General features: G+C 69.4%; 59 protein-coding genes and 1 tRNA gene (2 of these 60 cut by a window edge). 26 read left to right on the top strand and 34 right to left on the bottom strand.

Annotated elements, in window-relative coordinates:
- The 9 genes in view from J7500_RS04230 to J7500_RS04190 are tightly spaced (at most 51 nt apart) and all read right to left on the bottom strand, a layout consistent with a single transcriptional unit that may run on beyond the window.
- Positions 1-304: the 5' portion of a DUF1491 family protein gene (locus J7500_RS04230; protein WP_294060212.1), read on the bottom strand. It extends 35 nt beyond the left edge of the window; only the first 304 of its 339 coding nucleotides appear in the window; its start codon is at positions 302-304; its stop codon lies beyond the left edge, outside the window.
- Positions 304-774: a PaaI family thioesterase gene (locus tag J7500_RS04225; protein ID WP_294060211.1), complete on the bottom strand. Its 471-nt coding sequence runs from the start codon at positions 772-774 to the stop codon at positions 304-306. Before J7500_RS04225 ends, J7500_RS04230 begins: the two co-directional genes overlap by 1 nt.
- On the bottom strand, positions 761-1228 hold the full coding sequence (locus J7500_RS04220) for a PTS sugar transporter subunit IIA (protein WP_294060209.1): 468 nt from the start codon (positions 1226-1228) through the stop codon (positions 761-763). The genes J7500_RS04225 and J7500_RS04220 overlap by 14 nt, the downstream gene beginning before the upstream one ends.
- 40 nt (positions 1229-1268) lie before the next feature.
- Positions 1269-1868 carry a ribosome-associated translation inhibitor RaiA gene (raiA, locus tag J7500_RS04215; protein WP_294060208.1) on the bottom strand — a complete coding sequence of 200 codons (600 nt, stop codon included), beginning with the start codon at positions 1866-1868 and terminating at the stop codon, positions 1269-1271.
- Between the two features lie 51 nt (positions 1869-1919).
- The gene (gene dnaQ / locus J7500_RS04210) at positions 1920-2612 is read right to left on the bottom strand and encodes a DNA polymerase III subunit epsilon (protein WP_294060207.1); all 693 of its coding nucleotides are present in this window, start codon (positions 2610-2612) and stop codon (positions 1920-1922) included.
- An 8-nt stretch (positions 2613-2620) separates the two neighbouring features.
- A complete protein-coding gene (coaE, locus tag J7500_RS04205) occupies positions 2621-3214 on the bottom strand; it encodes a dephospho-CoA kinase (RefSeq protein ID WP_294060206.1) in 594 nt (197 codons plus the stop codon).
- Entirely contained in the window at positions 3211-4020 is an 810-nt protein-coding gene (gene aroE, locus J7500_RS04200; protein WP_294060205.1) for a shikimate dehydrogenase, read from the bottom strand. Before aroE ends, coaE begins: the two co-directional genes overlap by 4 nt.
- Positions 4017-4616, bottom strand: coding sequence for a nucleoside triphosphate pyrophosphatase (locus J7500_RS04195; RefSeq protein ID WP_294060204.1), 600 nt, complete (start codon positions 4614-4616; stop codon positions 4017-4019). The genes aroE and J7500_RS04195 overlap by 4 nt, the downstream gene beginning before the upstream one ends.
- A complete protein-coding gene (locus J7500_RS04190) occupies positions 4613-5434 on the bottom strand; it encodes a pyruvate, water dikinase regulatory protein (RefSeq protein WP_294060203.1) in 822 nt (273 codons plus the stop codon). The genes J7500_RS04195 and J7500_RS04190 overlap by 4 nt, the downstream gene beginning before the upstream one ends.
- 307 nt (positions 5435-5741) lie before the next feature.
- On the opposite strand from J7500_RS04190, the gene hemE reads away from it, so the two are divergent.
- From hemE to J7500_RS04170, 4 genes are all read left to right on the top strand, one after another.
- On the top strand, positions 5742-6782 hold the full coding sequence (gene hemE, locus J7500_RS04185; protein ID WP_294060683.1) for a uroporphyrinogen decarboxylase: 1041 nt from the start codon (positions 5742-5744) through the stop codon (positions 6780-6782).
- A gap of 22 nt (positions 6783-6804) precedes the next feature.
- A complete protein-coding gene (locus tag J7500_RS04180) occupies positions 6805-7257 on the top strand; it encodes a CopD family protein (RefSeq protein ID WP_294060202.1) in 453 nt (150 codons plus the stop codon).
- Between the two features lie 190 nt (positions 7258-7447).
- Positions 7448-8704: a transcription termination factor Rho gene (gene rho / locus J7500_RS04175; protein ID WP_294060200.1), complete on the top strand. Its 1257-nt coding sequence runs from the start codon at positions 7448-7450 to the stop codon at positions 8702-8704.
- A 162-nt stretch (positions 8705-8866) separates the two neighbouring features.
- Positions 8867-9589 (top strand): TerC family protein, encoded by a 723-nt coding sequence (locus J7500_RS04170; protein WP_294060199.1) that lies wholly within the window; start codon positions 8867-8869, stop codon positions 9587-9589.
- Between the two features lie 63 nt (positions 9590-9652).
- On the opposite strand, the gene J7500_RS04165 is transcribed toward J7500_RS04170, so the two are convergent.
- Positions 9653-10354 carry a dienelactone hydrolase family protein gene (locus J7500_RS04165; RefSeq protein WP_294060198.1) on the bottom strand — a complete coding sequence of 234 codons (702 nt, stop codon included), beginning with the start codon at positions 10352-10354 and terminating at the stop codon, positions 9653-9655.
- Positions 10351-10830, bottom strand: a complete 480-nt coding sequence (locus J7500_RS04160) for a methylated-DNA--[protein]-cysteine S-methyltransferase (RefSeq protein WP_294060197.1) — start codon at positions 10828-10830, stop codon at positions 10351-10353. The genes J7500_RS04165 and J7500_RS04160 overlap by 4 nt, the downstream gene beginning before the upstream one ends.
- A 42-nt stretch (positions 10831-10872) precedes the next feature.
- On the opposite strand from J7500_RS04160, the gene J7500_RS04155 reads away from it, so the two are divergent.
- The 6 genes from J7500_RS04155 to J7500_RS04130 are packed head-to-tail and all read left to right on the top strand — an operon-like array spanning position 10873 to position 16588.
- Positions 10873-11109, top strand: a complete 237-nt coding sequence (locus J7500_RS04155; RefSeq protein ID WP_294060196.1) for a DUF6489 family protein — start codon at positions 10873-10875, stop codon at positions 11107-11109.
- 2 nt (positions 11110-11111) lie between these two features.
- On the top strand, positions 11112-12401 hold the full coding sequence (gene mnmE, locus J7500_RS04150; protein ID WP_294060195.1) for a tRNA uridine-5-carboxymethylaminomethyl(34) synthesis GTPase MnmE: 1290 nt from the start codon (positions 11112-11114) through the stop codon (positions 12399-12401).
- Between the two features lie 56 nt (positions 12402-12457).
- The gene (gene mnmG, locus J7500_RS04145; RefSeq protein WP_294060194.1) at positions 12458-14290 is read left to right on the top strand and encodes a tRNA uridine-5-carboxymethylaminomethyl(34) synthesis enzyme MnmG; all 1833 of its coding nucleotides are present in this window, start codon (positions 12458-12460) and stop codon (positions 14288-14290) included.
- Positions 14287-14910: a 16S rRNA (guanine(527)-N(7))-methyltransferase RsmG gene (rsmG, locus tag J7500_RS04140; RefSeq protein WP_294060193.1), complete on the top strand. Its 624-nt coding sequence runs from the start codon at positions 14287-14289 to the stop codon at positions 14908-14910. The genes mnmG and rsmG overlap by 4 nt, the downstream gene beginning before the upstream one ends.
- The gene (locus J7500_RS04135; protein ID WP_294060192.1) at positions 14907-15689 is read left to right on the top strand and encodes a ParA family protein; all 783 of its coding nucleotides are present in this window, start codon (positions 14907-14909) and stop codon (positions 15687-15689) included. Before rsmG ends, J7500_RS04135 begins: the two co-directional genes overlap by 4 nt.
- Positions 15686-16588 carry a ParB/RepB/Spo0J family partition protein gene (locus tag J7500_RS04130; RefSeq protein WP_294060190.1) on the top strand — a complete coding sequence of 301 codons (903 nt, stop codon included), beginning with the start codon at positions 15686-15688 and terminating at the stop codon, positions 16586-16588. The genes J7500_RS04135 and J7500_RS04130 overlap by 4 nt, the downstream gene beginning before the upstream one ends.
- Positions 16589-16636: 48 nt before the next feature.
- Here the strand turns inward: J7500_RS04130 and holA are convergent, their stop codons facing one another.
- From holA to J7500_RS04110, 4 genes are read right to left on the bottom strand one after another with little or no spacing between them, the layout of a single operon-like run.
- Positions 16637-17656, bottom strand: coding sequence for a DNA polymerase III subunit delta (gene holA / locus J7500_RS04125; RefSeq protein WP_294060188.1), 1020 nt, complete (start codon positions 17654-17656; stop codon positions 16637-16639).
- A complete protein-coding gene (gene lptE / locus J7500_RS04120) occupies positions 17653-18162 on the bottom strand; it encodes an LPS assembly lipoprotein LptE (RefSeq protein ID WP_294060186.1) in 510 nt (169 codons plus the stop codon). Before lptE ends, holA begins: the two co-directional genes overlap by 4 nt.
- Positions 18159-20690 carry a leucine--tRNA ligase gene (leuS, locus tag J7500_RS04115; protein ID WP_294060185.1) on the bottom strand — a complete coding sequence of 844 codons (2532 nt, stop codon included), beginning with the start codon at positions 20688-20690 and terminating at the stop codon, positions 18159-18161. The genes lptE and leuS overlap by 4 nt, the downstream gene beginning before the upstream one ends.
- A 24-nt stretch (positions 20691-20714) precedes the next feature.
- Positions 20715-21146 carry a DUF3576 domain-containing protein gene (locus tag J7500_RS04110; protein WP_294060184.1) on the bottom strand — a complete coding sequence of 144 codons (432 nt, stop codon included), beginning with the start codon at positions 21144-21146 and terminating at the stop codon, positions 20715-20717.
- 214 nt (positions 21147-21360) lie between these two features.
- On the opposite strand from J7500_RS04110, the gene J7500_RS04105 reads away from it, so the two are divergent.
- Positions 21361-22074, top strand: coding sequence for a hypothetical protein (locus J7500_RS04105; protein ID WP_294060183.1), 714 nt, complete (start codon positions 21361-21363; stop codon positions 22072-22074).
- Here J7500_RS04105 and J7500_RS18515 read toward each other — a convergent pair.
- A complete protein-coding gene (locus tag J7500_RS18515) occupies positions 22071-22400 on the bottom strand; it encodes a thiamine phosphate synthase (RefSeq protein WP_367112963.1) in 330 nt (109 codons plus the stop codon). The genes J7500_RS04105 and J7500_RS18515 overlap by 4 nt on opposite strands.
- 211 nt (positions 22401-22611) lie before the next feature.
- Between J7500_RS18515 and J7500_RS04095 the strand changes: the two genes are divergently transcribed.
- Both J7500_RS04095 and J7500_RS04090 read left to right on the top strand, forming a co-directional pair.
- Positions 22612-23280, top strand: coding sequence for a YggS family pyridoxal phosphate-dependent enzyme (locus J7500_RS04095; protein ID WP_294060180.1), 669 nt, complete (start codon positions 22612-22614; stop codon positions 23278-23280).
- Positions 23277-23939, top strand: a complete 663-nt coding sequence (locus J7500_RS04090; protein ID WP_294060179.1) for an HAD family phosphatase — start codon at positions 23277-23279, stop codon at positions 23937-23939. Before J7500_RS04095 ends, J7500_RS04090 begins: the two co-directional genes overlap by 4 nt.
- Here the strand turns inward: J7500_RS04090 and ribA are convergent.
- From ribA to J7500_RS04070, 4 genes are all read right to left on the bottom strand, one after another.
- Entirely contained in the window at positions 23936-24994 is a 1059-nt protein-coding gene (gene ribA, locus J7500_RS04085; protein ID WP_294060178.1) for a GTP cyclohydrolase II, read from the bottom strand. The genes J7500_RS04090 and ribA overlap by 4 nt on opposite strands.
- Entirely contained in the window at positions 24991-25773 is a 783-nt protein-coding gene (locus J7500_RS04080; protein WP_294060177.1) for an exodeoxyribonuclease III, read from the bottom strand. The genes ribA and J7500_RS04080 overlap by 4 nt, the downstream gene beginning before the upstream one ends.
- 207 nt (positions 25774-25980) lie before the next feature.
- The gene (locus tag J7500_RS04075; RefSeq protein ID WP_294060175.1) at positions 25981-26592 is read right to left on the bottom strand and encodes an outer membrane lipoprotein carrier protein LolA; all 612 of its coding nucleotides are present in this window, start codon (positions 26590-26592) and stop codon (positions 25981-25983) included.
- Between the two features lie 84 nt (positions 26593-26676).
- A complete protein-coding gene (locus J7500_RS04070; RefSeq protein ID WP_294060173.1) occupies positions 26677-28995 on the bottom strand; it encodes a DNA translocase FtsK 4TM domain-containing protein in 2319 nt (772 codons plus the stop codon).
- Positions 28996-29263: 268 nt separating this feature from the next.
- Between J7500_RS04070 and J7500_RS04065 the strand changes: the two genes are divergently transcribed.
- Positions 29264-30481, top strand: a complete 1218-nt coding sequence (locus J7500_RS04065) for a UbiH/UbiF/VisC/COQ6 family ubiquinone biosynthesis hydroxylase (RefSeq protein ID WP_294060171.1) — start codon at positions 29264-29266, stop codon at positions 30479-30481.
- A gap of 340 nt (positions 30482-30821) precedes the next feature.
- Here J7500_RS04065 and J7500_RS04060 read toward each other — a convergent pair whose 3' ends face one another.
- The 3 genes from J7500_RS04060 to J7500_RS04050 are packed head-to-tail and all read right to left on the bottom strand — an operon-like array spanning position 30822 to position 32495.
- On the bottom strand, positions 30822-30992 hold the full coding sequence (locus J7500_RS04060) for a Trm112 family protein (RefSeq protein WP_294060169.1): 171 nt from the start codon (positions 30990-30992) through the stop codon (positions 30822-30824).
- A gap of 10 nt (positions 30993-31002) precedes the next feature.
- The gene (locus tag J7500_RS04055) at positions 31003-31611 is read right to left on the bottom strand and encodes an LON peptidase substrate-binding domain-containing protein (RefSeq protein ID WP_294060168.1); all 609 of its coding nucleotides are present in this window, start codon (positions 31609-31611) and stop codon (positions 31003-31005) included.
- Positions 31608-32495, bottom strand: coding sequence for a tetratricopeptide repeat protein (locus J7500_RS04050; protein ID WP_294060682.1), 888 nt, complete (start codon positions 32493-32495; stop codon positions 31608-31610). Before J7500_RS04050 ends, J7500_RS04055 begins: the two co-directional genes overlap by 4 nt.
- Before the next feature lie 190 nt (positions 32496-32685).
- Between J7500_RS04050 and J7500_RS04045 the strand changes: the two genes are divergently transcribed.
- The 3 genes from J7500_RS04045 (at position 32686) to J7500_RS04035 (ending at position 34234) form a co-directional block, all read left to right on the top strand.
- Positions 32686-32760: transfer RNA gene (locus tag J7500_RS04045), tRNA-Gly, on the top strand.
- Between the two features lie 193 nt (positions 32761-32953).
- Positions 32954-33376 carry a DUF2147 domain-containing protein gene (locus tag J7500_RS04040; RefSeq protein ID WP_294060167.1) on the top strand — a complete coding sequence of 141 codons (423 nt, stop codon included), beginning with the start codon at positions 32954-32956 and terminating at the stop codon, positions 33374-33376.
- A 60-nt stretch (positions 33377-33436) separates the two neighbouring features.
- Positions 33437-34234, top strand: coding sequence for a DUF72 domain-containing protein (locus J7500_RS04035; protein ID WP_294060165.1), 798 nt, complete (start codon positions 33437-33439; stop codon positions 34232-34234).
- On the opposite strand, the gene J7500_RS04030 is transcribed toward J7500_RS04035, so the two are convergent.
- From J7500_RS04030 to hemC, 7 genes are read right to left on the bottom strand one after another with little or no spacing between them, the layout of a single operon-like run.
- Positions 34226-35422, bottom strand: a complete 1197-nt coding sequence (locus J7500_RS04030) for an NAD(P)/FAD-dependent oxidoreductase (RefSeq protein ID WP_294060164.1) — start codon at positions 35420-35422, stop codon at positions 34226-34228. The two genes, J7500_RS04035 and J7500_RS04030, sit on opposite strands and share 9 nt — an antisense overlap.
- A gap of 1 nt (position 35423) precedes the next feature.
- Positions 35424-36536, bottom strand: a complete 1113-nt coding sequence (locus J7500_RS04025) for a CaiB/BaiF CoA-transferase family protein (protein WP_294060162.1) — start codon at positions 36534-36536, stop codon at positions 35424-35426.
- Positions 36533-37066: a GNAT family N-acetyltransferase gene (locus J7500_RS04020; protein WP_294060161.1), complete on the bottom strand. Its 534-nt coding sequence runs from the start codon at positions 37064-37066 to the stop codon at positions 36533-36535. The genes J7500_RS04025 and J7500_RS04020 overlap by 4 nt, the downstream gene beginning before the upstream one ends.
- Positions 37066-38250, bottom strand: coding sequence for an acyl-CoA dehydrogenase (locus tag J7500_RS04015; protein WP_294060160.1), 1185 nt, complete (start codon positions 38248-38250; stop codon positions 37066-37068). Before J7500_RS04015 ends, J7500_RS04020 begins: the two co-directional genes overlap by 1 nt.
- A 17-nt stretch (positions 38251-38267) precedes the next feature.
- Positions 38268-39101 carry a hypothetical protein gene (locus tag J7500_RS04010; protein WP_294060159.1) on the bottom strand — a complete coding sequence of 278 codons (834 nt, stop codon included), beginning with the start codon at positions 39099-39101 and terminating at the stop codon, positions 38268-38270.
- Positions 39102-39131: 30 nt separating this feature from the next.
- Complete coding sequence (locus J7500_RS04005) at positions 39132-39800, bottom strand: uroporphyrinogen-III synthase (RefSeq protein ID WP_294060158.1); 669 nt, start codon at positions 39798-39800, stop codon at positions 39132-39134.
- Positions 39797-40711: a hydroxymethylbilane synthase gene (gene hemC / locus J7500_RS04000; RefSeq protein ID WP_294060157.1), complete on the bottom strand. Its 915-nt coding sequence runs from the start codon at positions 40709-40711 to the stop codon at positions 39797-39799. Before hemC ends, J7500_RS04005 begins: the two co-directional genes overlap by 4 nt.
- A gap of 37 nt (positions 40712-40748) precedes the next feature.
- Between hemC and tsaD the strand changes: the two genes are divergently transcribed.
- The 3 genes from tsaD to J7500_RS03985 are packed head-to-tail and all read left to right on the top strand — an operon-like array spanning position 40749 to position 43290.
- The gene (gene tsaD / locus J7500_RS03995; RefSeq protein WP_294060156.1) at positions 40749-41774 is read left to right on the top strand and encodes a tRNA (adenosine(37)-N6)-threonylcarbamoyltransferase complex transferase subunit TsaD; all 1026 of its coding nucleotides are present in this window, start codon (positions 40749-40751) and stop codon (positions 41772-41774) included.
- Positions 41771-42757 carry an NAD(P)H-dependent glycerol-3-phosphate dehydrogenase gene (locus tag J7500_RS03990; RefSeq protein ID WP_294060155.1) on the top strand — a complete coding sequence of 329 codons (987 nt, stop codon included), beginning with the start codon at positions 41771-41773 and terminating at the stop codon, positions 42755-42757. The genes tsaD and J7500_RS03990 overlap by 4 nt, the downstream gene beginning before the upstream one ends.
- A complete protein-coding gene (locus J7500_RS03985) occupies positions 42754-43290 on the top strand; it encodes a DUF1697 domain-containing protein (RefSeq protein WP_294060153.1) in 537 nt (178 codons plus the stop codon). The genes J7500_RS03990 and J7500_RS03985 overlap by 4 nt, the downstream gene beginning before the upstream one ends.
- A gap of 5 nt (positions 43291-43295) precedes the next feature.
- Here the strand turns inward: J7500_RS03985 and J7500_RS03980 are convergent, their stop codons facing one another.
- Positions 43296-43457 (bottom strand): DUF1674 domain-containing protein, encoded by a 162-nt coding sequence (locus tag J7500_RS03980; protein WP_294060151.1) that lies wholly within the window; start codon positions 43455-43457, stop codon positions 43296-43298.
- Positions 43458-43513: 56 nt separating this feature from the next.
- Between J7500_RS03980 and htpX the strand changes: the two genes are divergently transcribed.
- Positions 43514-44455 (top strand): zinc metalloprotease HtpX, encoded by a 942-nt coding sequence (gene htpX, locus J7500_RS03975; protein ID WP_294060149.1) that lies wholly within the window; start codon positions 43514-43516, stop codon positions 44453-44455.
- A gap of 38 nt (positions 44456-44493) precedes the next feature.
- A complete protein-coding gene (locus J7500_RS03970; RefSeq protein WP_294060148.1) occupies positions 44494-45774 on the top strand; it encodes an RsmB/NOP family class I SAM-dependent RNA methyltransferase in 1281 nt (426 codons plus the stop codon).
- A 2-nt stretch (positions 45775-45776) separates the two neighbouring features.
- Here the strand turns inward: J7500_RS03970 and J7500_RS03965 are convergent, their stop codons facing one another.
- Complete coding sequence (locus J7500_RS03965; protein ID WP_294060147.1) at positions 45777-46796, bottom strand: ATP-dependent DNA ligase; 1020 nt, start codon at positions 46794-46796, stop codon at positions 45777-45779.
- Positions 46793-47143, bottom strand: a complete 351-nt coding sequence (locus tag J7500_RS03960) for a GFA family protein (RefSeq protein ID WP_294060146.1) — start codon at positions 47141-47143, stop codon at positions 46793-46795. The genes J7500_RS03965 and J7500_RS03960 overlap by 4 nt, the downstream gene beginning before the upstream one ends.
- A 90-nt stretch (positions 47144-47233) precedes the next feature.
- Between J7500_RS03960 and ung the strand changes: the two genes are divergently transcribed.
- From ung to J7500_RS03945, 3 genes are all read left to right on the top strand, one after another.
- A complete protein-coding gene (gene ung / locus J7500_RS03955; protein WP_294060145.1) occupies positions 47234-47932 on the top strand; it encodes a uracil-DNA glycosylase in 699 nt (232 codons plus the stop codon).
- A 70-nt stretch (positions 47933-48002) separates the two neighbouring features.
- Positions 48003-49457 carry a S41 family peptidase gene (locus tag J7500_RS03950; protein WP_294060144.1) on the top strand — a complete coding sequence of 485 codons (1455 nt, stop codon included), beginning with the start codon at positions 48003-48005 and terminating at the stop codon, positions 49455-49457.
- Between the two features lie 89 nt (positions 49458-49546).
- Positions 49547-49825 carry a hypothetical protein gene (locus J7500_RS03945; RefSeq protein WP_294060143.1) on the top strand — a complete coding sequence of 93 codons (279 nt, stop codon included), beginning with the start codon at positions 49547-49549 and terminating at the stop codon, positions 49823-49825.
- Between the two features lie 15 nt (positions 49826-49840).
- Here the strand turns inward: J7500_RS03945 and recQ are convergent, their stop codons facing one another.
- A complete protein-coding gene (gene recQ, locus J7500_RS03940; protein WP_294060142.1) occupies positions 49841-51619 on the bottom strand; it encodes a DNA helicase RecQ in 1779 nt (592 codons plus the stop codon).
- 86 nt (positions 51620-51705) lie between these two features.
- On the opposite strand from recQ, the gene J7500_RS03935 reads away from it, so the two are divergent.
- Positions 51706-52898: the 5' portion of an ATP-binding protein gene (locus J7500_RS03935; protein ID WP_367112968.1), read on the top strand. The gene runs 319 nt beyond the window's last position; 1193 of the gene's 1512 nt are visible here — the first part of the coding sequence; the start codon lies at positions 51706-51708; the stop codon falls past the right edge of the window.

Here is a 52898-nt window from a genome sequence, read left to right as displayed (position 1 = left end):
CCGCCTCTGCGATATCCAGTTCGAGCACCCAGAGGTCGCGATCGCGCTCGCGGCGGCGCTGCCAATAGGCAGTGACGGCCTCCTCATCGGCCAGTTCGCGGGGCCCCGAAGAGAGTAGTTCGGGGGTACCGCGCGGCCCCAGCCCGCGCTCGAAAAACCGCGGATTTCTGCCCCTTTCATAGGCGAGGAACAGGATACCCCCGGCGGTGTCGTCGCCCCTGGCGAGCACCATCGCCGAGCCGCCCTGCTGGTTGGCGCGGCGGACCAGCGCATTGACCAGCGCAGCCGTCGCCAGCCGTGCCATTACGGGATCCGGTAGCCGGGGAGCGAGGCGAGCGGAATCCGCGATCGCATGAAGGTGCCGGTGCCGCGCGCCGCCTCTTCGCCGGTCGCGTCGATCAGTCGCGCCTCGCCGACGAACACGCGCCGCTGGCCGCTGACCCAGCGCCCCTCGGCTACCACCGGGCCTTCGCCGAGCGGTTTGATGAAGAGCAGGTTGAACGCCGTGGTGAGCACGAAGCGATCGGTGACCAGGCTGTTCACCGCATAGAAGGCCGCGTCGTCGAGCATCTTGAAGTAGCTCGTGCCATGGACCGCCCCGGCCGCGTGGAAATAGCGCGAATCGATCTGGAATCGGATGCGCGCGACGCCCGCCTCGGGAATCTCGAGCTCGGATTCGAACAGCCGGTTGATCGGCGCCGCGGCGTAGAGCGATTCGAGCGCGCGGAAATGCGCCTCGGCGCCGGTCGGCGCGCCCGCCTCAGGCTGCGTCACGCGCTTCCACGCCCGCGAGCAGCGCGAACAGCGCGTCGGGCGAGCCCGCGCCGCGCAGCTTGGCGGCGAAATTGCGGTCGCGCAGCTTGCGCGAGACGGCAGCGAGCGCCTTGAGATGCTCGGCGCCCGCGCCGACGGGCGAGACGAGCATGAACACCAGGTCGACCGGCAGCTCGTCCACCGCGGCGAAGTCGAGCGGCTGGGCGAGGTGCACGAACACGCCGGCGACGTGCTTGAGCCCCTCCATCTTGCCATGGGGAATCGCGATTCCGTGGCCGAATCCGGTCGAGCCGAGCTTCTCGCGCTCGGCCAGCCGCTCGGCCACGTCACGCGCGTCGAGTCCATAGGCGCGCTCGGCCGCGGCGCCGAGCTGCTGGAACAACGCCTTCTTGCTGGAAGCGCTCACGCCGGAAAGCACCGCTTCCGGCGCGAGCAATTCGCTGACTTCGGTCATTAATCGTCCAAGAATTCATGCCCCCCACGGGGCAGCAGGTTCAAGCGGTCGCGCGATTGGGTTCGACCCAGCCAATCGTTCCGTCGCCGCGGCGATACACCATATTGTACGCGCCTGTACCCGAATTTCGGAAGAGCAATGCATTGGTATTGCGAAGGTCGAGCATCATCACCGCGTCGGACACGCTCGCTTCGGGCACGTCGACGCGCGTTTCGGCGATGATCAGCGGGGCTTCCGCGGGCTCTTCTTCCTCGGCCGCCTCGCGGAACAGCGTGTAGCCGGCATTGTCCTGGACGCCGTCATAGGCCGCGCCGTCGGCCAGCGCATTGACCGTGCCGTTGTGGCGATCTTTTAGGCGGCGGACATAGCGGCGCAGCTGCTTGTCGATGCGATCGGCTGCCCCGTCGAACGCGCCATGCGCTTCCATGCCGCTGTTGGTCGCCTTGAGCACCAGCCCCTGCATCACGTGCATGACGATGTCGCAGGTGAAGCCGTTGTCGCGCGGGCCCTTGCCGAAGGTGACCTGCGAGGAAAGCGCGCGTGAGAAATATTTGTTCGCGACGCCCTGGAGTCGATCGGTCACCTGCGTCTGAAGCGCGCCACCGGTGTCGACCTGATGCCCCGAAACCCGGATCTCCATGGACTTTCCTCCGTACTTAATCTGGAGCAGCTCGGAACGCGGCCATATGCGTCATCCCGACGCGGCAGCGCCCCAAAGCGGCTCCTCCACCGTCTTGAGAAAGGCTGCGTGGCGTTCAAGTTCCGCAGCCGAGGGCATGAAATGCCGTGCCGGGCGCACATGGACGCGCGTGGGCGCCTCCTGCGCCGTCTCGCGGACCACCGGCGTGTCCACCGCCAGGCCCAAAGTGATCTGGCGGCCGCCGGTCAGCTCGACATAGACCTGCGCCAGCAGCTGCGCGTCGAGCAGCGCGCCATGCAGCGTGCGCGCGCTGAGATCGATGCCGTAGCGCACGCACAGCGCATCGAGCGTGTGCTTGGCGCCGGGGTGGCGGACGCGCGCGATCGCCAGCGTGTCGACCATCCGGCCCATGTCGACCAGCGGGCGCGCGCAGCGGCCGAGCTCGCCGTTGAGAAACCCGAAGTCGAAGGTCGCATTGTGCGCGACCAGCGGGCAATCGCCGATGAATTCGAGCAGGTCCTCGACGACTTCGTCGAAGCGCGGCTTGTCCGCAAGGAAGCGGTCCGAGAGGCCGTGGACATTGAATGCCTCGACCGGCACCGGCCGCTCGGGATTGATATAGGCGTGGAAGGTCCGGCCGGTCATGACCCGGTTGTGGAGCTCGACGCAGCCGATCTCGACCAGCCGGTCTCCGCCTGGGAAGCTGAGCCCCGTCGTTTCGGTATCGAACACGATTTCGCGCATTTCTGCGCTTATCCTCCTGCCGGAGGCGAGACGCAAGCGATGACCCGCCGCACCTGGTCGCGCGTCTCCTCCAGCCTGCCGCCGGTGGCGATGACGAAGTCCGCGCGCGCGCGCTTCTCGGCGTCGGGAAGCTGGCGGGCGAGGATCTCGGCGAAGCGCGACTCGGTCATGCCGGGCCGGTCGAGCACGCGTGCGCGCTGCACGTCGGCGGGCGCGGACACCACGGCGATCTTGTCGACATTCTGCCAGCCACCCGCCTCGAACAGCAGGGGCACGTCGAGCACGACCAGCGACGCCTCGCTATGGGCGTCGAGGAACGCCTCGCGCGCGCGCGCGACCGCGGGATGAATCAGTGCCTCGAGCCGGGCGAAGGCTTCGGGATTGCCGTATAGTGCCTCGCGCAGCGCAGTGCGGTTGACGCCCTCGGCGCCGGTGGTCTCGGGGAATTGCGCCTCGATCGCCGCGACCAGCGCGCCACCGGGGCCCTGGAGCTGGTGGACCACCGCATCGGCGTCGAACACCGGCACGCCTTCGTCGGCGAACATGCGCGCAACGGTCGACTTGCCCATGCCGATCGAGCCGGTGAGGCCCAGCTTGATCATTTGAGCAGCAGCTCGCGCAGCTCCTCGTCGCGGTCGCGCGGCGGTTCGGCGCCGAAGAAGAGTTCGAAGGCGAGCGCGGCCTGGCCCACGAGCATCTCGAGCCCGTCGACGGTGTCGAGCTCACGCTCGCGCGCCTGGGCAAGCAGCTCGGTCTCGAGCGGCGCATAGACGATGTCATAGACCACGGCGTGCTCCGGGAGCGGCGACAGGTCGAGCTCGAGCGGCGGCTGGCCCTTCATGCCGAGCGCGCTGGCGTTGACCAGCAGATCGGCGGGCGGAAGCGGGCTGGCGAGCGGCAATGCATCGCCCTTGATCCCGAAGCTCGACAGCAAGGCCGCGGCCTTGAGCACGTTGCGGTTGAGGATCGTCACGCGGCCGATGCCGACGCGCGACAAGGCGAAGAGGATCGCGCGCGCGCCGCCGCCGGCGCCGACCACCACGGCGTGGCGGCCTTCGAGATCGAGCCCCGCGATCGGGGCATAGAAGCCGCCGGCGTCGGTATTGGTGCCGACCAGGACGCCATCTTCGGCCCGGACGACGGTGTTGATCGCGCCGATCGTCGCGCGGACGCCGCCGCGGTCCTCGACCAGGTCGAGCGCAGCCTGTTTGTGGGGGATGGTGATGTTGCAGCCGCGCCAGTCCGGGTCGCCGCGGCGTGCGTCGAAATAGGCGGCGAGCCCGTCAGGCGTGACGTGCGTCGCGCGATATTCGGCGTCGATGCCGAGCGCTTTCAGCCAGAAGCCGTGGATCAGCGGCGACTTGGAATGCGCGATCGGGTCGCCGATCACTTCGGCATAGGCAGTCATGACGTCAGAACCTTCCGCACGCGCAGATAGTCGAGGATCGGGAGCAGCGGCATGCCGAGGATGGTGAAGTGGCTGCCCTCGGTGCGGCTGAACAGCTGGACGCCCGGCCCCTCGATCCGGAAGCAGCCGACGCAGCCGGCGATCGCGGGCCATTCCCAGTCGAGATAGCGCTCGATGAATTCCTCCGAGAGGGGGCGGACGTGCAGCCGCGCGCGATCGACGTGGCGCCACACCGGCCGCCCCGCTTCGGCGATCACCGCGGCGCTGTAGATGTCGTGCGTCTTGCCCGACATGCGGCGCAAATGCTCGCCCGCCTGTTCGCGGCTCTCGGGCTTGTCGAGCAAGGTCCCGTCGTCGAGCGCGACGAGCGAATCGCCGCCGAGCACCAACGCCTGGGGCACCATCTTGGAGACCTTGAGCGCCTTCAATTCGGCGAGCGCATCGGCCAGGTCGCGCGGACGGATTCCTTCGGCGAGCAGCGATTCCTTTGCCGAGGCTTCGTCGACCTGCGCCGCAAGCGCCTCGTGCGGCACGCCGGCGTCGTTGAGCATCGCGCGGCGCGAGGCGCTTTGCGAGGCGAGGACCAGAGTCGTCATGCGTCCTTCGCCTCCATCGCGCGCTCGTTGCAGAGCTGGATGATCGCCGCCGCGGTCTCTTCGATCGATCGGCGTGTCACGTCGATCACCGGCCAGCCGTTGTCGGCGAACATGCGGCGCGCATAGGCGATCTCGCGCTGGACCGAATCCTGATCGACATAGCTCGTCTCCTGGTTCTGGTTGAGCGAGAGCAGCCGGTTGCGCCGGATCTGGACGAGCCGGTCGGCGCTGGTGGTGAGGCCCACGACCAAAGGATGTTTGAGCTGGAACAGCTCGGGCGGCGGCGGGGCCTCGACCACGATCGGGATGTTGGAGACCTTGAAGCCGCGATTGGCGAGATAGATCGACGTCGGCGTCTTGGACGAGCGCGAGACGCCGACCAGCACGATGTCCGATTCCTCCCAATCCTCGGCGCCGATCCCGTCGTCATGGGCGATGGTGAACTGGATCGCGTCGACGCGCGCGAAATAGGCGGCGTCGAGCATGTGCTGCCTTCCGGGGCGTGCCTTGGCTTCCTGGCCGAGCAGGTTGGACAGTGCGTGGCTCACCGGGTCGAGCGGGGCGATCGCCGGCAGCCCCATCGCCCGGCAGCGCGCCTCGAGCGTGCGGCGGATGTCGCTGTTGACCAAAGTGAAGATCACCAGCCCCGGGTTCTGCGCGATCTCCTGAAGGATGCGCTCGAGATGCGCTTCGGAGCGCACCATCGGCCAGAAGTGCCGCAGCGTCTCGACGTCGTCGAACTGCGCGAGCGCGGCCTTGGCGATATTCTCCAGCGTCTCGCCGGTGGAGTCCGAGAGCAGATGCAGGTGCAGCCGCATCAGGCCGTGAGTGAATCTGTGGAGAACATGACGGACAGGCGGTAGCGCAACCGGGCGCGCGGTCCAAGCACGCGAAAACCGGGACTCCGGCGCGTGATTCTTCCACAACCCCGTCCACGAACCTGCGTTCCGGTTCACAGCCTGTGGAAAGCGGGGAGGGCTGAATCGAATCCGAGGGAGTCCGTGGACCCTCCTGAGTCAATCTGTTGGCAAAGTGCGGATCGGCGCATAAGCCCCGGCTTCCACGCGCCAACAGACTCCAACAACTCTTAGATTCTTCTCTTATTGAATCTGGAAAGAGGCCGATCTGAGCATTTCGACTCCCAAGCCCCTGCTCGCGACGCTGCGCGGCGAGAAGCAGCCGATCCCTCCGATCTGGCTCATGCGCCAGGCCGGGCGATACCTGCCCGAATATCGTGCGTTGCGCGCCGAAAAGGGCGGTTTCCTCGAACTGGCGATGGATCCCGAGTCCGCGGCCGAGATCACGCTCCAGCCGATCCGCCGCTTCGCGATGGACGGGGCGATCCTCTTCTCGGACATCCTCGTCGTGCCGATGGCGCTCGGCCAAAAGCTGTGGTTCGAGACCGGCGAGGGCCCGCGGCTGGCGCCCAAGGTCCAGGCGCGCGCGGTGCTCGACGCGCTCGAACCCGACGCCGCGCTGCTCGATCCGGTCTATGCGACCGTGCGCCGCGTGGCGGCCGCGCTCCCGGCAGAGACGACCTTCCTCGGCTTCGCAGGCAGCCCCTGGACCGTCGCCACCTATATGATCGCCGGCCAGGGCAGCCGCGAGCAGGCCGAGGCGCGGCGCCTGGCCTATGGCGATTCCGCGCTGATGCAGGCGCTGGTCGATCGCATCGTCGATTGCACGATCGATTATCTGGCGAAGCAGATCGAGGCCGGCGTCGAGGCCGTCCAGCTATTCGACAGCTGGGCAGGCAGCCTCAGCCCCGCGCAATTCGAGCGCTGGGTGATCGCGCCGACGGTGCGGATCGTCGAGGGTCTGCGCGCGCGCTGCCCGCAGGCAGTCGTCATCGGCTTCCCCAAGGGCGCCGGCGGCAAGCTTCCCGCCTATGCGCGCGAGACCGGCGTCGACGCAGTCGGCATCGACGAGACGGTCGACCCGGCCTGGGCGCACGCATCGCTCCCGGAGAACCTGCCCGTGCAGGGCAATCTCGATCCGCTCGCGCTGATTGCCGGCGGCGCCGAGCTCGACAGCGCCGTGGACCGCGTGCTTTCCGCTTTCGCCGGGCGCCCGCATGTGTTCAACCTGGGCCATGGCATCCTGCCCGACACGCCGATCGCGCATGTCGAGCAGCTGCTGGCGCGGGTGCGGGGAGGCAGCGAATGACGGCCCGCGAGCGGAGGCGAGCATGACTGGATTTCTCGGCAACGCCTATCTGTGGGTCAAGGCGTTCCACATCATCTTCGTGATCTTCTGGATGGCGGGGCTGTTCCTGCTGCCGCGCTACCTCGTGCACCACCAGGAGGTGCTGGGCACGCCCGAGGCTGCCGCCTGGGAAAAGCGCGAGGCGCTCCTTCGCCGCATGATCCTGACCCCGTCGATGGCGATCGTCTGGCTGCTCGGGCTCTCGCTGGCGGCCAACGTCGGGCTGTTCGACGGCCAGCCCGGGCTCGGTTGGCTCCATGCCAAGCTGCTGCTCGTCGTCGCGCTCTCCGCCTATCACGGCTGGGCCGTGGGCTATGCGAGGAAGCTTGCGCACGGCGTGGGCAACATCGCGCAGCGCCGGCTGCGGATGCTCGGCGAAGTCCCTGCGCTCGCCGTGATCCTGATCGTCATACTGGCTGTGGTGAAGCCCTTCTGACGTCATGACGCCGCGACTCGCGATTGCACAGGATTCAATCGGGTCCGATCCCGGTTGACTTGGGCAGGGGGCGCACCTAATTCGACTCCTGTGCTCCGGGCATCCGGGCGCACCCTCCCTCCAGCATCGCAACTCGCGCGCATCTTTCGCCGACCGACGCTCCCCCATAGCCGCAACACCCGGACTCCCCATGCACCTGAAGGACCTCAAGAAGACCCCGCCCGCAGAGCTGGTCACCATGGCCGAAGAGCTCGGCGTGGAGAGCGCGTCGACGCTGCGCAAGCAGGACCTGCTGTTCGCGATCCTCAAGGCGCAGGCCGAGAATGGCGAGCAGATCATGGGCGAGGGCACGATCGAGGTGCTGCCCGACGGCTTCGGCTTCCTGCGCAGCCCCCAGGCCAATTACCTGGCCGGCCCCGACGACATTTACGTCTCGCCTAATCAGGTCCGCAAATTCGGCCTGCGCACCGGCGACACGGTGGAAGGCGAGATCCGCGCGCCCAAGGACGGCGAGCGCTATTTCGCGCTCACGCGCCTCGTCTCGGTCAATTTCGACGATCCCGACGCCGTGCGTCACCGGGTCAATTTCGACAATCTCACTCCGCTCTATCCCGAGCAGAAGCTGCGCCTCGACACGCTCGATCCGACGATCAAGGACAAGTCGGCGCGCGTGATCGACATCGTCGCGCCGCAGGGCAAGGGCCAGCGCGCGCTGATCGTCGCCCCGCCGCGCGTGGGTAAGACGGTGCTGCTCCAGAACATCGCCAAGGCGATCACCGACAACCACCCCGAAGTCTTCCTGATCGTGCTGCTCATCGACGAGCGCCCCGAGGAAGTCACCGACATGCAGCGCAGCGTGAAGGGCGAGGTCATCAGCTCGACCTTCGACGAGCCGGCACAGCGTCACGTACAAGTGGCTGAAATGGTGATCGAAAAGGCCAAGCGCCTGGTCGAGCACAAGAAGGACGTGGTGATCCTGCTCGACTCGATCACGCGCCTCGGCCGCGCCTACAACACGGTGGTGCCGTCGTCGGGCAAGGTGCTGACCGGCGGTGTCGACGCCAATGCGCTCCAGCGTCCGAAGCGCTTCTTCGGCGCCGCGCGCAACATCGAGGAAGGCGGCTCGCTCTCGATCATCGCCACTGCGCTGATCGACACCGGCAGCCGCATGGACGAAGTCATCTTCGAAGAGTTCAAGGGCACCGGCAACTCGGAAATCGTCCTCGACCGCAAGGTGGCGGACAAGCGCATCTTCCCGGCGCTCGACGTGGGCAAGTCGGGCACCCGCAAGGAAGAGCTGCTGGTCGAGAAGGCCAAGCTCACCAAGATGTGGGTGCTGCGCCGCATCCTGATGCAGATGGGCACCGTCGATGCGATGGAGTTCCTGCTCGACAAGATGAAGGACTCGAAGACCAACGAGGACTTCTTCGACAGCATGAACCAGTAAGCCGTGCCGCGCGGGCTGCGGCACGCTGCCGCAGGCCCGCGTAAGGCCCGCCGACGGGGTTGTGGCCTGGCCGACGATGCGTCGGCACGAACGAGGCGCGGAACCCGCTGGTCCCCTTTGCGTACCCTTGCGCACGCCGTTCCCGGCGTTAGGGATTAATACATGCTCGAAATGATCCTCAGCGCTGCCACGGCCGGAGCCGGTTCTCCGCTGGACATCTGGCACCATATCGTCGCCGATTTCTCCAATCTCGACGATCCGCGCGCGCTGGCCGCCTTCGGCTCGGTGCTGATGATCGACCTGGTGCTCGCGGGCGACAATGCGATCGTCGTCGGCGCGCTTGCCGCAGGACTTCCCGCGGACCAGCGCAAGAAGGTCATCCTGATCGGCATCGGCGCGGCGCTTGTCCTGCGCATCCTCTTCGCGCTGGCGGTCAGCTGGCTGATGGGAATCGTCGGGCTGGTCTTTGCCGGCGGGCTGCTGTTGCTCTGGGTGAGCTGGAAATTCTGGCGCGAGATTCGCGCCGGCGCGCATAGCGAGGGTTCGGAAGAGATCGAGGGCGACGAGCGCTCTGGGCTCAAGCCTGCGCGGAGCTTCGTGGGCGCCGCCTGGGCCGTCGCGGTCGCCGACGTCTCGATGAGCCTCGACAATGTCCTCGCGGTCGCTGGAGCGGCCCGCGCGCATCCGGGCATCCTGGTGGTCGGCTTGCTGCTCTCGGTCGCGCTGATGGGCCTCGCCGCGAACTTCATCGCCAAGCTGATCGATCGCTATCGCTGGATCGCCTATTTCGGCTTGGCGGTGATCGTCTTCGTCGCGTTCAAGATGATCTACGAAGGCTGGGTCGGCACCCACGGCACGCCGGGGATCATCAGCTTCTTCGGCTGAGCGTTACCGACTTGCCGTCATCCCCGGGAAGGCGGGGATGACGTTGTCCTGCGCCGGGCAATCCTAGCCCAGATTCTCCGCGAAGAACGCCGCCGTGCGCTTGTCCGCCAGCTGCGCGGCCTCTTCCGAGCGCCGCTTGCCGCTCTCGGTCGCGAAGCCGTGATCGACGCCCGGATAATCGCACAGCGTCACCTTGGGGTGGTCGTCGAGCCCCTCGTGCATCTTCGCCTGGATGTCGGGCGTGACGAAATGGTCGGCTTCGGCGATGTGGAGCAGCACCGGATGGGCGATCGCGTGCTTCTCGCCGAGCAGATTGTCGATGCCGACGCCGTAATAGCCGACGCTTGCGTCCGAATCGGTCCGCGTCGCGCACATGAAGGCCAGTCGGCCGCCGAGGCAGTATCCGACCACGCCGACCTTGCCGCCCGCGCCGAGCCGCGCGCGTGCCGCCTTGATCGTCGCTTCGATGTCCGAGACGCCCTGCGCCTGATCGAACTTGCCCATCAGCCCCAGCGCGCGCTGGAACTGGTCGGGCACGTCCGGATCGAGCTCGACGCCCGGCTCGATCCGCCAGAAGAGATCGGGCGCCACGGCGAGATAGCCGTTCTCCGCCCAGCGATCGCAGCGCGCGCGGATGCCTGGGTTCACGCCGAAGATCTCCTGGATCACGACGATCGCGGCGCGGGGAGTCCCCTCCGGCTCGGCGACATAGGCATGAAAGCTGCCGCTGCCGTCCAGCGCGTCGATCGTGATCGTGCCCGTCATAGCAATGTCCTTCCCGAATGGCGGCGCTCGTGCTCGAGCAGCCAGGATTTGGTGGCGGGCCCTTCGCCCGCCGAATAATGGCCCAGCCTGCCCCCGCCGGCGAGCACGCGGTGGCACGGCACGACGATGGGGAAGGGGTTGCGCGCGCAGAGCTGGCCGATTGCGCGTGCGCTCGAGCCAAGCTGCTCGGCGAGCGCGCCATAGCTGAGCGTCTCGCCATAGGGAACGGCGACCAGGCCTGCACGAAGCGCTTCCCCGCGCGGCGTGCCGGCGGGGGCGAGCGGAAGATCGAAGTCGCGCCGCTCGCCGGCGAACCATTGGCCGAGCTGCTCGGCGGCAAGGCGCACCGCAGTGGCGCTGCCGGCCTGTGCCTGTCCCTCGCCTCCGATCCACAGGCCGGTGACCTGCGCATCGTCGCCTTCGATCCGCAGCGGACCGACAGGCGTTGCGATCAGGGCGTGGTCGCGCGCATACATGGCCGAAGGCTAGCGCGATGCGCTCAAGCGGAGAAGAGCCCGATGAAGATCAATGTCGAAGTCGAGTGCACGCCTGAGGAGGCGCGCCGCGCCATGGGGCTGCCGGATCTCTCCCCGGTGCACGAGCGCTATGTCGCAATGATGACAGAAGCCATTGATAAACAAGTGAATCCTGAGGCATTCGAGGCAATGATGCGCAGCTGGGCGCCGATGGGCGAGGCGGGAATGAATTTCTGGCGGGGACTGTTCGAAGGCGGGAGCTCGAACAAGGCCGGCTGAGCATGGATACGATTTTCGCGGTATCGAGCGGCGCGCCTCCCGCGGCGATCGCGGTGTTGCGGCTGAGCGGCAGCAGCGCCTTCGCCGCAGCGGAGGCTCTGAGTGGCACGCTGCCCGAGCCGCGGCGTGCGGCGCTGCGCGCGCTCCGCGATCCCGCAAGCGGCGAACTGCTCGATCGTGCCCTGGTGCTTGTCTTTCCGGGTCCGCGGAGCGCGACGGGCGAGGATCTCGCCGAGCTGCATCTCCACGGTGGACGGGCCGTCGTGCGTGCGGTCGAGGCGGTGCTGGCTGGGCTCGAAGGGCTGCGCCCTGCCGAACCCGGTGAGTTCACGCGGCGCGCGCTGTCGAACGGCCGGCTCGATCTGAGCGAGGCGGAAGGGCTGGGCGACTTGCTCGCCGCCGAGACAGAAGCCCAGCGCCGCGTTGCGATGCGGTCGGCGGAAGGCGCGGTGCGGCGCGAAGTCGAGCGCTGGGAAGCGCGGTTGCTCGCGCTCGCCGCGCATGCCGAGGCGCTGCTCGATCACAGCGACGAGGACGATGTCGCTGGGTTCGCCGATCCGTTGCCGGAATTGCGGCGCGCGGCGACGGCTCTGGCGGACGACGTCGACGCGGTAGCCGCACGGCCGGCGGTCGAGCGGCTGCGCGACGGCTTGCGCGTGGTGCTCGCCGGCCCCCCCAATGCCGGCAAGTCGACCTTGCTCAATACGCTCGTCGGGCGTGACGCGGCGATCGTGTCTGCCATTGCGGGCACGACGCGCGACCGGATCGAGGCGCCGGTGATGCGCGGCGGGGTTGCCTGGCTGTTCGTCGATACCGCGGGACTCAACGAAGCCCCGGGCGACACGATCGAGGAGATCGGTATCGCACGAGCGCGCGACGCGCTCGCGTCCGCCGACATTTTGCTGTGGCTCGACGACGCGCCGCCGCCGGAGCATCCGGCGTGCTTGTGGATTCATGCCCGGGCCGACGAGATGGGACGGGCCAAGGGGGAGGGCAAGGACCTGTCGCTCTCCGCGCTGACCGGCGAAGGAATCGAGGCGCTGTGGGAGCGGCTCGCCCGGCTAGCCGCGACCCTGTTGCCGCCCCCGGACATGGTTGCGCTCAACCAGCGCCAACGTGGCCTCTGTCTCGATGCGGCGGGGGCGTTGCGTCGGGCCGGCGGTCAGGCGGACCTGCTGCTTTTCGCCGAGGAGTTGCGCAGCGCGCGTATCGCCTTCGACGCTATCACCGGACGTGCCGGCGTCGAAGCGATGCTCGACGCTCTGTTCGGCCGATTCTGCATCGGAAAATGATTGTTCCACGTGGAACGCTTTTGACCTTCGGCGCCACAATCCCTAGCTGCAGAGCCATGCAATTCGACGTGATCGTGATCGGCGGGGGCCATGCGGGCACCGAAGCTGCGGCTGCGGCTGCGCGGCGCGGCGCGCGCACGGCGTTGCTGAGCTTCGACCTGGCTAAGCTGGGCGCCATGTCGTGCAATCCGGCGATCGGCGGACTAGGCAAGGGACATCTGGTGCGCGAAGTCGATGCCTTCGACGGGCTGATCGCACGCGCTGCCGATGCCGCCGGCATTCATTACCGCATGCTCAATCGCAGCAAGGGCACTGCCGTGCAGGGGCCGCGTGTCCAGGCCGACCGCACGCGCTACGCATCGGCAATCCAGGCGATGCTCGCCGCGCAGGCAAATCTGGAATTGATTGGCGGCGAGGCCGAAGCGCTCGAACTCGACGGCGGACGCGTAGCGGGGGTGCGGCTTGCCGACGGTGCGCTGCTCGGCGCCCGCGCAGTAGTGCTGGCAACGGGGACCTTCCTCGGCGGCCGGATCTTCCGCGGCGAAGAACGGCTCGACGGCGGGCGCATCGATGAGGCGGCGGCGACGCGCCTTGCCGAGCAGCTGCGCGCGCTGTCGCTGCCGATGGCTCGGCTCAAGACCGGAACGCCGCCGCGGCTCGACGGGCGGACGATCGACTGGGCGCGCATCGCCGAGCAGCCGTCCGACGACGAGCCCTGGACCATGTCGCCGATGACTCGTGGACGCGCGCTGCCGCAGCTCCATTGCGGCGTGACGCGCACCACCTCGGCGACGCACGATGCGATCCGCGCGGGGCTCGACCGCTCGCCGCTGTTCACCGGCGCGATCGATGCGCAGGGGCCGCGCTATTGTCCGTCGATCGAGGACAAGATCCATCGCTTCGGTGATCGCGACGGCCACCAGATCTTCCTCGAGCCCGAAGGGCTCGGAACGCATCTGATCTATCCCAACGGCATGTCGACCTCGCTGCCCGTCGATGTGCAGGAGGCGATGGTCGCCTCGGTCCCGGGGCTCGAGCGCTGCCGCATCGTTACCCCCGGCTATGCGGTCGAGTATGACTATATCGATCCGCGTGCGCTCGAATCGACGCTTGCGCTCCCGGCAATTCCAGGGCTGTTCTTCGCTGGGCAGATCAACGGCACAACGGGCTATGAGGAAGCGGCGGGGCAGGGGCTGGTCGCTGGGATCAACGCCGCGGCGCATGCGTGCGGCCGCGAGGCGTTGGTGCTCGACCGCGCCGAAAGCTATCTCGGCGTGATGATCGACGATCTCGTGCTCCAGGGCGTCACCGAACCCTATCGCATGCTCACCGCCCGCGCCGAGTTCCGCCTGCGCCTGCGCGCCGACAATGCCGAGACCCGGCTCGGGCGAACCGCAGAACGCCTCGATTGCCTCGGGCCCGATCGGATCGCCCGCATGCAATGGCGTGCAGAGGAGCGCGACAAGCTCGAACGCCATTTCGCGACGCTGCACACCGCCAGCCAGCTCCGTGACAAGGGTGCCCCGGTCGCGCTCGACGGCGGCCGGCGCAGCGCCAGGGAGTGGCTGCGCTTTCCTACGGTCGAGCTCTCGCATGTCTCCGATGTCCTGGACACCGACCCCGAGCTGCTCGCCGAGTTCGTCGAGGACGCGCGTTATGCGCCCTATCTCGAACGGCAGGAGGCCGAGGTCGCCCAGCTCCGCGCGAACGACAATGTCCGCCTCCGCGCCGACCTCGACTTCGCCGCGGTCCCCGGCCTCTCCAACGAAATGGTGGAACGCCTTGCCGCCGCGCGTCCCGAGACCATCGGTGCCGCCTCGCGCATCCGTGGCATTACTCCCGCGGCGCTTTCCGCGATCCTTCTCCATGCCCGGAGGTCGGCCGCTTGACCGAGGACGAAGCCCGCGCTCGGATCCGCGATCGCTTCGGTGTTTCACGTGAAACGCTGATCGCGCGCTACGCCGATCTACTCCAAGTCGAATCACAGCGTCAGAACCTGATCGCCGCGTCGACCTTCGACACGATCTGGACCAGACACCTGCTCGACTCGGCGCAGCTCGTTCCGCTGGCCGAAGGCGCGGGGCGGGGTGCCTGGGTCGATGTCGGCTCAGGCGCCGGCCTCCCCGGCATTGTCGTCGGTATCATCGTCGAGCGCCCGGTGGTGCTCGTCGAACCCCGCGCCAAACGTGCCGACTTCCTCCGGCGCACGGCTGCCGAACTCGGGCTCGCCAGTCGCGTCACCGTCCAGGAATCGCGAATCGAGACCTACAAGCCGCTCAACCGCGCCGCCGTGATCTCGGCCCGGGCGGTCGCCGAGCTGTCGCAGCTGCTCGCATCCACAGAACATTGCACCGATTCATCCACAGTCTGGCTGCTTCCCAAGGGCCGCAACGCGCAATCGGAGGTGGAAGCGGCGCAAGCGAAATGGCAAGGTGTGTTCCACGTGGAACCAAGCATCACCCAGCCGGAATCCGGCATCGTCGTAGCGCGGGGGGTCCGGCCCAGATGATCTGCATAGCGATCGCCAACCAGAAGGGCGGGGTGGGCAAGACCACCACTGCCATCAACATCGGCACTGCGCTCGCCGCCACCGGCAAGCGCGTGCTGCTCATCGACCTCGACCCGCAGGGCAATGCCTCGACCGGGCTCGGCATCGGCCGCGCCGAGCGCGAGCGCTCCTCTTACGACTTGCTCGTCGGTGACGTGCAGCTCGAGGAAGTGGTGGTATCCACGCGCGTCCCCGGCCTCGACGTCGTCCCTGCGACGCAGGACCTGTCGGGCGCCGAGATCGAGCTGATCGAGTTCGACGCGCGCACCCACCGCCTCGACAGCGCGCTCGCCCGCCACGCCAGTGATCGCTGGGACGTCGCGTTGATCGACTGCCCGCCGTCGCTCGGCCTGCTCACGATCAACGCGATGGTCGCCGCCCACGCGCTGCTCGTCCCGCTCCAGTGCGAGTTCTTCGCGCTCGAGGGGCTCAGCCAGCTGCTCAGCACGGTCGAGCGCATCCGCAGTCGCTTCAACCCCGGCCTGTCGATCCTCGGCGTCGCGCTGACCATGTACGATCGCCGCAACCGCCTCACCGATCAGGTCGCCGACGACGTCCGCGCCGTGCTCGGGCCGGTGGTGTTCGACACGGTGATCCCGCGCAACGTCCGCCTTTCCGAGGCGCCGAGCCACGGCGTGCCCGCGCTGATCTATGATTATCGCTGCGCCGGCTCCGAAGCCTATATCGCGCTCGCCCGCGAAGTGATCGACCGCCTGCCCAAGCTCAAGAAGGCCGCATGACCGACTCAGCCGCTGCTCCCCGCAAGCCCCGTCCCGGCCTCGGCCGCGGCCTCAGTGCCCTGCTCGGCGACAATGTTGCCGAGGCGCCCGTCGCCGGCACGTCCGAGGGCGGCAGCCAGGCCGGCGTCCGCATGCTCCCGGTCAGCGCGATGGCGCCGCACCCGGGCCAGCCGCGCCGGCATTTCGACGAAGCGGCACTGGACGACCTGGCGCAGTCGATCGCCGCGCGCGGGCTGATCCAGCCGATCGTCGTGCGCCCGCACGGCCACAGCTACCAGATCGTCGCCGGCGAGCGCCGCTGGCGCGCGGCGCAGCGCGCGCGGCTCCACGAAGTCCCCGTCATCGTCCGCGAGCTCACCGACGCCGAGACGATGGAAATCGCGCTGGTCGAGAATATCCAGCGCCAGGACCTCAACGCGATCGAAGAGGCCGAGGCCTATGCGCGGCTGATCGGCGAGTTCGGCCACACGCAGGAGGCGCTGGCGCGGCTCGTCCACAAGTCGCGCAGCCACGTCGCGAACCTGCTCCGTCTGCTCGAGCTGCCCCAGACCGTCCGCCAGATGGTGGTCGAGGGCGCGATCGAGATGGGCCATGCCCGCGCGCTGGTCGGCATCCCCGATGCCGAGCGGCTCGCGCGCGAGATCGCCGCCAAGGGACTGTCGGTCCGCGAGGCCGAGAAGCTCGCCCGCGAGGCCAAGCCCGAATCGGCACGGCGCAAGGGCGGCGAGGCGCCCGACCGCAACGCCGACATCGCCGCGCTCGAGCGCCAGCTCGGCGACGTGCTCGGCCTCAACGTCCGCATCGCGCATGCCGGCAAGGGTGGCACGCTGACTCTGTCCTATTCGACGCTCGACCAGCTCGACATGGTCTGCCAGCGCCTGAGCGGCGAACGCATCTAGCGCCGCAGCCAGCGCTTTTCAGAAGAAAGTCTCGAGAACGCTTCGCGCTCAGCCCCGCGCCCGCGCTGCCTGGCGGGCAAGGGTGGTGCATTCGGCTTCCGCCAGCACGTCGCCCGCGCTCGCGCCGTGCATCATCGCGCGTTCGGTCTCGCGCACCCTCTCGATCGCGCGCGCGATCTGGGCAGCATTCCAGCGGCGCAACGCGCGCTCGATCGCAGGCTTTTCCTTGAAGAAAACCCGATGTTTCTCAAGCGTTTGCGCGATGTTCGCGCCGCCGTCGACGTCCACGCGCAGCTCGGCGAGCGTCATCAGCTTGCGCACCAGCTGGCGGAGCAGCGGGATCGCCGATCCGCCGCCTCCCAGCCGGCCGAGCTCGGCACCGACCACGTCGAGCCGCCCGTCGAGGATCGCGTCGATCAGATGGAACAGCTCGCCCTCGCCATGGTCGGCGCCGATCGCCTCGAAGGCGTCGGCATCGGCCTCGCGCGGGCGGTCGGGCGCGGCGTCGAGATAGAGCGCCAGCTTCTCGATCTCGCGCGTCAGGATCGCGCGGTCGCCGCCGGATGCACTGGCGAGCGCCTGGGCGACGTCGCTGGCCATCCGCAGTCCGTGCTCGCGCGCAATGCCTTGGGCGAGCTTGGCGGCGTCGAGCCCCTCGGGGACGTAGCAGGCGAAGGCAAGCGCACGCGGCGAGGCGATCGCCGCCTTGACCAGCTTGCCGCTCGCCTTGAGACCCGGACCGATCGCCACGACCGGATTGCCCGCACGCTCGGCCTCGAGCAGCAGCGCCACGGCCTCGCTCGCGCCTTCCTCTATGGCGGAGACGCGCACATGGCGCACCCCGCCGAACAGCGACATCGACGCCGCCTCGTCCGCCAGTCGGCCCGGCTGCTCGCGCAATGCCTTCATGTCGATGTCGACGCGCTCGGCATCGGGCCCCAGCGCGCGCGCCAGCCGCTCGGCGAGCTCTGCCGCGCCTGCCTCGTCGGGGCCGTGGAACAGGTAGAAGCGCGTGTCGGGGTTGGGCTTGTCGACGGCGGCGCGGATCTGGCCCGCGGTCGCCTTCATCGCGCGCCGGTGGCGTCGGTCGTGGGGGCGGACTGGGCGAAGCGCGCCACCCGCGCCACGATCTGATCCGCGACGATGTCCGAGAGTCGTTCGAGCGCGCTGCGTTCGGCCGCGATCGTCGCATATTCGCTGCCGACCACGTCGATTCCCGCATCAGAGCCGGCGGTCGCGTCGAGCACCACCGCGCCGCTGGAGAGATCGACGAGCTGGTAGCGCGCGCGCAGCGTCCGGCGTTCGCGCGCCACCGAATCGTCGCGGCGCACGCCGAGGCCCGCGATCTGGTCGTCGAGTTCGACCTGGAGCCGGTAGCGCGCAGTCTGGTTGCCGGCGTCGAGCCGGTCGCGCAGCGCATTGCCGACGAGCCAGCCCGACTGGCCCGGTATCGGCGCCACCTCGACGGCCGCCAGGGTCGAGCGGACGGGCCCTGCGGCGCCGCCGCCGTAAAGCGGCTTGAGCCCGCAGCCCGAGAGCGCCACTGCGGCGAGCAGGAGCGCCCAGCGCTTCATGCGACGATGTTCACCAGCCGGTCGGGCACGACGATCACCTTCTTCGGTTGCTTGCCTTCGAGCGTCCGAACGATCTTGTCGGAGGCAAGTGCCGCCGCCTCGACCACGTCCTTGGCCGCGCCTTTGGGCATTAGCAGCGTATCGCGCAGCTTGCCATTCACCTGCACGGCGATCGTCACTTCATCGTCGACGAGCAGCGCCGGATCCACGTCGGGCCAGGCCGCGTCGGCGATCAGGCCCTGATTGCCCATCCCGGCCCAGGCTTCCTCGGCGATATGCGGCACCATCGGCGCCACGATCCGCGCGAGCGTGCGGATCGCCGTGGTGCGCGAGGCGGATACCGGCGCCTTCTCGACTGCGCTGACCATTTCGTAGAGCTTGGCGACCGCCTTGTTGAAGGCCAGGCCCTCGATGTCCTCGGCCACGCCTGCGATGGTGCGATGCAGCCGTTTGTCGAGGTCCTTGTCCTCGCCTTCGCCATCCTCGAGCGCGTCGAACAGGCGCCACAGCCGGTTCACGAAGCGCCAGGCGCCTTCGATGCCGCTCTCGCTCCACTCGAGGTCGCGCTCGGGCGGGCTGTCGGAGAGCATGAACCAGCGGGTGGCGTCGGCGCCATATTGGTCGACGATCTCGGTCGGGTCGACGGTGTTCTTCTTCGACTTCGACATCTTCTCGATGCGGCCGACGATCACGTCTTCACCGGTCTCGGGCAGGAAAGCCGTGCCGTCGCCGCGGCGCGCGATCTGCGAAGGCTCGAAGTAGATCTTGCGCTCGACGCCCTCGTGCATCTCCAGCTGGTAATAGCTGGCGTGCGTCACCATGCCCTGGGTGAACAGCCCGGCGAAGGGCTCAGCCACGTCGAGCTTGCCCATGTGCTGCAGCGCGCGCGTGAAGAAGCGCGCGTAGAGCAGGTGCAGGATCGCATGCTCTACGCCGCCGATGTACTGGCCCACCGGCAGCCATTGCTCGGCCACCGCCTTATCGAACGGCTTGTCCGCGGGCTGGCTGGCGAAGCGGATGAAATACCAGGACGAATCGACGAAGGTGTCGAGCGTGTCGGTCTCGCGCCGGGCGGCCGCGCCGCACTTGGGGCAATCGACGTGCTTCCACGTCGGATGGCGGTCGAGCGGGTTGCCGGGCACGTCGAAGCTCACGTCCTCGGGCAGCACCACGGGCAACTGGTCGCGCGGCACCGGCACCGGCCCGCAGGCTTCGCAGTGGATGATCGGGATCGGCGTGCCCCAGTAGCGCTGACGGCTCACGCCCCAGTCGCGCAGACGCCAGACGGTGGTGCCGGTGCCCCAGCCGCCTTCCTCGGCGCGGCGGATCACTTCGCGCTTGGCGTCGGGGACGTCCATGCCGTCCAGGAAGTGCGAGTTCACCAGCGTGCCGGGCCCGGTATAGGCCTCGGAATCGGTGAACTCGGGGGAGGTCTTGTCGCCTTCGGAGACGACGCGACGGATCGGCAGGCCGTATTTGCTCGCGAACTCGAAATCGCGCTGGTCGTGCGCGGGCACGCCGAACACCGCGCCCGTGCCATAGTCCATCAGCACGAAATTCGCGATGTAGACCGGCAAATCCCAATTGGAGTCAAAGGGATGTGCCGCGCGAATGCCGGTGTCGAGACCCAGCTTCTCCTGCGTCTCGAGCTCGGCCGCCGTGGTGCCGCCCTGCTTGCAGCGCTCGACGAAGGCGGCGACCTCGGGCTTTTCAGCGGCGAGCGCCTGGGCGATCGGATGGTCTGCCGCGATCGCAACGAAGCTCGATCCGAAGATCGTGTCGGGTCGGGTGGTGAAGACCTCGACTTCGCCGCCTGTCGAAAGCTTGAAGCGGAACTGCAGCCCCTCGGACTTGCCGATCCAGTTCTCCTGCATCAGCTTGACCTTGTCGGGCCAATGCTCGAGCCCGCGCACGCCCTCGAGCAGCTCGTCGGCGAACTGGGTGATCTTGAGGAACCACTGGCTGAGCTTCTTGCGCTCGACCAGCGCGCCCGATCGCCAGCCGCGGCCGTCGATCACCTGCTCGTTGGCGAGCACGGTCATGTCGACCGGATCCCAGTTGACCGCCGATTCCTTGCGATAGACCAGCCCCGCCTCGAACATGTCGAGGAACAGCGCCTGTTCCTGGCCGTAATAGTCGGGCTCGCAGGTGGCGAGCTCGCGCGTCCAGTCGAGCGCGAAACCCAGCCGCTTGAGTTGCGCCTTCATCGTCGCGATGTTCTGCCGCGTCCAGGCGCCGGGATGGACCTTCTTCTCCATCGCCGCATTCTCGGCCGGCATGCCGAAGGCGTCCCAGCCCATCGGATGCAGCACTTCCATGCCCTTCATCCGGCGGAAGCGCGCGAGCACGTCGCCCATCGTGTAGTTGCGCACATGGCCCATGTGGATGCGCCCCGACGGATAGGGGAACATCTCGAGCACGAAGCTCTTGGGCTTGGGGCTGTCATCGCGCGCGGCAAAGGTGCGGCGTTCGTCCCACGCCTTCTGCCACGCCGCGTCCGCCTTCAGCGGGTTGAAACGCGACGCCATTGCTACTGTCCTGTCGTCCGGGTCTTAGTTGACGACCGCAGCCCGTCGCAGGTCACGGGCGCGGGTGAGGATGATGTCCTCGAGCTTCTGCACGGTCGCGGCCTGCACCGGCGCGGTCACCCACTGGCCGCTGGTGTTGACTTCGCGAAGCGCCGCGACGCGCAGCGCATCGGCGCGCAGGTCCTGGTCGAGGATGGTGACGGTCACCTTCATCCGCTCCGTCGGGACGTTGGGATTCACGTACCAGTCGGTGACGATCACGCCGCCGTTCGAATCGGTCTGCAGCAGCGGCATGAAGCTCAGCGTGTCGAGGCTCGCGCGCCACAGATAGGAATTGACGCCGATCGTGGTCACCTTGGACGCTGCAAGATCGGCTTCCGGGCGCTTGTGGCCGCCGCACGCAGTGATCGAAAGAGCGAGCGACCCCAGGATCGCGGTGCGCAACAGGCGGTTCATCGACAGATTCCTAAAGGCAGATAGAAAAAGGCCCGAGCATCTATAGGGGCTGATATGGCGGGAGCAAGGCGGCGATTCGCACCGCTTCCGGCCGGTTCGGCACCAATTGTCTGCGGAATCTGTGGGTATGGTGCAACACTGGCACGAAATTTGTGCCGCCGGTGGAACCACGGTCGCGAATCATGGTAGGCGACACCATGTAAGGGGAGTGAACATGCGTTTGGGTCGTTGGATCGCGGGAGCTGGGCTCGGGGCGTTGTGCGCCGCCGGCGCGCTCGTCGCGCCCGCGCTCCAGGCGCAGGAGAGCGGCCATGTCGTGCGCAGCCTCGACAAGCGGTCCGTCTCCACTTCGCGGCTGGGTGTCTTCACGCCCGCCGCGGCCGATCCCAAGCTCGCGGCGATTCTCGCGCGCAGCGGCCTTCCCGACAGCGGCTTCCGCTTCACGCCGTCCGAATCGCGTCGCGCCAGCCGCGGCGTGACGGTCGCGGTCCGCGCCCGCTCGACTCGCAACGTGCGCGTCGCCGAGCGCGGTGCGCTCGTGCCGTCGGTCAGCCTCGCGCCGATCGCGTACAACCTCGGCGTGTCGGTGGGCTGGAAGCGCTTCGCCGTCTCGGGCGACGTGACTCGCGTCGATCTGGTGACGCAGCCCGGCTCGCGCGAACAGGCCAATGTCGGCGTGAGCTACAGCGGCAAGCGCGTCTCGGGCCGTGTCCAGGCGGAGGCTGATCGGCCGCTCGCCAACACGCCGGTGCTGATCGGCGACAAGCCCAGCTATTCGATCGACGTGGGCGGCTCCTATTCGCTGACTCGCAACCTCGATGTCACTGCCGGCGTCCGCTACAAGAGCGAGCGTGATCGCCTGCCCAAGCTGACCGACGACCGGCGCGACAGCCAGGCGGTCTATGTGGGCACGGCCTTCCGCTTCTAGGTCCAGGCGTCGATCCCGGCCCAGCCGTAGATTCCCAGCGCTCTGAGTCCCTCGGCCCGCCGCGCGTCCATTCCGCCGAGCGCGATCACCGGCACGCCGAGCCCGCGAATCATCAAGCCGAGCCGCACCCGCCCCAGCGTCCGCGCCCCCGGATGCGAACGCGTCGGGAAGACCGGCGAGACGAACAGCACATCCGCGCCCTTGCGAATCGCCGCGACTGCCTCGCGCCGCGAATGCGCCGGCCAGGTCGACAGCATGTCCGACCGCCGCCCATGCACCCCCGCCTCGCCCGGCCCCAGCCGCCTGGCCCCAGCGCGCACGAGCACGAGACCCCTTCTGTGCGCGACCTTCGTGACCTTAGCGAACAACGCCCGCCGCTCCTCGAATCGCAACCCATAGTGCCGAAACACGACTCCGCTCCCCCGTGGCAGTCGCTCAAGCGCCCGCCACAGCGAATCGCCCATGCGTTCGTCGGTCATCAGCCAGAGGCGCGGGAGGGGGTGGCGGCGGTGCATCCGCCTGCCTATAGCGCCCCCCATGTCCACAGACGACGCCAGCCAGCGCCTCGCCACCGCGCGCGAGCAGATCGCGCGCGCCGCGAGGCTCGCCGACCGCAAGCCCGAATCGGTCACGCTCATCGCGGTTTCCAAAACGCATGACGCAGAGGCGATTCGCCCGCTGCTCGCCGCCGGGCAGCGCGTGTTCGGCGAGAATCGTGTGCAGGAGGCCGAAGCCAAATGGCCGGCGCTGCGCGCCGAATACCCCGACGTGCGGCTCCACCTCGTCGGCCAGCTCCAGTCGAACAAGGCCGATGACGCCGTCGCGCTGTTCGATGCGATCCATTCGCTCGACCGCCCGTCGCTCATCCCTGCGCTGGCGAAGGCGATGGAGCGCAGCGGTCGTCGGCCTGAGTGCTTCATCCAGGTCAACATCGGCGACGAGCCGCAGAAGGGCGGTTGCCCGGTCGACGCGCTGCCCGAGCTCCTCGCCGAGGCGCGCGCGGCCGGGTTGCCGATCGCAGGGCTGATGTGCGTGCCGCCGCTCGAGCTGGAGCCCGCGCCCTATTTCGCGCTGCTCGCCAAGCTCGCGCGCGGTCATGGGCTCGACGGGCTCAGTATGGGCATGTCGGGGGATTACGAGACGGCGGTGATGACCGGCGCGACGCACGTCCGCGTCGGCACCGCGCTGTTCGGAGAGCGCGCGTGAGGTTCGAGGGGATCATCTTCGATTTCGACGGTGTGCTGCTCGAGAGCGAATATGCCGGTAACCGCCAGATCGCCGAGTATCTGACGCGAATCGGCCATCCGACCACGCCGCAAGAGTCGATGGCGAACTTCATGGGGCTTTCCGGCCGCGACTTCCACGACGCGATTGAGAAGTGGATCGGCCGGCCGATTCCCGAGGATTTCCACGAGGCGCGCGCCGAGGAGGATCGCCGCGCGCTTGAGGACGGGTTGCCCGCGGTCGCTGGTGCGATCGCCTTCATCCACAGCCTGCCGCCCGAACTGCCGCGCGCGATCGCCTCTTCGAGTTCGACGCGCTGGATCACGCGGCACCTGGAGCACCTCGGCGTCCGCGATGCGTTCGGCGACAAGATCTTCAGCGGTCGCGAGCATGTGAGCCGCGGCAAGCCGGCGCCCGACGTCTATCTCCACGCAGCCCAGGCGCTGGGCGTGGACATCGCGCGGACGGTGATCCTCGAGGATTCGCCGGTGGGCGTGACCGGAGCGGTAGCCTCGGGGGCGCATGTGATCGGCCTTTGCGCGGGGTCGCATTGCCCGCCCGATCATGGCGAGCGGCTACGCGCGCTGGGCGTAGGCAAAATCGCGAGCGACTTCGGCGAGGTCGCCCGGCTGATCTTCTAGAGCTGGTGGCCGGTCCGATCGCGCTTGGTGGCCAGATAGCGTTCGTTGTGCGGATTGGGCGGGAGCTTGTGGGGCACGCGCTCGGTGACCCGCACGCCCGCGGCTTCCAGCCCGGCGACCTTTCCGGGATTGTTGGTGAGCAGGCGAACCTGGTGCTGACCCAATAGCGCCAGCATCCGCGCGGCAGTGGCGAAGTTGCGCGCGTCGACTGCGAAGCCCAGCCGGGTGTTCGCATCGACGGTGTCGAATCCCTGATCCTGCAGCGCATAGGCGCGCAGCTTGTTGATCAGGCCGATGCCCCGGCCCTCCTGGCGCAAATAGAGGAGGATACCCCAGCCGCTTGCCTTGATCGCGGCGATCGCGGCGCGAAGCTGGGGCCCGCAATCGCACTTGAGCGAGCCGAGCACGTCGCCGGTCAGGCACTCGCTGTGGAGCCGCACCAAGGGTGGGGTCCCGTCGGGCTCGCCGATCAACAGCGCGACATGCTCGCCGGGCATCTCGTCGGTGCGGAAGGCGACGATCTCGGCGCCTTCGTCGCCTTCGACGGGCAGATGCGCGCGCGCGACGATGCAGAGCCGCGTGGCATCCTCATGCGCGTCGATGTCGGCGGGCGTGATGGCGTCGGCATCGTCGCCCGGAAGCGCGAAGAAGGCCGGGAGCATGCCCGCGACCCGCGCGAGGCGCAGCGCGGCGCCGGCGGCGTCCTCGGAGACGAGGGGAAGCGCGCGGAAGGGGCCCTTGAGCGGAGTCGCCAGATCGAGCTGCGGGTCGGCGAGCGCGGTCGCCGCGTCGAGATCGAGCCAGGGCACGCGCTCGACGAGCACCGGCGAATCGGGAGTGGCGGCATCGCGCTGGTTGGCGAGCTTGAGCGTGGCCGCGCGGCCGGCGGAGAGCAGCACCGGCGCCTGAGCCTCGGGGTCGAAAACCTCCAGGCGTCGGGCGTCGGCGGTCTCGATCGCGAGCAGGCGCAGCGTTCCGTCGCGCCCGCGGATCGCGACCGGCCAGCCGCGACGCAGCGCGTCGACCGCGCGGGCGACGGCGCGCGGGTCGCTCAAAAATCGAATTCCGTCACGATCGGCACATGGTCCGAGGGCTTGAGCCAGCTGCGGCAGGGCTCGTGCACCTTGTGGCCGGTGGCGGCCTTCGCCACTTCCGGGCTGGCCCACATATGGTCGAGCCGGCGGCCGCGGTCCGAGGCGGCCCAATCCTTGGCGCGATAGCTCCACCAGGTGAAGCAGCGCTCGGGGGCCGGGATGAAGGTGCGGCCGAGATCCACCCAGTCGTGCGCGGCCTGGAGCCGACCCATTGCCTCGACCTCGACCGGCGTGTGGCTCACCACGTCGAGCAATGCCTTGTGACTCCACACGTCGCATTCGAGCGGCGCGATGTTGAGATCGCCGACCAGGATCGACGGCACGCGCAGATCCTCGGACCAGCGCGTCATCCGCTCGACGAAATCGAGCTTCTGGCCGAACTTGGGATTCACGTTGCGATCGGGCGTGTCGCCGCCGGCGGGGACATAGACATTCTCGAGCCGCACGCCGTTGGGCAGGCGCACGCCGACGTGGCGCGCCTCGCCATTGGCCTGCCAGTCGAACCGGTCGTCCTCGACCACCGGCACGCGGCTGAGGATCGCGACGCCGTGGTGCATCCGCTGGCCGTGCTTGATGACATGGTCGTAGCCGAGCGCGCGGAACGGCGCTTCGGGGAAGTCCCCGTCGATGACCTTGGTTTCCTGCAGGCACAGGATGTCCGGCGATTCCTCGCGCAGGAATTGCTCGACGATGTCGATGCGGAACCGCACCGAGTTGATGTTCCAGGAGGCGATCTTCACCAGGGCGATGTAGCTATCGAAATCCTACTTCGCCAGATGCGGAAAGGCCCCCGCTCCGGGGGCAATGGAGCGAGGGCCGACCTAGCGTTCGTTCACGCAGGCGGGATGTGGAGTGATCCCGAGCAACAGGGGGAAATCCCGGTAACCGCCCCACATCCGCACGTTGATTTCTAGAGCGCCTTACCTGTCGCCTACATGAACGAATCGTCAGCGATTCCGCGGGGCCTGCCTCCGCGGGTCGTTCCAGCGGAACGTTCCATCGGAAACGGGCACGTTGAAGCGCTGATTCGACAGGCGGATGGTGGTGCGGTTGTTCTGCGAATCCAGTGCCACCCAGCCCTGGAGCATCAGCCCCGAAGGCGCCGAGGCGTTCTTCTGGAAGATCATCGTGATCCGGCCATATTCGGGATGGCGCGGATCATGGACCTCGGCCGAGAGGATGCTCGGATCGCCGCTCGGCTTGAGCGTGGCGAACCTGGTGATGTCGCGGTTCGGGTTGAGCAGCGCGGCGAGCGGCGAATTGCCGATCGGCCAGCGATCGACCTGCCGGACCTGATAGTCGATGAAATAGAGGCTGTTGCCATCCGCGACGATCAGCTGGGGAACGCCCTTCTGATACTGGAAGCGGATCTTGCCGGGACGCTTGAGCGTCATCGTGCCGGTAAGCGCGCGTCCGTTGCGGTCGATCTGCGTGAAATTCGCGGTCATGCTGCTCACGCCCTGGAGGTGCTGCTGCACCTGGGCGAGCTCGCCCGCGGGCGCGGCGGCGACCAGCGCGGGGGCGGCGAGCAGAGTGAGGGCGAGGGGCCGTGCAAACACGTTTCTCTTCTCCAATTGCTGGATGATGCCGCTAGGCGGCCGGGCTTGAATGCCAACTGAACCCGCAGGTTCGTGAAACGATCCTCAGAGTGCCCGGCCGTCGGTATCCATCAGCACCTCGCGCCGGCCGACATGGTCGGGGCGCGAGACCAGCCCGTCCTTCTCCATCCGCTCGATCAGGCGCGCCGCCGAATTATAGCCGACGCGCAGCTGGCGCTGCAGCCATGACGTCGAGGCCTTCTGGCTCTCGGCGACGAGCTGGGTGGCGCGGCGGTAGAGCTGCTCCTCGGGGCTGTCCTCGCCCTCGGGCCCGCCCTCGAGCGCGAAGCCGCCGTCCTCGGGCTCCTCGGTGACGGCGCTGATGTAGTCGGGGGCGCCCTGCGCGCGCCAGAAATCGGCGACCGCCTGGACTTCCTCGTCGCTGACGAAGGGGCCGTGGACGCGGACGATCTGCTTGCCGCCGGGCATGTAGAGCATGTCGCCCTTGCCGAGCAGCTGCTCGGCGCCCTGTTCGCCGAGGATGGTGCGCGAATCGATCTTCGAGGTGACGTGGAAGGAGATTCGCGTCGGCAGATTGGCCTTGATCACGCCGGTGATGACGTCGACCGAGGGGCGCTGCGTCGCCATGATCAAGTGGATGCCCGCGGCGCGCGCCTTCTGCGCGAGGCGCTGGATGAGGAATTCGACTTCCTTGCCCGCGGTCATCATCAGATCGGCGAGCTCGTCGACGATCACCACGATCTGCGGCAGCGGCTGGAGATCGAGCGTCTCCTCCTCATAGATCGGCTTGCCGGTGTCGGGGTCGTAGCCGGTCTGGACCTTGCGCCCGAGCGGCTGGCCCTTGGCCTTGGCGGCGCGGACCTTCTCGTTGAAGCTGGCGAGGCTGCGGACGTTGACCGAGGCCATCATCCGGTAGCGGTCCTCCATCTGCTCGACCGCCCATTTGAGCGCGCGGACCGCCTTGGGCGGATCGGTCACCACGTCGGCCAGCAGGTGCGGAATGTCCTTGTAGATGCTGAGCTCGAGCATCTTGGGATCGATCATGATCATCCGGCACTGGTCCGGGGTCAGCCGGTAGAGCAGCGACAGGATCATCGAGTTGAGCCCCACCGACTTGCCCGAGCCGGTGGTGCCGGCGACGAGCAGGTGCGGCATCGGGGCGAGGTCGCCGATCACCGGATCGCCGGCGATGTTCTTGCCGAGCACCAGCGGGAGCGACGCGCCCTGCGATTCGAACGCCTCGCTGCCGATCAGCTCGTGGAGATTCACCGCCTCGCGCTTGGCGTTGGGGAGCTCGATGCCGATGACGGTGCGGCCGGGAATGGTCGCGACGCGCGCCGAGATCGCGCTCATGTTTCGCGCGATGTCGTCGGCGAGCTGGATCACGCGGCTCGCCTTGATGCCCGAGGCGGGCTCGAGCTCGTACATGGTGACGACGGGACCGGGACGGACCTCGACGATCTGCCCCTTCACATGGAAATCGTCGAGCACGCTCTCGAGCAGCCGCGCGTTGCGCTCGAGCGCGGCCTTGTCGATCGCGGCGTTCTGGTTGGGCGGCGCCGCCTTGAGCAGGTCGAGGGGGGGCAGCTTGTAGCTGTCCTTGAAGTCGAGGCTGGTCTGCTCGGGCGGCTTGGTGCGCGCCGGCGAAGGAGCGATCGTGCGATCGGCGATCACCGGGCCGGGGCGGTTGTCCGGCACCACCAGCTTGCGAGGCTCGCGGGCCTCGCGCGGCTCGCGCAGGTCGCCGGTCTCGCGCGGATCGGGCTCGGGCGCGGCGAGGCGCTGCTGGCGCGGCGCGGGCTTGAAGCTGGGCAGGCGGAGCGGAGTCTCGGACGGGCGGAAATCGAGGCTGCGCGACCAGACCCACAGGCCGGCGAGCGCGAAGACGAGCCCCAGCCCGCGCCCGATCCAGAATTCGAGATCGGCCTGGCCGATGAAGGCGATTCCCCAGTTGAACAGCCCGGCGATCGCGAGGCCGACCACGCCGCCCCAGCCGCCGACGAGCCACAGCACCGAATCGCTCGAGAAGAAGGACAGCGCAGTCGAGAGCAGCACCACGCCGATCGCGACGCCGCGCAGCATCGCGCGCCAGTTGCCCACCGGCAGATCGCGCCACAGCCGGTGCGCGACGATCAGCCCGACCGGCGCGAACAGCGCGACCGGCAGGCCGAGCAGCATCAGCAGCAGATCGGCGATCCAGGCGCCGGGCGTGCCGAGCAGATTGTGCGCAGGGCCCCCGGAAGCCGTGTTCAGCGACGGATCCTGCGAATGATAGGTGAGCAGCGCGAGCACCGCCGCGATGGTCAGCAGGAACAGGATCGTCCCGCCGATCAGCGCGCCGCTGCGGCGCGCGCCGGCCTTCATCGTGTCGCGCAGTTGCGACGGTTGTGCGCGGGACGCCATCGTCCAGCCTCCGAATTGTCAGGGGGTGCGGGCGGAATCATCGCCTGCGACGAGTCCGCCGTCAAGCATCCCCGCCGCGGCCGTGGAAGTGGACAGTCTGGAAGTGGACAAAGTGCACACCCTCCCCCGTGTTTTCATTTTCCGGCCGCCCCGGAGCGGCGCCCCGCTCCGAATCGGCCGCACCGGCCCCACAATCGGGAACAATAGCAGAACACGTACTTGTAGGAAAGCGTTTGTCGCGTCGGCGGTGCGGCGCTAGGGCTGGCGCATGGATCGTGCGGACGTACTCATCCTTGGCGGCGGGCTGGTCGGCAGCGCGCTTGCGGTTGCGCTCGATGCGCATGGCCTCACTTCGATCATCGTCGATCCCGCGGACCCCGAGCTGATCCTCGCATCGGGGTTCGACGGGCGCGCCTCGGCGATCGCCAGCGCGCCGATGCGGATGTTTGAAGCCATCGGCGTCGCCCCCCGGCTCGCCGGCAAGGGCTGCCCGATCGAAGGCATCCGCGTCTCCGACGGGCTCGATCCGGGCAAGCTCGACTTCAAGCCCGACGCCGGCGAGGGTGCGCTCGGCCATATGTTCGAGAATCGCGTGCTGCGCGCGGCGCTGTTCGAGGCGGCGCAGGCGGCGCCGGGCGCCGACATGCGGATGAAGACGCGCGCGGTCTCGGTCGAGCGCGGCGCCACCGGCGTGACGGCGACGCTCGATTCGGGTGCGGTGGTGCACGCGCCGCTGCTGGTCGCGGCCGAGGGGCGCAATTCGCCGACGCGCGAGGCGGCCGGGCTCAAGACCGCGCGCTGGCAGTACGACCATGCCGCGATGATCGCGACGCTGGGGCACGAGCGCAGCCACGAGAACATCGCCTTCGAGATCTTCTACCCGCAGGGACCCTTCGCAATCCTGCCGCTGCTCGACGACGCCAACGGCCATCGCTCGGCGGTGGTGTGGACGGTCAAGGCGAGCGAGGCGGCGGGGATGATGAAGATTTCCCCGCGCGCCTATCTGGCCGAGGCCGAGAAGAAGATGGGCGGCTTCCTGGGCAAGCTCGGGCCGCTTTCGGCGCGGTCGAGCTATCCGCTGGGCTTCCACCATGCCGCCTGGATCACCGCGGACCGGCTCGCGCTGGTGGGCGACGCGGCGCACGGCATCCATCCGATCGCGGGGCAGGGCGTCAACGTGGGCTTCCGCGACGTCGCGACGCTCGTCGAGGTGCTGGTCGACGGCAAAAGGCTGGGGCTCGACCTGGGCGACCCGCAGCTGCTCGCGCGCTACCAGCGCTGGCGCGGGCTCGACACCTTCATGGTCGCCGCGGCGACCGATGGGCTGACGCGGCTGTTCGGAGTGCCGGGGCGTACCGCGAGCGCAGTGCGGCGGTTCGGGCTGTCGGCGGTCGACCGGCTGCCGCCGCTCAAGGACTGGTTCATGAGCGAGGCGCGCGGCGAGAGCGGCGACGTGCCCAAGCTGCTGCAGGGCGTGACGGCGTAGCGTTCGCCGGGCTTCGCCGCGCACCATACGCAGGCAAAGGTCACACCAGGGTCACACTATCGCGATGGTTCGCGCGGCGACGCGGCGGGGCGGAAACGCGCGATGGTGCGGCCCAAACAGGCGATCGTGCTGGGTGCGACTCACTTGTCAAAGAGCGGCGGCCAGGCGGCAGCGCATCGAGCTGAGCAGGCGAAATCCTACATTTCAAGGGCTTTCCCAGGCGGCGTGCGTGGAAGCTGCGCGGGGCTGAATCCCGAGTGGGAGGATCTGTTCGACACGCTCGCGCCGTCTTGAGGGCGGGGCGACTGGGCCCCGGCCTTCGCCGGGGTACAGGGGGGAGCTAGCGTTCGATCTTCCGTGCCGCTTCGACCAGCAGGACGGGAACGCCGTCGCGGATCGGATAGGCGAGGCCGGCCTGGTCCGAGACCAGCTCCTGCCGCTCGGCATCGTAGCGCAGCGGCGTGCGCGTGGCGGGGCAGACCAGCTTTTCGAGGAGCCAGGGGTCGATCACTGCCCGAACCTCACTGCAGCGTCGCGCGGTCTTCGCCGTGGCGGCCGAAGAACTGCATGAGCTGGACGACGAGCGCCGCACGGTCGCCGAGCGAATCGGATTCGAGCAGCGCCTGCTTGGACGCCGCGTCGAAGGGCGCGATTTGGGCGATGCCGTTGACGAGCGATTCGTCGTCGAGCCGGCTCACGGCTTCCCAGTCGACGGCATAGCCGAGCCCGTCGGCGAAGCGGCGCGCCTCCATCTCGAGGCTGGCGCGCTCGGCCAGCGCGAGCACGCCGGGTTCGCCCGCGTCCTCCAGCTCGGCCTCGACCTGGCGGAAGGGCGTGGTGACCTCGAGCTCGCGCACGATGGTGAAGCGCGCCAGCCCTTCGAGCACGATGTCGAAGCGGCCGTCGGGCAGCGCCTCGACATCGGCGATGCGGCCGACGCAGCCCATGTCGAACAAGGCAGGCGGATCGGACGAATCGCGCGGCTGGATCATGCCGATGCGCCGGTCGCGGGCGAGCGCGTCCGAGACCATCGCCCGGTAGCGCGGCTCGAAGATGTGCAGCGGCAACTGCATCCGCGGGAAGAGCAGCGCGCCCGCCAGCGGGAAGACCGACAGGCGCGTGACCGTCATCCGAACAGGATCGCCGAGAGCTTGCGCCGCTGGGCGGAGACCCAGGGGTCCTCGAGCCCGACGGCCTCGAACAGCTTGAGCAGGCGCGCGCGGGCGGCGCCGTCGTTCCACTCGCGGTCCTCGCGAATCATCTCGAGCAGCGTCTCGGCGGCGCCGTCGCGGTCGCTTGCCATCAGTGCGCCGGCGAGCTCGTAGCGCGCTTCCATGTCGCCGGTGGCGGCGCGGGTGCGGAGGCCGGCGAGATCGTCGACCGGCTGGGCCTCCTGCGCGAGGCTCACTGCGGCGCGGGCGCGCTCGACTTCGGGGAGCCTGGCGGCGTCCTCGGGCAGCGTTGCGAGCGCGGTGGCCGCTTCCCCGGCGCGGCCCAGCGCGACCAGCGCGCGGGCGCGGCCGGCGATGACGACGGGATGGTCGGGCGCGAGCTCGAGGATCTGGTCGAAGATCGAAAGCGCACGCTCGTTGTCGCCCTCGGCCAGCACCTGCTCGCCCATCGCGATCAGCGGCTCGATCTCGGCCTCGGCCTGGGCATTCTCGCTCTGGACGGGAAGCTGGCGCAGGATCTGGTCGAGCATCGTGCGGAACTGGCTCTCGGTGCGCGCGGTCGAGAGATCGGCGACGAGCTGGCCCTGGAACATCGCATAGACCGTCGGGATCGAGCGCACCTGGAACTGCGCGGCGATGAACTGATTCTTGTCGACGTCGACCTTGGCGAGCTTGACGCCCTTCGACGCATAATCCTCGGCGAGCTTGTCGAGCACGGGGGCCAGCGCCTTGCACGGCCCGCACCATTCGGCCCAGAAATCGATGATCACCAGGCTCGTCATCGACGGCTCGACGATGTCGCGACGGAAGGCTTCGACGGCTTCCTTCTCGGCGGGGCTCAGTCCAAGCGTGGCCAACGGGGTGCTCCTCGGCAAGATTGCGGATCGGGATCGGCGCTATGTGGGCGTTTCACTGCTTCGCGCCAAGCCTTTTCCCGAATCGCATCAAGGGGCTTGCGCTGTCCGAATCCCGCTGCTAGTGGCCGCGCCTCACCCGCCCCGAAGCGCTTGTCGCACGGGGCCAGACGCCAGAGCGGGCGTAGCTCAGGGGTAGAGCACGACCTTGCCAAGGTCGGGGTCGAGGGTTCGAATCCCTTCGCCCGCTCCAGCGGCTTCCGGGCCAGATGCCCGGACCACGACAATCGGTCGCCACAGAACACAGCGTTTCCAAACTGCGGCCTTGCGGGCGCCGCATTCGGTTTCCAGATCGTATCCGGTCCGAGCGGGCGGGGCTCCCGATCTTGGTGACGTCGACATCCGCGCAAGCGGGTGTTCAGCTTGTTCGAGGGAATGTGGTTGTGATGAAGTCCGTCCTTTCCAGGCTCACTGCCGTCGCGCTGCTGGCGGCGCCCTTGGCCGTGCCCGCCGCCGCCAACGAGACCGCACCGCCCCCGATCGCGAGCGAATGGGCCAATCCGAGCAACAGCGTCCACGTGCGAATCGACCGCTGCGGCAGCAGCATCTGCGGCACCGTCAGCTGGGCGAGCGCCAAGGCGATCGCCGACGCGCGCCGCGGCGGGACGCAGAACCTGATCGGCACGCGGCTGTTCCGCGACCTCGAGCCCGCGGGTGCGGGCAAGTGGAAGGGCAAGGTGTTCGTCCCCGACATCCGCAAGACCTTCTCGGGCACGATCAGCTTCTCGGGGCAGGACAAGATGGTCGGCAAGGGCTGCGTGCTGTTCGGCGTGATCTGCAAGGCGCAGACCTGGTCGCGGGTGCGCTGACGCGGGTTTGACCGCAGCAATCGGGCTGGCGCGGCGCGGCGGAGCGGCTAGCTTCGCGCCATGACCATCGCACCCATACGAGTCGGCATCGGCGGCTGGACCTTCGAGCCCTGGCGCGGGACCTTCTATCCCGCGGGACTTTCGCAGAAGAAGGAGCTCGAGTTCGCCTCGGGCCAGCTGACTGCGATCGAAATCAACGGCACCTATTATTCGAGCTTCAAGCCCGCGACCTTCGAGGGCTGGGCGAAGACGGTGCCCGACGGGTTCGTCTTCGCGGTCAAGGCGTCGCGCTTCTGCACCAACCGCAAGGTGCTGGCCGAGGGCGGCGAATCGATCGCGAAGTTCGTCGGGCAGGGGATCACCGAGCTCGGCGACCGGCTGGGGCCGATCCTGTGGCAGTTCATGGCGACCAAGAAGTTCGACGCGGAGGATTTCGGCGCCTGGCTCAAGCTGCTTCCGAAGAACCATGAAGGCGTGGCGCTGCGCCATGCGGTGCAGGTGCGCCACGACAGCTTCGCGGTGCCCGAGTTCGTTGGGATGTGCCGCGACGCGGGCGTCGCGATCGTCTTCGCCGATTCGCCCGAATATCCCGCGATCGCCGACGTGACCGGCGACTTCGTCTATGCGCGGCTCGAGGCGGGCGAGGACGACAATCCCTTCTGCTACCCCGATTCGGCGCTGCCGCGCTGGACCGAGGCGGCGCGTACCTGGGCCGCGGGCGGGCGGCCCGAGGGGCTGCCCTATGTGGTGGACGAAGATCCGCCGAAGAGCCCGCGCGAGACCTTTGTCTTCTTCATCCACGGCGGAAAGGTGCGCGCGCCGGCGGCGGCGCAGGAGCTGATCCGGCGGCTAGCCTAGGCCGAGCGGGCGCAGCGGCGAACCGACCAGGCCGCTGACCATCGCCGCCTGGAGCGTGGTCGCCGGCCAGAGCTTCGACAGCGGGCCGACCAGCCGATCGCGCAGGAAGGGGAGCGCGCGCCCGTCGGACTGGTAGACGGGGGTGAAGACGCGGCTCATTGCCTGATAGAGGCGGACGTGGCGGCGGCGCAGCGCCACCGCGCGCGCGCAGCCGGCGTCGAGCGAATCGCTCTCGCGCAACGCCAGCGCGAGCGCCCAGGCGTCGAGCAGCGCCATGTTGGCGCCCTGGCCGAGCTGCGGGCTGGTCGAGTGCCACGCATCGCCGATGTGGACGAGCGCGGGCTCGGCGGGGGCGCGCAGCGTACGATGCGCGTAACGGGCGAAGGTGAGTTGGCCCGCGTCTTGTATCGAATCGAGCAGCGGGCGGGTGGCGGGCCAGAGCGCCGCGACTTCGGCTTTCCAGCGATCGAGCCCTCCGGCGCGCCAGGCCTCGAGCCGGTCGGCACGGAGCGACCAGAAGAAGGCGGCGCATTGCCCCTCGGCGCCCGGCGCGCGGCCGATCGGGAGCACCCCGGCCATCACGCTGGCGCGGCGGTAGCGCTGTTGGAGCGCGGCCGAGTCGAAGCCGTCGCCGGGCCAGGGCAGGCTCGCCCAGAGCGCGCCATAGGCGAGCGTGCGGCCGGCCTCGGGGGCGAGCGCGCTGCGGGCGCCGAGCGCGTCGACCACCAGGTCGAAGGCAGGCGAGCGCGAGTCGTCGGCGAAGCGCAGGCGGCGCCTTCCGCCCTCGGCCTCGCTTCCGGTCACTTCGCTGCCGCTGTGGATCGGGATGCCCGCCGCGCGGACGGCGTCGTGGAGCACGCCGAACAGCGCGGCGCGGTGGATGCCGAGGCCGAAGGCGTTCGCGCGGCGGAGCGCCGAATAGCGCACGTCGAGCACGGTGCGCGCCGAGCCTGCCGCGACGCCGAACAACCGGTCGACGCGCGCGCCGGTAGCGAGCGTAGAGGCGGCGAGGCCGAGCCTTTCGAGCACCGCGAGGCCGGTCGGCTGGAGCATCAGCCCCGAACCGAGCGGCCGCGCCTCCTCGAATCGCTCGAACAAAGTGATGCGGTGCCCGTCGCGGTGGAGCAGCAGCGCGGCCGCCATCCCCGCCGTGCCGCAGCCGGCGACCGCGATGTCGAGAGGCCGCACCCTAGCCCGGTCGCCGCGGGCTGGGCTTGTCCGAGACCATGCGCTCGCCGTCGATGACGATCGGGCTGGCGAGGCCGGGGACGCCTTCGCGCTCGATCTTCATGCCGCGCGCCTGCACCTGCGGATCGGCGAAGACTTCGTCGAGCGTGTTGATCGGGCCGGCGGGGACGCTCTGCGCCTCGAGCGCCTCATAGAGGTCGGCCTTGGCCCAGCTGCCGATCGCGGCTTCGAGCAGCAGGATCAGCGCGGCGCGGTTGGTGACGCGCGCGGGGTTGGTGGCGAAGCGCGAATCGTTGGCGAGGTCCAGCCCGAGCACCGCGCACAGCTTGCGGAACTGCGAATCATTGCCGACCGCGACGATCAGCTCGCCGTCCTTCGCGTGGAACGCCTGATAGGGCACGAGGTTGGCGTGGCCGTTGCCCATGCGGTGCGGGACCCTGGCGGGGTCGGCCATCCAGTTGAGCGCCTGGTTGGCGAGCACGCCGACCTGGGTGTCGAGCAGCGCCATGTCGATATGCGCGCCTTCGCCGGTGGCGTCGCGGTGGCGCAGCGCCGCGAGGACCGCGACCGCGGTGTAGACGCCGGTGAAGATGTCGGCATAGGCGACGCCCGCCTTTTGCGGCGCGCCGTCGGGCTCGCCGGTCAGGCTCATGAAGCCGCCCATGCCCTGGACGATGAAGTCGTATCCGGCGCGGCTGGCATAGGGGCCGGTCTGGCCGAAGCCGGTGATCGAGGCGACGATCAGCCCGGGGCGGGCGGCGCGCAAGGAGGCGGGGTCGAGGCCGTATTTGACCAGCCCGCCGACCTTGTAGTTCTCGATCACCACGTCCGCGTCGGCGATCAGCGCGCGGACCTCGGCCTGACCCTCGGGCGTGGCGATGTCGATGAAGCGCGATTCCTTGCCGCGGTTGCACGCGTGGAAATAGGCGGCGTCGAGGCTCTCGCCTTCCGCGTCATGGAGGAAGGGCGGGCCCCAGTGGCGTGTGTCGTCGCCGGCGCCGGGCCGCTCGACCTTGATCACTTCGGCGCCGAGGTCGGCGAGCAGCTGGCCGCACCAGGGCCCCGCGAGGATGCGGGCGAGCTCGACGACGCGAAGCCCTGCCAGCGGCTTCACGCTTCCAGATTTCCCTGGCGGCGGATCTCGTAAGTCACGTGGCGCCTCACTTCGCCCGCCATGATCCGCTCGGCGGTGCCGGGGCGGAGGACTCCGCCGATCTTCAGCATTGCCTTGCGCGAGCGGATATTGTCCTCGCCCACCTGGAAGAGCGCGGTCCCGACGAAGCGGTGGATGTGATCGAGCATCAGCCGCTTGATCTCGCGGTTGTAGGTGCCGCCCCAATAGGCGCGGGCGATATAGGTCCAGCCGATCTCGATCTCGTCGGCCTGCGGATCATGGCCGTCGTAGCGGCTCGATCCGATCACCGCGCCGCTCGCCTTGTCCTCGATGACCAGCGCGCCGCCCGAGGCGAGGCCGGCGTCGAAGAAGGCGTCGAACACGTCGCGCTTCCAGCGATCGTGCGCCGGATGGACTTCCCAGATCAGCGGATCGCTGGCGACTGCGAACAGCGCCTCGCGATCGTTTTCGGTCATCGGCCGGAGCCGGACCAGCTCGCCTTCGAGCAGCGGTTGACGATCGGGCGCCATCAGAACGCCGCGATCCCGGTGATCGCACGGCCGAGGATCAACCCATGGACGTCGTGCGTGCCCTCATAGGTGTTGACTGTCTCGAGGTTGATCGCGTGGCGCATGACGTGGAACTCGGCCGAGATGCCGTTGCCGCCGTGCATGTCGCGCGCGACGCGGGCGATATCGAGCGCCTTGCCGCAATTGTTGCGTTTGATGATGCTGATCGCGTCGGGGCTGAGCGTGCCTTCGTCGAACATGCGGCCCGCGCGCAGCGCCGCCTGGAGCCCGAGCGCGATCTCGGTCTGCATGTTGGCGAGCTTCAACTGGACGAGCTGGTTGGCGGCGAGCGGCTTGCCGAACTGGGCGCGGTCGAGCGTGTACTGCCGCGCGGCGTGCATGCAGGCCTCGGCGGCGCCCATCGCGCCCCAGGCGATGCCGTAGCGCGCGCGGTTGAGGCAGCCGAAGGGACCCTTCAATCCCTGCACCTCGGGGAGCAGCGCGTCCTCGCCGACTTCGACGCCGTCCATCACGATCTCGCCGGTGATCGAGGCGCGCAAGCTCAGCTTGCCTTCGATCTTGGGCGCCGAAAGCCCCTTCATCCCCTTTTCGAGGACGAAGCCCTTGATCGCGCCCTGGTGCGCATCGGACTTGGCCCAGACCACGAACACGTCGGCAATCGGCGAGTTGGTGATCCACATCTTGGCGCCGGTCAGACGATAGCCGCCGTCGATCTTCTGCGCGCGGGTGCGCATCGAGCCGGGGTCGGAGCCTGCGTCGGGCTCGGTGAGGCCGAAGCAGCCGACCCATTCGCCGGTGGCGAGCTTCGGCAGATACCTGCGCTTCTGTTCCTCGGTGCCATAGGCGTGGATCGGGTGCATCACGAGCGAACTCTGCACGCTCATCGCCGAGCGATAGCCCGAATCGACGCGCTCGACTTCGCGCGCGACGAGGCCGTACGCGACATAGCCGAGGCCCGCGCCGCCATAGGCCTCGGGGATCGTCGCGCCGAGCAGCCCGAGGGCGCCCATCTCCGACATGATCTCGCGGTCGAAGCGCTCCTCGAGAAAGGCGCTGGTGACGCGCGGCAGCAACTCGCCCTGGGCATAGTCGCGCGCGGCATCGCGGACCATGCGCTCCTCGTCGGTGAGCTGCGCGTCGAGCGCGAACGGGTCCTGCCAGTCGAACCGGCCCATTTCTGCCATGTCTGTCCCTTGTCCTCTCAGTTCGCGGCGACCGCCGGTGCGGGGGCGGGTGCTTCGAGCGCCGCCTTCTCGATCTCGGCGAGGCCCTTGCGGGCATCGATGTAGCGCCGCGCGGCCGCGATCCAGTTCTCGGCATTGGCGGCGCCGGGCAGATGCGCGACTTCGGCGAGCGCGGCCTCGACCTGGCCGTGGTCGAGCGCGGTGCGCGCGCGACGGAGCCGGTCGGAGGTGCGCGGGCTCGGCGACTCGGCCTGGCGCAGCACCACCAGATCGGTGAGCAGCCGGCGCGCGTGCGCCCAGAAACTGTCGCTGGGGCCGCTGGTGAGGCGCGGCGCGATCGTGTCGAGCGCGAGGCGCAGGTCCTCGAGCGTCACCGGGTCGGCGGCGGCGCGGACGATCGCGTCCACGGCCGCGCCATGCGTCTCGCCGAAGCGCTCGCGAAGCTGCTGCTCGAGATAGCCGAGCGGCTGGCCGCGCTCGATCGCGCGGCGCACGGCGAAGGCGAGCATCAGCCGTTCGGCGCGCGTCGCATAGCCGGATGCCGAGCGCGCGCTGGCGTCGACCTGGCGCAGGCGAAGATCGAGCTGGTCGAGGCGGGCGGCGAGCTCCTGCTCGCGCGCGCTGAGCGTCGCCATGTCGGTGCCGGGGGGCAGCGGCGCGGGGACCTGCTGGGGCTCGGCGGGGGCTTCCGCCGTGGGCGAGACCAGCGGCTGGAGGCCGGACTGGGGCCAATAATGGATCGCGCCGGCAGTCACGGCGATGCCGCCGACAAAGGCGATCGCGCCGATCAGCAGGCTGTTCTTGCGGGCGGGGCCTTCGACAGGCTCGGGCGCGCGGGGCTCGTCGCTCATGCCCCCTTATTCGCCGGGGCGCCCGCCCGGTCAATCGGCGAGCGCGATCGCCGCCTCGATCAGTGTCTCGGCGCTCGGGTCGGCGGCGATCTCGACGCGTTGCCAGCCGGGGCCGGCCGCAGCGGCGGCCCTGGCGCTGACGGCGGCGAGGGCGATGCCGCTGCGGCGGGGTGGGGGAACCAGCTCGGCGAGGCGGTGCGCGGCGCGCGTCGACTGGAGCAGCGCCACAGAGCCGGCGAGCCGGGCGACCGCTTCGGGTGGCACCGGCAACGGCTCGCTGGCGTAGACGGTGACGATCGCGGCGATGATTCCGCCGGCTTCCAGCGTGCGCTCGCGCCCGGCGAGGTGCAGCGCGCGGCGTACGCCTGCCTTCTCCGCATCGGCGACGAGCGTGGCGGCGCCGTCGTCTCCGACGGCGACCACCTGCAGCCCGGCGCGGCGTGCCGCCTCGGCAGTCGCCCGCCCGACGGCATGCACCGGAAGCGGCGCGAGCGCGGCGAGCGCGGGGCCGGCGTGGCGCACGGCATTGGCGCTGGTGAGGAGCAGCGCGTCGAAATCGCGAGGATCGGGCGCGGTCCAGGGGAGCGGGCGGACTTCGAACAGCGGCAGGCGGATGGCGCGGCGTCCGCGGCCCTCGATCGCCGCCGCAGTGGCGCGGTTGCCGGGCTCGGGCCGCAGCACCGCGATGGCGCGGCTCATCCGCCGAACAGCCTGCGCACTGGATCGGGCGCGCGCGCGAGCAGGTCTGCGGCGACGGCGCGCGGCAGATCGGAGTCGAGCGGCGCGCCTTCGAGCTGCGCATGGACATAGGCGCTGCCGTCCTCGGACAGCAGCTCGGCGCTGAGCGTCAGGATCGCGCCTTCGAGCACCGCCAGCGCGGCGACCGGCGAGTGGCAATCGGCCTGGAGCGCGGCGAGCAGCGCGCGCTCGGCGAGGACGCAGGCGTGGGTCTGCCGATCGTCGATCGCGGCGAGCAGCTGGCGGGTGTGCGAATCGTCGGCGCGGCACTCGATCCCGACGGCGCCCTGCGCAGGCGCGGGGAGGAGGATGTTGAGCGGAATCGGCGTGCCGACGTCATGACGCCCCAGCCGCTCGAGCCCGGCCGAGGCGAGCAGCGTGGCATCGGCCTCGCCCGCCGCGAGCTTGGCAAGGCGCGTGTCGACATTGCCGCGGAAGAGCACGGTCTCGAGGTCGGGGCGCAGCCGGCGGACCTGCGCGGCGCGGCGCGGCGAGCTGGTGCCGATCACGGCGCCCTGGGGCAGCGCCTCGAAGGATTCGGCGCCGACCAGCCGATCGCGCACGTCGGCGCGCGGCAGCATCGCGGCGATCGCGATGGCATCGGGGCGGATCGTCTCGACGTCCTTCATCGAATGGACCGCGGCGTCGATCTCGCCCTCGAGCAGCGCGCGGTCGAGCTCCTTGGTCCACAGCGCCTTGCCGCCGATCTCGGCGAGGGCGCGGTCCTGCACCTGGTCGCCGGTGGTGCGGATCACGACGATCTCGATGTCGGCGGGCGCGATCTGGTGCGCGGCGACGAGCGCGTCGCGCACGAGACCGGCCTGAGTGAGGGCAAGCGGCGAACCGCGGGTTCCAAGACGAAAGACGGGCATCACTTGTGCTAATGCATCGGGGTTCTAGATGGATGCAATGGCGCTGATCCTGGGACTCGAATCGAGCTGCGACGAAACCGCCGCGGCGCTCGTCACCACCGACGGCCGCATCCTGGCGCACAAGCTGGCGCGGCAGGAGGCGGCGCACCGGCCCTATGGCGGCGTGGTGCCCGAGATCGCGGCGCGCGCGCATGTCGAGGTGCTGGCCCCGCTGGTCGAGGCGGCGCTGGAGGAAGCGGGCGTCGGGCTCGACGAAGTCGACGCGATCGCCGCGACCGCGGGGCCGGGGCTGATCGGCGGTGTGATGGTCGGGCTGGTGACCGGCAAGGCGCTGGCGCTGGCGAGCGGCAAGCCGCTGGTGGCGGTCAACCATCTCGAGGGCCATGCGCTCTCGCCGCGGCTCAGCGACCCCGAGCTGCAATTCCCCTATCTGCTGCTGCTCGTCTCGGGCGGGCATTGCCAGCTGCTGCTGGTCAAAGGGGTGGGCGATTACCGTCGATTGGCCACCACGATCGACGATGCCGCGGGCGAGGCGTTCGACAAGACCGCCAAGCTGCTCGGCCTAGGGTTTCCCGGCGGGCCGGCAGTGGAGGAGGCGGCGGCGAAGGGCGATCCCAAAGCCGTGCCGCTGCCCCGGCCGCTGGTCGGATCGGGCGAGCCGCATTTCTCCTTCGCCGGGCTCAAGAGCGCCGTCGCGCGTGCGGTGGGGCAGCATAGCGCCGAGGATCTGGCGGCGTCGTTCCAGCAGGCGGTGGTCGACTGCCTAGTCGATCGCACCCGCCGCGCGCTGGGCGAGGTCGAGGCGAGCGCGCTGGTCGTGGCGGGCGGCGTCGCGGCGAACAAGGCGGTGCGCGCGGCGCTGCAGACGCTGGCGGCGGACCATGGGCTGCGCTTCGTCGCGCCGCCGCTGTGGCTTTGCACCGACAATGCGGCGATGATCGGCTGGGCAGGCGCCGAGCGGTTCGGCGCGGGGCTGACCGATCCGCTCGACACGCCGGCGCGCGCGCGCTGGCCGCTCGATCCGGACGCGGAGAAGGTGCGCGGGGCAGGAGTGAAGGCATGAGCGAAGCCGCGATCGGCGTAGTGGGGGGCGGCGCCTGGGGCACCGCGCTGGCGCAGGCGATCGCCTCGGGCGGCCGCGCGGTGCGGCTCTGGGCGCGCGAGCCCGAAGTGATCGAGGGCATCAACGCGCAGCACGAAAATGCGCTGTTCCTGCCCGGACGCCCGCTTTCGGAGGCGATCGTCGCGACCGGCGACATTGCCGACCTGGCCGAGGCCGAGGTGGTGCTGGTGGTCACGCCCGCGCAGCACATGCGCGCGGTGCTCGGCCAGTTGCCTGCGCGCGGGCGCCCGCTGATCCTCTGCTCGAAGGGAATCGAGGCGGGGACCCACAAGCTGCTCCACGAAGTCGCGCGCGAAGTGCATGCCGATTCGCCTATCGCAGTGCTCTCGGGACCCACTTTCGCGCACGAAGTCGCCGCCGGGCTGCCGACCGCGGTTACGCTCGCGGCCGACGACCTCGAGACCGCGCACGCGCTCGCCGCGCTGATCGGCCAGCCGACCTTCCGCCCCTATGTCTCGAACGACACGGTGGGCGCGGAGATCGGCGGCGCGGTCAAGAACGTCCTCGCGATCGCCTGCGGGGTGGTCGAGGGCGCCGGGCTGGGGCTCAACGCGCGCGCGGCGGTGATCGCGCGGGGCTTTGCCGAGATGACGCGCTTCGGCGTGGCGCGCGGGGCGCAGGCCGAGACGCTGGGCGGGTTGTCGGGGCTGGGCGACCTGGTGCTGACCTGCACTTCGACCAATTCGCGCAACTTCTCGCTCGGCGTCGGGCTGGGACAAGGCAAGAGCGCCGACGAACTGCTCTGCGACCGCCGCACCGTCGCCGAGGGCGCCTCGACCGCGCCGGTGCTGCGCGAGGCCGCGGCCGCGGCGGGCGTCGAGATGCCGATGTGCAACGCCGTCAATGCGCTGCTCGAAGGCGCGGCGCTGGGCGAAGTGGTCGAGGGGATGCTCAGCCGCCCGATCCGCGAGGAACATCAGTGAAGCGCTGGGCGGCGATGCTGCGGGGGATCAACCTCGGCAAGCGCCAGCTCAAATCGGCCGAGCTCAAGGCGGTGGTCGAGGGGCTGGGCTTCGCGAATGTGAAGACCATCCTCGCATCGGGCAATGTCGTGTTCGACGCAGATGGCGATGCCGAAAGCCTTGAGCGCGAACTCCATGTGGCGCTGGAGAAGGCGACGGGGCTCAAGTCCGACGTGTACGTCCGCGACCGCGCCGCGCTCGACGCGGTGGTCGCCGCCAACCCCTTTCCCGAGGCGGCGCGCGAGCGGCCGAGCTTCCTCGTCGTGACCTTCCACCGCGACGAGGTGGACAAGGCGGCGATCGCGCGGCTGGCGGAAAGCTATGACGGCCCCGAGCGCATGGTCGCGATCGGCCGCGAGCTGTTCACCGACTTCCCCTACGGGCAGGGCCGCTCGAACCTGATCCCGGCGATGGCGAAGGCGAAGCTCGCGCAGGGCAATACCGGGCGCAACTGGAACACCGTGCTCAAGCTGCAGGCGGCACTGGGGGAATAACGCTTCTAGAAGTCGACCGCGATGCCCTTGAGCTCCCAGTCGCCGTAGCGCGTGGGGTTCTTGCCGAGTGGATCGCCCTCCTTCGCCGGCGCTTCCGCCGGCTGCGGCACCGGCGGGCTCTTCGAGAGATATTCGGGCGGTTTCACATGGTCGGGGCGCTGGCGCATGGCATTGTTTCCTGGCGGTTCGGCTCCCACATTGTGGCGAGGAGGAACCGGGTCAAGTGAACGGGTTCAAGACGGCGATGCTTCTGGCGGCGCTGACGGCGCTGTTCATGGCGCTGGGCTATATGTTCGGCGGCAGCGGCGGCGCGTTGATCGCGCTGGTGTTCGCGGCGGGCATGAACCTGATCACCTTCTGGAACGCCGACAAGATCGTGCTGTCGATGCACCACGCGCGCGAAGTCGATGCCGGCTCGGCGCCCGAGTTCGTCGGGCTGGTCGAGGAGCTGAGCCGCCGCGCGCAGCTGCCGATGCCCAAGGTTTATGTGATCGATTCGCCGCATCCCAACGCCTTCGCCACCGGCCGCAACCCGCAGCACGCCGCGGTCGCGGCCACCACCGGGCTGCTCGACCTGCTGACCCGCGAGGAAGTCGCCGCGGTGATGGCGCACGAGCTCGGCCATATCCGCAACCGCGACACGCTGATCATGACGATGGTCGCGACGATCGCGGGTGCGATCTCGATGGTCGCCAATTTCGGGCTGTTCTTCCGCGGATCGGGCGGGCGCGGGGCCGGAATGGCCGGGCTGGCGGCCGTGATCGTCGCCCCCTTCGCGGCGATGATCGTCCAGCTCGCGATCAGCCGCACGCGCGAATATGGCGCCGACCGCGCGGGTGCCGAGATCTCGGGTGATCCGCGCGCGCTCGCCTCGGCGCTGGCCAAGCTGGCGCAGGGCGCCGCGCGCATCCCCAATCCGGTCGCCGAGCGCGTGCCCGCGGCGGCGCAGCTCTACATCGTCCCCGGGCTGCGTGGCGGCGGCGACAATATGTTCTCGACGCACCCCGACACCGGCAATCGCATCGCCGCGCTGGAGGCGATGGCCGCCGAAATGGGCGGCGGAAGCGGTCCGGGCCTGGCGCCGCGACGGCCGGCCGGTCCCAGCGTGCCGGTCACGCGCAAGTCCCGCCGCGCCAGCGCGCTCGATCCGCTCGGCCGCCGCTGACCCTTTCCCTCGCGCGGCGCGGCTCCTAGGGAAAGGCCATGGCCCGACCCGCAAGACCTTCCCGCCCCCAGGGCGACGCCCCCGGCGTCCCCGCGCGCCGCGCCGCGCTCAAGCTGCTCGACGCCGTGCTGCGCCGCGGGCTCGCGCTCGAGCAAGTGCTCGATTCGGCCGCGCAGGGGCTCGCGCCCAACGATCGCGGGCTGGCGCATGCAATCGCGGCCGAGGCGCTGCGGCGGCTCCCCGATCTCGACGCGCTGATCGATTCGGCGACCCAGCGCCCGCTCCCCGACGACGCCAAGGCGCGCTTCGCGCTGCGCATCGCGCTCGTCCAGGCGCTGTCCCTCGGCACGCCGGGCCATGCCGCGATCGCGACGGTGCTGCCCTTGGTCGACGGCGGCCCCCGGAAACTGGTCCACGGCGTGTTCGGCGCGCTGATGCGGCAGGGCGCCACATTGCCCGAACCGCCGACGCTCCCCGACGCCGTGGCGTTGCGCTGGCACGCCGCCTGGGGCGACCAGATGATCGAGGACGCCGAGCGCGCGATCGCAGTGCCGCCGCCGCTCGACCTGACGCTGCGCGATCCGGCGCGGGCGCCCGACCTCCCCGGTGCGAGCCTGATCGCGGGGCATCTCCGCCTCGACGAAAAGGCGGCGGTGCCGACGCTCGAAGGCTATGCCGAAGGCGACTGGTGGGTGCAGGACCTCGCCGCTTCGCTTCCCGCGCGGCTGATCGGGCCGGGCAAGGGCAGCGCGCTCGACCTGTGCGCGGCGCCGGGCGGCAAGACGCTCCAGCTCGCCGCGGCGGGCTGGGAAGTGACGGCGGTCGACGTCTCGGAAAGTCGTCTGGCGCGACTTCACGAGAATCTGGAACGCACCGGCCTCGCCGCGCGCGTGGTCGCCGCGGACCTGCTCAAATGGCAGCCCGACGCGCCCGCCGACGCGGTGCTGCTCGACGCGCCGTGCAGCGCCACCGGCATCTTCCGCCGGCATCCCGACGTGCTCCACCGCGTCGGCCCCGCGCTGATCGCCGAGATGGCCGAGCTCCAGTCGAAGCTGCTCCACCGCGCCGCCAAATGGGTGAAGCCGGGCGGGGTGCTGGTCTTCTCGACCTGCTCGCTCGAGCCGCAGGAAGGCGAGGCGCACCTCGATGCCTTCCTCGCCGCGCATGGCGAGTACCGCGTCGAGCCGGTCCGGCCGGGCGAGCTGCCGGAAGGTGTGAGCGCACGCGAGGACGGCACGCTGCGGCTGTTGCCGGGAGCGCTGGCCGACAAGGGCGGGCTCGACGGCTTCTTCATCGCGCGCCTGCGCCGCGCCGGCTGACGTCAAGCCTTCGCCAGCGCCGCCTCGACCAGCGCGGGGCGCGCCTCGCCGCCCAGTTGCTCCATCGTGCATTGGCGTGGCGCCTTGTCGGGGCGCCAGCGCAGGAAGCCGGTGCCGTGGCGGAAGCGGCGGCCGGTGACATGGTCGTAGCGTACCTCGGCGACCAGCTCGGGGCGCAGCGGCTCCCATTCGCCGGTGCGCTCGGTCGACCAGCGGCTGGGCCCGCCCGGCGCGTCGCCGGTGAAGCCCGGCGGCTCGACCAGCGCCTCGAGCCGCTCGGTGAGCGCGGGCCGGTCGGCGGCGGGGATCGCAGACGTGAAGCCGACATGGTGGAGCAGCCCGGCATCGTCATAGAGGCCGAGCAGTAGCGATCCGACCTCGCGCTTCTTCGCGGCGTAGCGGAAGCCGCCCACTACGCAGTCGGCCGTGCGCAGGCATTTGACCTTGAGCATCGCGCGCTCGCCGGGCTGGTACGGCTCGTCGAGCCGCTTGGCGACGACTCCGTCGAGCGCACCGCCGGCGGCATCGAGCCAGCGCTGCGCCAGCGCCGGGTCCTCGGTCGCGGGCGACAGATGGAGCATCGGCGATCCGTGCGCGGCGTGGAAGCGCTCGAGCGCGGCGCGGCGTTCGGTAAGCGGCCGGTCGGCGAGCGCGCCCTCGCTCCACAGGCAATCGAACAGCATCAGCCGCGCCGGCGTCTCGGCCGCAAGCCTGCGCACGCGGCTCTCGGCCGGGTGGAGCCGCATCTGGAGCGCTTCGAAAGACAGCGTCTCGCCCACCGGAATCAGCAATTCGCCGTCGAGCACCACCTGGTCCATCGGCAGTTCTGCGATTCCAGCCGCGACTTCGGGGAAATAGCGTCCGAGCGGCTTGCCCGATTTGGACTGGAGGAACACCTCGCCGCCCTGCTTGAACACCAGGCAGCGGAAGCCGTCCCATTTGGGCTCGAACTGCCAGCCGGTCCCGTCGGGCAGCGCCTCGACGAGCTTGGCTTCCATCGGTTCGAGCCCGGGTGCGATCACCGGCTGGCGCCGTCGTAGAACTGGATCTCCAGTGCCTCGGGATCGATACCGTCGGCGCAGCGCAGGTTGATCTCGACCATCGGCTTGCCGTCGGCGCCATTGCCCTCGGCGAAGGGCGCGATGCCGCAGGTTTTGCAGAAATGATGCGCGATGACGAGATGGTTGAAGCGATAGGTGGCGAACGCGTCGCGGCTCGTCTCGAGCCGGAACTTGTCGGGCGTGGTGAAATAATGGAGCGGCGCCTTGCGCCGGCACATCGAGCAATTGCACTGGAGCGCCTTGGTCGGCGGATCCTCGTCGACGGTATAGGCGATGGCGCCGCAGTGGCAGCTTCCGGTGAAGGCCATGGTCGTTCCTCCTCTTGTGGCGCAAACCCATTTGCCGGGGATTACGATCCGGCCGTTGACAGGCGCGCATGCGTTTCGGACAGCAGGGGCATGGGGGACGTCAAGCTGCATCCGAGCTGGCTCGAGCCGCTGAAGGGCGAGTTCGAGAGCCCGTACATGGAAGCGCTGAAGCGCTTCCTCGTCGCCGAGAAGGCCGCGGGCAAGCGCATCTTCCCGGCGGGCGGCGAGTGGTTCCGTGCGCTCGATCTCACGCCGCTCGAGCAGGTCAAGGTCGTGATCCTGGGGCAGGACCCCTATCACGGGGAGAGACAGGCGCACGGCCTGTGCTTCTCGGTGCGCCCGGGCGTGCGCGTGCCGCCGAGCCTGGTCAACATCTACAAGGAGCTGGAGAGCGACCTGGGCATCCCGCGTGCGCGCCACGGCTTCCTCGAGCATTGGGCAGGCCAGGGCGTGCTGCTGCTCAATGCCGTGCTGACGGTGCAGATGGGCATGGCCGCGTCGCATCAGGGCCGGGGCTGGGAGCGCTTCACCGACGCGGTGATCCGGCTGGTCAATGCGCGCCCCGAGCCGGCGGTGTTCATGCTCTGGGGCAGCCATGCGCAGAAGAAGGCGGCGTTCGTCGATTCGGTCGATCGCGGCGGGCGGCATCTGGTGCTCAAGGCGCCGCACCCCTCGCCGCTTTCCGCGCACACCGGCTTCTTCGGGTGCCGGCATTTCTCCAGGGCGAACGAATTCCTGAAGGCGCACGGGCAGAAGCCGATCGACTGGGCGCTCCCCGCCGAAGCCTGAGCGAATCCGCAAAAGCGTTGGCGGGCCGACGATCTCGTGCCAAGCTGTTGATCCGGTTGGGAGGAATCGAATGAAGCAGTCGCGGTTCGGTGCGTCGCTGGCGCTGGTGGCGATGCTTGCGGCGTGCAGCGGCGGCGGCGGTGGCGGCGGCTCGGTCTCGGCGCCGCCGACCGGCGGTGGCGGAAGCGTGACGCCCGCGCCGACGCCTGCGCCGACCACGGCCGGCTGCACGCTGCGCGAACGCCAGGACTGGGCGCGCCAGCAGCTCGACGAATGGTATCTCTTCCCCGAGCTTCTGCCCGCGAGCCTCAATCCCGCGAACTACGCGACCGTCGAGGACTATATCGACGGGCTGACCGCCACGGCGCGCGCGCAGCAGAAGGATCGCTATTTCACGTATCTGACCTCGATCGCCGAGGAGAACGCCTATTATTCCTCGGGGTCGAGCGCGGGCTATGGCTTCCGCCTGGCCGGGGACAGCCTCGCGCGGCGCGTGTGGATCTCCGAGGCTTTCGAAGGCGCGCCGGCGCTCGCGGCCGGGATCGACCGCGGCACCGAGATACTGGCGATCGGCACCAGCGCGTCCAACCTGCGCACGGTCGATTCGATCGTCGCCGCCGAGGGGCTGAACGGCGTCAGCAACGCGCTGGGCGGCTCGGCGGTGGGCACGACGCGCGTGCTGCGCATCCGCGACGCTGCGGGCACGCGCGACGTGAGCGTTTCGATGGCCGACTATGCGCTCACGCCGGTCTCCAGCCGCTACGGCGCCAAGGTGATCGACGACGGCGGCACCAAGGTCGGCTACGTCAACCTGCGCACCTTCATCAACACCGCCGACCCGGCGCTGCGCGCGGCCTTCGCGCAGTTCAAGGCGCAGGGCGTCAGCAAGGTGATCGTCGACCTGCGCTACAATGGCGGCGGGCTCATTTCGATCGCCGAGCTGATGGGCGACCTGCTCGGCGGCGGGCGGACCAGCTCCGACGTGTTCAGCTACACCGTCTTCCGCCCCTCCAAGGCGTCGAACAACGAGACGCGCTATTTCGCGCCGCAGCCCGAATCGGTCGCGCCGACGCGGATCGCCTTCATCGGCACCGGCGGCACCGCCTCGGCGAGCGAGCTGGTGATCAATGCCTTCATCCCCTATCTCCACGCCAACGCCGCGCTGGTCGGGACCAACACCTATGGCAAGCCGGTGGGGCAGATCGCGGTCGACCGCACCGCCTGCGACGACCGGCTGCGCGTGATCGCGCTCGCGGTGCAGAACAGCGCGCACCAGGGCGGCTATTATTCGGGGCTCTCGGGCACGGTCGAGGCGAGCTGCCGCGCGAGCGACGACATCAACTATCCGCTGGGCGATCCGCGCGAATCCTCGACCAAGGCGGCGCTCGACTTCCTCGCGGGACGGAGCTGCACTGCGATCGCCGGGGCGGGCCAATCGACGCTCGCGCTGCGCGAGGCCCCGCGCGAGCTGATCGCGCCCGAGCGGCCGAGCACGCTCCAGCGCGAGGTGCCCGGCGCCTTCTGACGCTTCGGCGGGAACCTCTGGCGTTCCCCGGCGATTGGAGCGGCTCCGGCCGTACCGTGCCGGGGAACCGCGAAAAAAAGGGGACAGCAATGAAGATTCTGGTGAAGGCCGCATGCGCGGCGGGTCTGCTCGCGCTGGGCGCGTGCGGCGGCGGCGCCGACGATCGCGCGGCGGCGAATATCGAGGCGGCCGGCGAGAACCAGGCCGATGCGCTCGAAGCGCAGGCCGATGCGACGAACAACGACCAGCTGCACGACGCGCTCGAGGCGAAGGCTGACAATATCGAGGACGCCGCCGACGCCGCGGCCGATCGCGCCGACGACCAGGACGACGCGCGGATCGAGAACCAGGTCGCCAACCACATGTGAGCCCCGGGGGCTCCGTCAGTTCGCTGGCGGGGCCTCGCGGATGATCTGGAGGAAGGCGGCGCCATAGGCGTCGAGCTTTCGCGCGCCGACGCCCGAGATGCGGCCGAGCTCGGCAAGGCTCGCCGGGCGGCTCAGCGCCATGTCGCGCAGCACCGAATCGTGGAAGATCACATAGGGCGGCAGCCCGGTCTCCTGCGCGATCTCGCGGCGCTTGGCGCGCAGTGCCTCGAACAGCGGGTTGCCGACCGGATTGTCGCCCCCGGTCCGCCCGCGCCGGCTGCGGCGCTCGCGCCTGGGCGGCAGCACCAGCTTGAGGTCGGCCTCGCCCTTGAGGATCGGCCGCGCGCCGGGGCCGAACTCGAGCCCGCCATGCGCATTGGCGCGCAGCGCATCGCGCAGCAGCAGCGCGCGCGCGACCGGCTTGAGCAGCGCCGCTTCGTCGCCGTCGACGATGCCGAACACCGACAGCGCCTCGTGCCCGTTCATCAGGCTGCGCTCGCTCGACTGGCCGAGCAGGATCGACTCGATGTAGCCGACGCCGAACATCATGCCGGTGCGGAACACCGCCGAGAGGAATTTCTGCGCAGTGACGGTGGCGTCGACCGCGGCGGGCGGGTGCAGGCAATTGTCGCAATTGCCGCAATTCTCGGGCGCGTCCTCGCCGAAGTGGCGGAGCAGGATACGACGCCGGCAGCCGGCGGTCTCGACCAGCGCGCCGAGGGCATTGAGGCGAGTGCGCTCGCCCGGCTGGCGCGCGGGCTCGACTTCGCCGATCCGCTGGCGCGCGCGGGCGAAATCGTCGGCGCCCCAGAAGAGATGCGCGACCGAAGGATCGCCGTCGCGTCCGGCGCGGCCGGTCTCCTGATAATAGGCCTCGATCGACTTGGGCAGCCCGGCATGGGCGACGAAGCGGACGTCGGGCTTGTCGATCCCCATACCGAAGGCGACGGTGGCGACGATCACCATGTCCTCGGACGCGACGAAGGCGGCCTGATTGCGCCGCCGCACCGCCGGATCGAGCCCGGCATGATAGGGGAGCACCGGGCGGCCGGTCTCGGCGGCGAGCTTCTCGGCGAGCTTCTCCACCCCGGTGCGCGTCTGGGCATAGACGATGCCGGGACCGGGCTGCTCGGCGATCAGGTCGATCACCTGGCGGGTCGTGTTCTCGCGCGGGCTGATCAGATAGCGGATGTTGGGCCGGTCGAAGCCGGCGACGATCAGCCCGTCCTGCGGGATTCCGAGCTGGTCGAGGATGTCGGCGCGGGTGTGGGCGTCGGCGGTGGCAGTGAGCGCGAGCCGCGGGACCTGCGCGAAATGGTCGAGCAGTGGGCGGAGCAGGCGATAGTCGGGGCGGAAGTCGTGCCCCCATTCGGAGACGCAGTGCGCCTCGTCGATCGCGAAGAGGCTCAGCCGCGTGCTTTCGAGCAGCCGGCGGAAGCCGTCGTTCGAGGCGCGCTCGGGCGCGACGTAGAGCAAGTCGAGCTGGCCGGCGCGGAAACGGTCGATCGTCTCCTCGCGATTCTCGTCGACGCTGGTGAGCGTCGCCGCGCGGATGCCCACGGCCTCGGCGGCGCGGAGCTGGTCGTGCATCAGCGCGATCAGCGGCGAGACGACCACGCAGGTGCCGTCGAGCGCCTGGGCGGGCACCTGGTAGCAGAGCGACTTGCCAGCGCCAGTGGGCATCACCGCGAGGGTGTTGGCGCCCGCCATCACGCGATCGACCACCTGGCGCTGAACGCCGCGGAAATCGGCGAAGCCGAAGGTCTTGCGGAGGATGTCGAGCGGATCGTGCACGAGGCTTCGTTAGGGAAGGCGAAGGGGTGGTGTCGAGGCCATAGGGGCGGACGGAGCCGTTCCATCCACAGGCTTTCGGCAGACCGATCCACTCGAAGCTTGAACCCCAAGCCCCCGATCCGCCAAAGCAGGGGCGAATGACGGTCCGGGTTGAAATGGGGAAGGACACGGGTGGGGCGCCCGTGTCGATGGATCTCGAGGAATTGCTCGCCACCCGTCTGCTCGTCCAGGGCAATTCGGGCTCGGGAAAGTCGCACCTGCTGCGCCGGCTGCTCGAACAGTCCGCGGGTCATGTCCAGCAGGTGGTGATCGACCCCGAGGGCGACTTCGTCACTTTGGGCGATCGCTACGGCCATCTCGCGATCGAGGCTTCGGAGCATAGCGAGCGCGACGTGATCCGCTTCGCATCGCGAATCCGCGAACACCGCGCTTCGGTGGTGCTCAGCCTCGAGGGGCTGGAGGCCGAGGGGCAGATGAAATGCGCCGCCGCGTTCCTCAACGGGCTTTTCGATGCGCCGCGCGACCATTGGTATCCGGCGCTGGTCGTGGTCGACGAGGCGCAGCTGTTCGCACCCGCGGGCGGCGGCGAAGTGGCCGAGGACGTGCGGCGCGCCTCGCTCTCGGCGATGACCAATCTGATGTGCCGCGGCCGCAAGCGCGGGCTCGCCGGCGTGATCGCGACCCAGCGGCTCGCCAAGCTCGCCAAGAATGTCGCGGCCGAGGCCTCGAACTTCCTGATGGGGCGCACCTTCCTCGACATCGACATGGCGCGTGCCGCCGACCTGCTCGGCATGGAGCGGCGCCAGGCCGAATCGATCCGTGACCTGCAGCGCGGGCATTTCCTCGCGCTCGGCCCCGCGGTGTCGCGCCGGCCGCTGTCGGTGCAGATCGGCGCGGTCGAGACCAGCGCGCGCAGCTCGAGCCCCAAGCTCACCCCGCTCCCCGAGGCGCCGACCGAGGACCTCAAGGACCTGCTGCTCGCCCCCGCCGAGCCGAGCTGGACGCCGCCCGCGCCGCCGCCGGTGCAGGTCGCGCCGCAGGCCGCATCCGAACGGCTGATCGAGGCGCTCGCGCGTTCGACGCCGGCGCCCGTCGAAGCGCCGCCCGAGATGGAGCCGGAAGAGGCCGCCGCCCGGATCGCCGACGTGCTGCGCGACATCGTCGAGGACGCGGACTCGACCTATCGCTCGCCCTCGGTGCTCTATCAGGATTTCCTGGTGCGCTGCCGGATGGTGGGGCTGGCGCGGCCGCCGCTCGACCTGTCAGGCTTCGTCCGCCG

It is taken from the genome of Sphingomonas sp. (assembly GCF_017744835.1).
GTDB lineage: Bacteria > Pseudomonadota > Alphaproteobacteria > Sphingomonadales > Sphingomonadaceae > Sphingomonas.
The sequence above is the reverse complement of the archived record's forward strand: the minus strand, read 5'-3'. Positions and strand labels throughout refer to the sequence as shown.

Excerpts from the sequence above, each read along its gene's own strand:
- J7500_RS03980 (WP_294060151.1), bottom strand. The coding sequence starts at position 43,457 with ATGCGCCAGCGCCCCGACCATGTGAAACCGCCCGAATATCTCTCGAAG.
- J7500_RS04135 (WP_294060192.1), top strand. The coding sequence starts at position 14,907 with ATGATCTGCATAGCGATCGCCAACCAGAAGGGCGGGGTGGGCAAGACC.
- hemC (WP_294060157.1), bottom strand. The coding sequence starts at position 40,711 with ATGCCCGTCTTTCGTCTTGGAACCCGCGGTTCGCCGCTTGCCCTCACT.
- mnmG (WP_294060194.1), top strand. The coding sequence starts at position 12,458 with ATGCAATTCGACGTGATCGTGATCGGCGGGGGCCATGCGGGCACCGAA.
- coaE (WP_294060206.1), bottom strand. The coding sequence starts at position 3,214 with ATGATCAAGCTGGGCCTCACCGGCTCGATCGGCATGGGCAAGTCGACC.
- J7500_RS04180 (WP_294060202.1), top strand. The coding sequence starts at position 6,805 with ATGACTGGATTTCTCGGCAACGCCTATCTGTGGGTCAAGGCGTTCCAC.
- J7500_RS04165 (WP_294060198.1), bottom strand. The coding sequence starts at position 10,354 with ATGACGGGCACGATCACGATCGACGCGCTGGACGGCAGCGGCAGCTTT.
- tsaD (WP_294060156.1), top strand. The coding sequence starts at position 40,749 with ATGGCGCTGATCCTGGGACTCGAATCGAGCTGCGACGAAACCGCCGCG.
- mnmE (WP_294060195.1), top strand. The coding sequence starts at position 11,112 with ATGGATACGATTTTCGCGGTATCGAGCGGCGCGCCTCCCGCGGCGATC.
- J7500_RS04110 (WP_294060184.1), bottom strand. The coding sequence starts at position 21,146 with ATGAACCGCCTGTTGCGCACCGCGATCCTGGGGTCGCTCGCTCTTTCG.
- lptE (WP_294060186.1), bottom strand. The coding sequence starts at position 18,162 with ATGAAGCGCTGGGCGCTCCTGCTCGCCGCAGTGGCGCTCTCGGGCTGC.
- J7500_RS04070 (WP_294060173.1), bottom strand. The coding sequence starts at position 28,995 with ATGGCGTCCCGCGCACAACCGTCGCAACTGCGCGACACGATGAAGGCC.
- J7500_RS04015 (WP_294060160.1), bottom strand. The coding sequence starts at position 38,250 with ATGGCAGAAATGGGCCGGTTCGACTGGCAGGACCCGTTCGCGCTCGAC.
- J7500_RS04170 (WP_294060199.1), top strand. The coding sequence starts at position 8,867 with ATGCTCGAAATGATCCTCAGCGCTGCCACGGCCGGAGCCGGTTCTCCG.
- J7500_RS04155 (WP_294060196.1), top strand. The coding sequence starts at position 10,873 with ATGAAGATCAATGTCGAAGTCGAGTGCACGCCTGAGGAGGCGCGCCGC.
- J7500_RS04105 (WP_294060183.1), top strand. The coding sequence starts at position 21,361 with ATGCGTTTGGGTCGTTGGATCGCGGGAGCTGGGCTCGGGGCGTTGTGC.
- J7500_RS04130 (WP_294060190.1), top strand. The coding sequence starts at position 15,686 with ATGACCGACTCAGCCGCTGCTCCCCGCAAGCCCCGTCCCGGCCTCGGC.
- rho (WP_294060200.1), top strand. The coding sequence starts at position 7,448 with ATGCACCTGAAGGACCTCAAGAAGACCCCGCCCGCAGAGCTGGTCACC.
- J7500_RS04035 (WP_294060165.1), top strand. The coding sequence starts at position 33,437 with ATGACCATCGCACCCATACGAGTCGGCATCGGCGGCTGGACCTTCGAG.
- J7500_RS03990 (WP_294060155.1), top strand. The coding sequence starts at position 41,771 with ATGAGCGAAGCCGCGATCGGCGTAGTGGGGGGCGGCGCCTGGGGCACC.
- J7500_RS04055 (WP_294060168.1), bottom strand. The coding sequence starts at position 31,611 with ATGACGGTCACGCGCCTGTCGGTCTTCCCGCTGGCGGGCGCGCTGCTC.
- J7500_RS04190 (WP_294060203.1), bottom strand. The coding sequence starts at position 5,434 with ATGCGGCTGCACCTGCATCTGCTCTCGGACTCCACCGGCGAGACGCTG.
- dnaQ (WP_294060207.1), bottom strand. The coding sequence starts at position 2,612 with ATGCGCGAAATCGTGTTCGATACCGAAACGACGGGGCTCAGCTTCCCA.
- J7500_RS03945 (WP_294060143.1), top strand. The coding sequence starts at position 49,547 with ATGAAGATTCTGGTGAAGGCCGCATGCGCGGCGGGTCTGCTCGCGCTG.
- leuS (WP_294060185.1), bottom strand. The coding sequence starts at position 20,690 with ATGGCGTCGCGTTTCAACCCGCTGAAGGCGGACGCGGCGTGGCAGAAG.
- J7500_RS04065 (WP_294060171.1), top strand. The coding sequence starts at position 29,264 with ATGGATCGTGCGGACGTACTCATCCTTGGCGGCGGGCTGGTCGGCAGC.
- J7500_RS03950 (WP_294060144.1), top strand. The coding sequence starts at position 48,003 with ATGAAGCAGTCGCGGTTCGGTGCGTCGCTGGCGCTGGTGGCGATGCTT.
- raiA (WP_294060208.1), bottom strand. The coding sequence starts at position 1,868 with ATGGAGATCCGGGTTTCGGGGCATCAGGTCGACACCGGTGGCGCGCTT.
- holA (WP_294060188.1), bottom strand. The coding sequence starts at position 17,656 with ATGAAGGCGACCGCGGGCCAGATCCGCGCCGCCGTCGACAAGCCCAAC.
- J7500_RS04160 (WP_294060197.1), bottom strand. The coding sequence starts at position 10,830 with ATGTATGCGCGCGACCACGCCCTGATCGCAACGCCTGTCGGTCCGCTG.
- J7500_RS04005 (WP_294060158.1), bottom strand. The coding sequence starts at position 39,800 with ATGAGCCGCGCCATCGCGGTGCTGCGGCCCGAGCCCGGCAACCGCGCC.
- J7500_RS04020 (WP_294060161.1), bottom strand. The coding sequence starts at position 37,066 with ATGGCGCCCGATCGTCAACCGCTGCTCGAAGGCGAGCTGGTCCGGCTC.
- J7500_RS04040 (WP_294060167.1), top strand. The coding sequence starts at position 32,954 with ATGAAGTCCGTCCTTTCCAGGCTCACTGCCGTCGCGCTGCTGGCGGCG.
- J7500_RS03970 (WP_294060148.1), top strand. The coding sequence starts at position 44,494 with ATGGCCCGACCCGCAAGACCTTCCCGCCCCCAGGGCGACGCCCCCGGC.
- ung (WP_294060145.1), top strand. The coding sequence starts at position 47,234 with ATGGGGGACGTCAAGCTGCATCCGAGCTGGCTCGAGCCGCTGAAGGGC.
- J7500_RS03960 (WP_294060146.1), bottom strand. The coding sequence starts at position 47,143 with ATGGCCTTCACCGGAAGCTGCCACTGCGGCGCCATCGCCTATACCGTC.
- J7500_RS04195 (WP_294060204.1), bottom strand. The coding sequence starts at position 4,616 with ATGACGACTCTGGTCCTCGCCTCGCAAAGCGCCTCGCGCCGCGCGATG.
- aroE (WP_294060205.1), bottom strand. The coding sequence starts at position 4,020 with ATGACTGCCTATGCCGAAGTGATCGGCGACCCGATCGCGCATTCCAAG.
- J7500_RS04095 (WP_294060180.1), top strand. The coding sequence starts at position 22,612 with ATGTCCACAGACGACGCCAGCCAGCGCCTCGCCACCGCGCGCGAGCAG.
- J7500_RS04220 (WP_294060209.1), bottom strand. The coding sequence starts at position 1,228 with ATGACCGAAGTCAGCGAATTGCTCGCGCCGGAAGCGGTGCTTTCCGGC.
- J7500_RS04010 (WP_294060159.1), bottom strand. The coding sequence starts at position 39,101 with ATGAGCGACGAGCCCCGCGCGCCCGAGCCTGTCGAAGGCCCCGCCCGC.